Raw genomic sequence first — 56,441 nt, 5'->3', positions numbered from 1 at the left:
GCTTGCTCCTCGTCCTGCGCGAAAGCGGCGGACGGCATGATTACGACAGCGAGAGCTAAGGCTGCGCTCGTCGAAAGCAGGCGAGCAGGACTTTTGCTGGTGACAGCCATTTCAGATTCCTCCCTTGACCAGACAGTCTGTCTGTCTCGGTGAGTGCGCTGCCCCAAGGAGGACTAGGCAGCAACGCACATTTCGGGCAAAATATTGCACTTTTCAGTCACGAGAGGGGGTGTTGCAGAAATGTCAGAGTCGTCCGAAGTGCGCCGTTTCACCCTCTATGGCGAAGCGACGGTCCGGCAGGAGCCGGATTGGGCGCACATCGAGCCGATCGGCACGCGCGCCCCGCTGCACGACTGGACCATCGCACCGCACCGCCATCCCGACATGCTGCAATTGATGCTGTTCGAGGAAGGCAAGTGCGTGCTGCACGCCGACGGCGAGGAATTTCCGCTCGAACCCCCGACGCTGGTTTACGTGCCGTGCGACGCGCCGCACGGATACCGGTTCCAACCCGGCGCCGAAGGCTGGGTCCTCTCGGTCTCGCGCGAGCAGCTCGAACTTCCGGCGATTGCCTTCACCATCGAGGAAGGATTGTCCGGACGCACGCGGCTGGGATTCCTGCCGATGGAGCCGAATTCGCATCACCTTTCGATGTTGCGCCACTTGTTCGCTGATATCGTCCGCCGGCGGCGGCATGGGAGCATCGTCGTCGACGCGGGACTCTACGCCAATCTCAGCCTGATTTTCTCTCTGGTAGAAGAAATGCTGGCCCCCTCGGCGCACCCGTCGGACGACACCGGGCCGCGCCATGCCCTCTACCGCCGGTTCCTGACGCTGGTGGAGGAGCGCTTTCGCAGCGGGCTGAACGTGGCCGAATATGCCGACCTGCTCGGTTGCAGCCAGGCTACCCTCAATCGCACCTGCCGCGAGAATTCGGGCGAAGCGCCGCACGAGCTTATCGCCAACAGGAGGATGCTGGAGGCGCGCCGCGCGCTTTCGCTCACCCGGGCAAGCGTCAAGCAGGTCGCCAACGACCTGGGCTTCGACGATCCGGCCTATTTCGCGCGCGCGTTCCGGCGCCACGCCGGGATGACGGCGCGCGAATTTCGGCAGTCGAGGATGCGTCCGATGCCCGAAGGCATCGACGCCGATGCGGGTTAGCCGACGACTTCTTCGGGCTTGAAGAAGAAGTCGATTTCGATCTTCGCGTTCTCTTCGCTGTCCGAACCGTGCACCGAGTTGGCCTCGATGCCTTCGGCGAAGGTCTTGCGGATCGTGCCTTCGGCGGCGTCGGCCGGGTTGGTCGCGCCCATCACGTCGCGATTGCGCTTAACCGCATCCTCGCCCTCGAGCACCTGAACCACGACCGGGCCGCTGGTCATGAAGTCGCACAGCTCGCCGAAGAAGGGGCGTTTCTTGTGCACCGCGTAGAAGCCTTCGGCCTGGTCGCGGGTCATGTGGATGCGCTTCGAAGCGACGACGCGCAGGCCGGCTTCTTCCAGCATCTTGGTGATGGCGCCGGTCAGGTTGCGACGGGTGGCGTCGGGCTTGATGATCGAGAATGTGCGGGTGACCGCCATGGGATTATCCTTGCGAACGAATGTTGGGGAAATTGGGCGCGCCCCTAGCGCCGCCTTGCATGGGGCGCAAGGGTCAGACCTTCCTGACCCACTTCCCTTCCTCCTGCGCGAAGTAGCGGCGCTCGATCCCGTCGCGCTCGCCAAGCTCGCGCCAGACTGCCCGAGCCGCATCGAGGGTGACCTCGTCGAACAGGAATATAGTGCGCTCCAGCTTCAGCCCCTCGTCGCGCCATTGGCCATCGGCAATCACCGCGATTCCTGCGCCGTTGACCGGGGCGCATTCGGAGGAAAGCAGGATCGGCTGGCGTTCGGCGTGACCATCGGCAGCATCGCCGTTGGCGAGAAAGGCTTCCGGCTTGTGCTCCCACAACGCCAGGCTCGTCGCCTTGCGCCGCTCGGCATCGGCATCGACCACCAGCAGCCGGTCCCCCGTCCTGCGCGTGCGCTCGGCGATCATCGCCACGACGCGCTCGATCGAGCCGGAAGACCGCTGCCAGAAGTCGAGTTGCACGGACTAACCTGCCTGATGATCGTAATTGCGAGGGGCCACAGGCCCCGCGGCAATCCAGGGCGCCACACGGTACCTCTCTGGATTGCTTCGTAGCTTCGCTCCTCGCAATGACGACATAGGGTTTCCTAACCCTCCAGCACGTTGCGGACGTAGGTGTCGATCAGGCGCACGCCGTAACCGGTCGCGCCCTTGCCCCAGGTCTGGCCAGGCTTGTCGGCCCAGGCCATCCCGGCGATGTCGAGGTGCGCCCACGGCGTGCCATCCACGACGAAGCGCTGCAGGTACTGCGCGGCGGTGATCGAACCGGCGTAGCGCGGGCCGACGTTTTTCATGTCGGCGATCGGGCTGTCGATCAGCTTGTCGTATTCGGGCGAGAGCGGGAAACGCCACAGTTTGTCGCCGCTTTGCTTGCCGGCCTTGAGCAAGTTGTCGGACAGGGTGTCGTCGTTCGAGAACAGGCCAGCGTGCTCGTGCCCGAGCGAGATGATCATCGCCCCGGTCAACGTGGCGAGGTCGACCACGGCGGCGGGCTTGAACTCCTTCTGCGCCCACCACATCGCGTCGCACAGAACCAGCCGCCCTTCGGCGTCGGTGTTGATGACTTCGACCGTCTGGCCGCTCATCGTGGTGACGATGTCGCCCGGACGCTGGGCATTGCCGTCGGGCATGTTCTCGACGAGGCCGCACACGCCGATGACGTTGGCCTTGGCCTTGCGTCCGGCAATCGCGAGCATGGCCCCCGCAACCGCACCGGCGCCGCCCATGTCCCACTTCATGTCTTCCATGCCCGCCGGCGGCTTGAGCGAGATGCCGCCGGTATCGAAGGTCACGCCCTTGCCGACGAATACGGTCGGCGCGGTGCCCTCCTCGCCGCCCATCCACTTGATGACCAGCAAGCGCGCATCGCGGATCGAGCCCTGCGACACGCCGAGCAGCGCCCCCATGCCGAACGCGCGCATCTCGTCCTCGCCGAGGAACGAAACCTCCGCACCGGTACCTTCGAGGCGCTTGCTGACGCGTTCGACGAAGGTTTCGGGATAGATCACGTTAGCCGGCTCGGCGACCAGTTCGCGGGTCAGCTCAACTCCGGAAGCGACCGCCTGCTCGACTTCCCACGCCGCTTCGGTCCCCGCAGGCGCACCAATCACCACGACCTCGGCGAGCGTCACCTTCTGCTCGTCCTTCATCTTGGTGCGGTAGACGTCGTAGCGCCAGGTACGCAGGCGCAGCCCGGTCAGCACTGCAGCGACAGCGGCGGCATCGAGCCCGCCGCCCGATACGTCGAGCGCCAGCGCGGTTTCACCACTCGTCATGTAGCGCGCGGCGAGCGCGGCGCCGGCCTTTTCGAGCGCCGCATGGCACCCCTCGGCATCGGCCTTGCCCGCCCCGACGAGGACCTGGCGCACCACGCGACCGTCGCTTTCGGCGAAGCTTTCGAACAACTGACCCGGCTTGCCGGTGAAGCGCGCCGCCGCGGCGCCTTCGCTGTCGCTGCGCGACAGGTCGGACGGCAGGGAATCCTGGTCGACGACCCGCGCGACGAGGCGCGGCGTGCTGGAATCGGCGGAAGCGGCGAACGTAATCTGCATGGTCTCTCCGGTAAATCATTGGCCCGTCGCGACTTGGCGCGCGGCCTGAATGTGGATGGCGTTGCAGTTAGAGAGCGGCGGTGCGATAGGCAAGCCATGCTCCCCGACCGGCAGCCTCCGCTGCAAGCCACCCCTCGCCGCTTGCCCGCAATCCGTTCGGGAACCGCCATTGCCCTGGCTATTGCCCTTGCATGGCCGACGCTGGCCGCGGCGCAGGATGAGCCTGCCGACGAGGATAAAACCGCACCGCAAGACCCGCTTGCCGCACGTCCGGCGGAGAACGAAGCCTTCCCCGCACCCGCTCCCGAATTCAACGCCGCCAGCGAACGCCAGATCGCCTTCGAGGCCGACACGATAGCCTATGACAACGACGGTGACACCGTCACCGCTTCGGGCGACGTCCTGCTGCGGTCCGGCGACCAGTCAGTGCGCGCCGACGCGGTGACCTGGAGCCAAATGACCGGCGAGATTGTCGCGACCGGAAGTGTCCGGCTGGTCGACGAGGACGGTAACCAGCTGTTCACCGACCGTCTGACGCTGACCGAGGAACTCAAGGCCGGGGCAATGGAAAACCTGCTGTTGGCCCTGCGCGCCGGCGGCCGGCTCGCCGCCGAGCAGGGCGTGCGCGACGATGCCGGCAACGTCGTCCTGAGCCGAGCCGCCTATTCGGGCTGTGCGGTGACGAGCGAAGAAGGCTGCCCGAAGGACCCGAGCTGGCGCATCACCGCCGAGCGCGTGACCTACAATGCCGAGGCCAAGACGATCCGCTTCAAGGGGGCCTTCCTCGAAGTCTTCGGTGTCCGCGTGCTGCCGCTTCTCGCGCTCAGCCTGCGCACCGACGGCGGCGCCAAGTCGGGCTTCATGGTGCCCGACTTCGGCTATTCCAGCTCGAACGGCCTGGAGGCCGGCGAAGCCTTCTACCTCCGGCTGGCAGACAACCGCGACCTCGAAATTGCGGCGCGGATCTACAGCCTGACCGCACCGATGGTTTCGGCCAGGTACCGGGCACTGACCAGCACCGGCGCCTACCAGATCACCGGCTATGGCACCTTCGGGTCGCGCCTGCCGATCGGAGCCACTACACCCACGGAGCAGAACGATTTTCGCGGTTATTTCGCCGCCAACGGCCGCTTCCAGCTCGACCCCTTCTGGAGCCTGTCGAGTTCGGCCCGCGTGGCCACAGACCGCACCTTCCTGCGCCGTTACGACATCAGCCGGGACGACCGCCTGCGCTCGACCGTCAACCTCGAACGAATCGACGACGATTCGTATTTCTCGCTTTCGGGGTGGGCGACGCAGGTCCTGCTGACCAAGCAGAGCCAGGGGCAGGTACCAATCGCCGTCCCGGTGATCGACTATCGCCGGCGGCTTTCCGATCCGCTGCTCGGCGGCACGGTCGAACTGCAGGCCAATACTCTCGCCATAGCCCGGACTTCCGGTCAGGACACCCAGCGCGGCTTCGCCGGCGCCAAGTGGGACCTGCGCCGCGTGACCTCGCTCGGCCAGGAACTGACTCTAACTGCGTTGCTGCGCGGCGACGTCTACCATTCCGACGAAAACGCCCTGTCGCGCACCGCGCTCTATCGCGGCACGCCGGGCTGGGAGGCTCGCGGAGTAGTCATCGGGGCGGTCGACCTGAAATGGCCGTTCGTCGGCGAGCTGCTCGGCGGGACGCAGGTCTTCACCCCACGTCTCCAATTCGTAGCCAGCCCGGAAATCCGCAATCTGGCAATCCCCAACGAGGATGCGCGTGCCATCGATCTCGAGGACAGCAACCTCTTCGCGCTCAACCGCTTCCCCGGATACGACCGGGTCGAGGACGGCGTACGCGTCACTTATGGTGCCGACTGGTCGCTCGACCGGCCCGGCTGGCGAATACGCTCCACCATCGGCCAGTCCTACCGCCTGAGCGACAAACCGACCCTGTTCCCCGACGGCACGGGCCTCAACGAGCAATGGTCGGACTTCGTCGGCCGGACCGAGGTGAGGTACCGCGACTTCATCAGCCTGACCCACCGCTTCCGGCTCGACAAGGACAACCTGGCGGTACGCCGCAACGAGATCGACATGACTCTCGGCAGCGACAGCACCTACCTCGAGGTCGGCTATCTGCGGCTCAACCGCAATATCGACCTGACGTTCGAGGATTTGCAGGACCGCGAAGAGCTTCGTGTCGCGACGCGCATCGCCTTCGCCCGCTACTGGTCGATGTTCGGATCGGCGGTGGTCAACCTGACCGACCGGCGCGAAGACCCCAACCTGACCTCGGACGGGTTCGAGCCGCTGCGCACGCGCCTGGGCATCGCCTATTCCGACGATTGCCTCGAATTCGGCGTTACCTGGCGGCGCGACTACGTGACCATCGCCGACGCCAGGCTGGGCAACTCATTCGCGGTGTTCTTCTCGCTCAAGAACCTCGGGCTGCAGTAAGCTTTCCACCGGGCGCGCGGCGGACGTTGGCAGCCACGGGCAAACGCGCTATCGGCCACACGCTCAGGTTCGGTTCAGCCGATATTCGGCATCCGGCCGCCGAACTCATGGCGCCGCAGGGCGTCCTTGCGAGGAACGATACGTGGTTTATTCGGTCAGGCGAATTCTGGTTACCGGCTGCACGGTTGCGGCACTTTCCCTGGTGGCGGCGCAGCCCTTGCTTGCCCAGGACGAGGAAGTGACGGGCGGCGTTGAGGCGGCCGATGAAGACTCGTTCATCCCCCAGATGGACCCGGACAACCGGCGTGCTTCGGCCAAGGTGAACGGCGAGATTATTACGGGCACCGACCTCGACCAGCGCGTCGCACTGATCATCGCAGCAAACGAAGGCGTCGAGATTTCCAACGAGGAAATGCAGCGCCTGCGCCAGCAGGTCATGCGCAACCTGATCGACGAAACGCTCGAAATCCAGGAAGCCGCCGCGCAGGACATGGCGGTGACCAAGCAGGAAGTCGACCAGTATTACCAGCAATACGCCGTGCAGCAGTTCCACCGCACGCCTGAGCAGCTCGACGAACACCTCCGCTCGCTCAACTCTTCTCCGGCCTCGCTCAAGCGTCAGATCGAAGGCGAACTGGCGCTGGATCGCCTGCTGCAGCGTAACGTCCGGCCGTTCGTCAACGTCTCTGCCGACGAGGTCAACGAACTCTACCAGCGGCTGCAGGCCGCCAAGGGCACGCCCGAATACAAGCTGGCCGAGATATACCTGTCCTCGACCCCGGCGACGCACCAGGCCGTCGGCGAAAACGCCAAGCGCATTGTCGACCAGCTTCGCCAGGGCGGCAGCTTTCCCGCCTATGCGCGGCAGTTCTCCGAAGCCTCGACCGCGGTCGTCGGCGGCGACCTTGGCTGGATCAGGCTCGAACAGCTGCAGAATCCCACGCTCGAATCCGTGGCGCGCAGCATGAAACCCGGCCAGCTGGTCGGTCCGGTCGAGATTCCCGGCGGCTTTTCTATCCTCTACCTGCAGGACTCGCGCCAGGTCGGCATGGCCGATCCGCGCGATGCGGTGTTGAACCTGAAACAGATTTCGCTCGAATTCCCCAAGGGCATCGCCGAGGAAGAAGCGCAGGCCAGGGCCACCGCCTTCGCCCAGGCAGCCCAGCGTATCAGTAGCTGCGCCACCGCCGATACCGAGGGCGCGGCGATAGGCGCGCAGGTCGTGACCAACGACAACATCCCCGTTCGTGCCCTGCCTGAGGCATTGCAGCAGACCATGCTCCAGCTGAGCATTGGCCAGATCACGCCGCCGTTCGGTTCGCTGGAAGAAGGCGTGCGGGTCCTGATGCTGTGCGGCCGCGAAGCTCCGTCAGGCGATTCTGGACCGAACTACGATCAATTGATGGCCCAGCTCGAAGACGACCGAGTGGGCAAGCGCACCCAGCGCTACCTGCGCGACCTGCGGCGCGACGCGGTGGTCGAGTATAACTGACGCTACCCTCCCCCCGCTGGCGGTATCGCTCGGCGATCCGGCGGGGGTCGGCCCCGAACTGATTTGCGAAGCTTGGGCGCGGCGCGTCGAGGAGCGGCTGCCGGCGTTCTTTGTCGTCGGCGGTGCGGGAGTTCTTTCCGCAGCGGCAAAAAGCCGTGGTCTGGACATCGCTGTGGAGCACGTCCCGAACGCCGAAACCGTTGCGGCGAATTTCCCAGACGCATTACCCGTCTTCACCCGGGACGATGCAGAATACCTGCCGGGCCAGTATTCGACAGAGGGCGCCAAACTTGCCGCCTACTCGTTAGAGCACGCGACAGGTATTGCGATGTCGGGCCTCGCGGCTGGGCTGGTGACTGCGCCAGTGTCGAAAGCGCAGTTGGCCAAGGTGGGCCATGCCAAGTACCCCGGGCAGACCGAATTTCTCGCTGACGCCTGCCGAATGCGGCCTGACGAAGCCGTGATGCTGCTGGCAGGTCCCCAATTGCGAGCCGTCCCCCTCACAATCCATGTCGCGCTGGCCGAGGTTCCGAACTTGCTGTCGATCGAACTGATCGTAGCCAAGGTGCGTATTTTGGCCGCTGCACTCCGGGTCGATTTTGGGATTGCCGACCCGCATATCGCCGTGACGGGCCTCAACCCACATGCCGGTGAAGGCGGCAAGTTCGGCGACGAGGAGGCGCGGGTCATCGCTCCGGCCATAGCCAATTTGCGCGAGGCCGGGATCGACGCATCCGGCCCGCATCCCGCCGACGCCCTGTTCACGGCCCGGGCGCGCGAAACCTACGATGCAGCCCTGTGCATGTACCATGACCAGGCGCTCATTCCACTCAAGGCCCTGGATTTCGACCAAGGGGTCAACGTTACGCTTGGCCTGCCGATCGTCCGCACCTCCCCGGATCACGGCACTGCTCTCGGCATAGCCGGCAAGGGCATTGCCGACCCCGGGGCGATGATCGCAGCGATCCGCATGGCTGGCGAAATCGCTGCGCGCCGAGCGCAAGCGGGCAAGCCTTGATTTCGTCATTGCGAGGGGCGAAGCCCCGCGACAATCCAGGGCTGCACCTTGCCACGCTGGATTGCTTCTCTCCGCTCGCAATGACGAACTAGAAAGTTGACCGCTCACCCCACCCTCCCACCACTGCGTGAAGTGATCGCGCGCCATGGGCTCTCGGCCTCGAAGGCGCTGGGCCAGAACTTCCTGTTCGACGAGCAACTGCTCAACCGCATCGCCGCGATCCCCGGTTCGCTCGACGGCAAGGCGGTACTCGAAGTAGGTCCCGGGCCCGGCGGGCTGACCCGCGCCCTGTTGCGCGTCGGGGCGCGCGTAACCGCCATCGAGATGGACCGTCGCTGCCTGCCGGCGCTCGCAGAACTGGGAGAGGCATTTCCGGGGCAACTCAAGGTCGTCGAAGGCGATGCCCTCGCGCTCGATCACGGCGCGCTGATGGGCGAGCCGTTCGCTGTTCTCTCGAACCTGCCCTACAACGTCGGCACCGCGCTGTTCACCCGCTGGCTCTCCGGCGCGAACTGGCCGCCTCAATGGACCTCGCTGACGCTGATGTTCCAGCTCGAGGTCGCCCAGCGGATCGTCGCCCAGCCGGGCAGCGGCGCCTATGGCCGCCTCGCCGTGCTGGCGCAGTGGAGGAGCAGCGCGAAGCTGGCGATGAAGGTCCATCGCAGCGCCTTCACCCCGCCGCCCAAGGTGATGAGCGCCATCGTCCACGTCGTGCCGGGGGCCATGCCCGAGGGCGTATCGCCGGCCGTTCTCGAGCGCGTGACCGAGGCTGCGTTCGGCCAGCGCCGCAAGATGCTTCGCCAAAGTCTCAAGGGTGTTCAAGGCGCGATTGAAGCGCTTGATTCGCTCGGAATCGACCCGACACGCCGCGCCGAAACCCTTTCCGTCGCGGACTTTGTGGCCGTGGCGCGAATTCTCGGAAGCCAGGTCGCCTAGCCCTCGCGGGCCAGGGATGCTAACGCGTCCGCGGTCCGCACCGTCTTGGGGGAGACAGCGATGAAGCCCCGCCCCGACTTCCCGCATCGGTCATGACCGACGGCGCTCCCCTGCGCCGGTTTCCGCTGTGGCATTCGCTGCTGCTGCTCTCGCTTCTCGTCACCAACGGCGCCTGGGCCCTGTTCTACCTCTACAAGCGCGACGCCGAGCGGCCTGCCGTGCAAGCCTTCACCGGTGACCTCTCCTCTGCCCCGTCCAAGAAGGTCGCGCTGCTGATCGGCAACAGCGAATATCTGGTCCCGCCGGGCGATGCCGTCCACTGGCCCTCCCTGCCCAATCCGCAGCGCGACGTCGGACTGGTGGAGAAGAAGCTGCAGGACATCGGCTTCGCCGTCATGCGCGTTGACGATGCCGACTGGCGCGCGATGCAGGATGCCATTGCGGCCTTTTCGAAGTTGGCGTCGGGTTCCGACGTGGCGTTGTTCTACTTTGCCGGCCACGGCTTCGAATACGATCGCCACAACTACCTCGTGCCAATCGACGCCCCGGTCTATGTCGAATCGACCGAGTTGCCCTATCGCTTTGTCGATTTCGAGCAGGCCGCCAACGCGATGACGTTGGCGGGAACCACGGTGTTCATGCTCGACGCCTGCCGCACGAGCAGCGGCGGGGTTTCGATCACCGACGCGGCGGCTCGTGCGCAGGCCGAGTCGAAGAACTTCAACGATTACGATTTCCCGGTCGGGAAGAAAGTCGCGGTGCTTTATTCGACGGCTCGCGGCGTTCCGGCAAAGGACGGCGTGGCGCCGAACCGCAACTTCAGCCCCTTCGCGCTCGAAGTCGCTGACAAGATCGGCATTCCGCGGGTCGAACTGACCACCCTGTTCAGCGCCATCCGCCAGGGCGTTTACGAGCGCACCGCGAAATACGCCCCCCAGCAGGTGCCCTACACCTACAACTCGCTCGGCCCCAACTTCTTCCTTTTCGACGGTACGCAAGCCAAGGCGCAAGCCAAGCCGGCTCCGGTTGCGACGGCCGAACTCAAACCGCTGAAAATCGACCCCAAGCGACTGGCGACGACCGACGAGACAATGCTGGCGGTCGAAGTGCTGCGCAACCACCCAGTGCCCGAACTCGAAGCGCTGGCCCGGCGCGGAGATCCCATGGCGACCTACCTCCTCGGCTACATGTACGAGTTCGGAGTCGGGGTGCCGAAAGACGTTAAGCGCGCGCTCGACTACCTCGAGAAGGCCGCCGCACAGGGCACGCCTTCGGGGCAGCTGGAACTGGCCTACTTCCTCGAACAGCGCAAAGGGGACGTTGCAGCGCACAAGCGCGCGGTCGACCTGTTCCGCAAGGCGTCGGACCAGGGCTTCGCCAAAGCCCAGGCGCACCACGGAACAATCCTGATGACGGGATTTGTCGGCGTTCTCCCCGCCTCGCTTGAGAACTATGCCGCCGGCCTCGAACTCATGCGCAAAGCCGCGAGATCGGGCTATCCCTACGCCATGTACAGCCTGACACTTGCCGGTAACGCAGACGACAAGCGAACCAACCGCCGGCAACTCGAAACGCTCGCCGCGAGCGGCAACGGCGATGCCGATCACTGGCTGTGCGAAATCTATATGGGCGAAAACGACTACTCCGGCGCGCGTGACCATTGCACCAACGCCGCCACTCTCGGCTATTCCGATGCGCAGCGGCAGATGGCCATGGCAGCATTCAACGGCTGGGGCCGGAACAAGTCGCATGAAGACGCCCGGCACTGGCTGCGCCAGGCGTTGTCGGATCCTGCACTTCCCGAATCCGCGCGCACCCAGCTCGAATTCATCGCCAAGCAGATCGGCTAGGCTGGCCGGCCGTCGAGCCGTCGTCCGAGGTCAGTGCGCCCTATTCGCATTCGTAGTAATCGGTGAGGGCATTGAATGTCAGGCTGATTGCGCTCTTCGAACGATCGGCCCCACGCAAATATGACACCACGACGTCGCGCAATTCTCCTACCACGGCGTCCTCCGGCAGGCAGGCGTAGCGATCGGTGAGATCGATATCGGCGTAAAAGGTCATCGCATCCCAGCTACCCATCAGGTACCAATAGCAGCGATCGATTTCATCATCGTCTTCCGAGGTGCATACTTCATATAGCTGCTCACCGGTCTTGAAGACCCCGGCTGTTGGCGTCCCATCATCGGCCCGGGCTACGGAACCCGATGTGGCCAGAACCATGGCGATGAGATATCCGGTGGTCTTGCGCATTTACCCCCCTGCAACTGCATGAAATCGCGATTGGAGCACCGGTCCTGATCGACAGTCAAGCTGGGCCGTCGATCGATCCACGCCCAGTTTCGAGACTTGGACAGACCGGCCTGTCCGGCTACGGCGGTTGCGGATGAAACAGCTTTCCGCTTCCGAACGCGCGCTTATCGATCCGATCGACCAACAGGCGATGCTCGCCGCTGTCGAGCGGTGGAGCGCGATCAACAGTGGCACGCGCAATCTCGATGGCCTGGCGACGCAGGCCGGTGTGCTGGCCGATGCCTTCGCAGCCCTGCCCGGCGACGTCGAATTGCACGATCCCGCCACCGTGACTGCTGTCGCGCCCGACGGCAGCAAGGTCGAGCTACGGCACGGAAACCACCTCGTCGTCTCGGTGCGGCCGGATGCCAAGCGGCGCTTCCTGCTGACCGGACACATGGACACGGTGTTCCCGGCGGACCACGCCTTCCAGTCCGCAACATGGCTTGACGACGATACTCTCAACGCGCCGGGCGCGGCGGACATGAAGGGCGGCATTGCCGTGATTCTCCACGCCCTCGCCGCGTTCGAGGCTTCGCCCGAGGCCGCCAAGGTCGGCTACGACGTCATGATCAATTCCGACGAGGAAACCGGTTCCCTCTCGTCCGCCGCGCTGATCGCGGAGCTGGCAAGGGACAAGTTCGCCGCGCTGACTTACGAGCCTTCGGCGCTGCCCGACGGTACTCTGGCCCATGCCCGTGGCGGCAGCGGCAACTATTCGATCGTCGTCACCGGCAAGTCGGCCCACGCCGGCCGCAACCCCGAAGAAGGACGCAACGCGGTAGTCGCCGCGGCGGAGATTGCCGTGGTGCTCAAGGCGATGACCCATGCGGACCTGGTGGTGAACCCGGCGAAGATCGAGGGAGGATCGGCCAACAATGTCGTGCCCGACCACGCGATCCTGCACTTCAACATCCGGCCCAAGACGGTCGAAGCCGCTACCGAGTTCGAGAAGGCGCTGTCCTTCCTGCTCTCGGACATCGCCGAGCGGCATGACGTCGCGATCCACCGCCACGGCGGCATTACCCGGCCACCCAAGCCGGTCGATGCACGAGCGCAGAAACTGTTCGACCTCGTCGCCGACACCTCCGAAGCACTCGGCCGCAAGCTCGGCTGGCAGGCAAGCGGCGGAGTCTGCGACGGCAACAACATCGCCGCTTGCGGCGTGCCCGTGGTCGATACGATGGGCGTGCGAGGGGGCAAGATCCACTCGGCGGACGAATTCATGATCGCCAGTTCGCTGTCCGAAAGGGCGGCGCTTTCGGCGGTGGTCCTGCTCCGCCTCGCAACAGGGGAGATGTTGTGACTTTCGTTATCCGTGCCGCAGGCGAGGACGACCTCGAAGCGATCTACGAAATGGCCAAGAGCACCGGCGGCGGGTTCACCAACCTGCCACCTGACCGCGCCGCGCTGACCGCGAAGCTGCAGCGATCCGCCAAATCGTTCGCACGCACCGATGACGAACTGGGCGACGACCTGTTCGTCTTCATGCTCGAGAACACCAAGACCGACGAGGCGCGAGGCAGCTGCCAGGTGATGAGCCAGGTCGGTCAGCACTGGCCGTTCTACAGCTATCGCATCACCACCCAGACCCAGCATTCCGAGGAACTCGACCGCACCGTCCGCGCCGAGCTGCTCAGCCTCGTCACCGATCTCGAAGGATCGAGCGAAGTGGGCGGGCTGTTCCTGCACCCGTCAGAACGCTCGGGCGGCAAGGGCATGCTGCTGGCGCGCAGCCGCTACCTGTTCATCGCCATGCACCGCCTGCGCTTCGCCGAGCGCATCCTTGCCGAGCTGCGCGGGATCATCGACGACAAGGGCGGTTCGCCGTTCTGGGACGGGGTTGCAGGCCGCTTTTTCGGCATGGGCTTCCAGGAAGCCGACTATTTCAACGCCATCAACGGCAACCAGTTCATCGCCGACCTGATGCCCAAGCACCCGGTCTACGTAGCCATGCTCGACGACGAGGCGCGCGCCGTTATCGGCCTGCCTCACCCGACCGGACGCGCGGCGATGAAGATGCTCGAGAACGAGGGCTTCGCCTTCGAAGGCTATGTCGACATCTTCGACGGCGGCCCGACGATGACTGCGCGCACCAACCACGTGAAGTCGATTACCGAAGCCCGGCCCGCGCGGGTCGGCGGCACCTCGCTCGACATCGGCGAGCGGGCGATCCTCGCCACCGGCACGCTGGCGACTTACCGCTGCTGCTACGGCCGGCGCGAATTCGCCGAGGACGGTTCGATTGCGATCGACGAGGCGGCTGCCGAAGCGCTGGGCGTTGGCCTGGGTGACGAGGTGTGGAGCGTGGCTCGATAGTCCTTCCCCTCCCGTTCGTGTCGAGCGAAGTCGAGACACGTGGTGCGAACGGTTCTCGACTTCGCTCGAACCGAACGGAGATTTGAGTGCTGAAGGAAATCAACTTCGACGGCATCGTCGGCCCGAGCCACAACTACGCCGGGCTTAGCCTCGGCAATCTCGCGGCGACTGCCCATGCCGGCGATGTCGCCTACCCGCGGGCCGCCGCGCTGCAGGGGATCGCCAAGATGCGCGGGAACATGGCGCGCGGTTTGGCGCAGGGCTTCTTCGTTCCCCTGCCCCGCCCGAACATCCGCTGGCTCGACCAGATTGCCGCCGACGAGGCGACCGATACCGGACTCGTCGCCGGGGCGTGGTCGGCGAGTTCGATGTGGACAGCCAACGCCGTCACGGTCAGCCCTGCTCCCGACACTGCTGACGGGCGCTGCCACCTGACCGTCGCCAACCTCGTGACTATGCCGCACCGAAGCCATGAATGGCCCGACACGCTCGCCCAGCTGCGCCTGATGTTCGCCAACGCCGGGCACTTCGCGGTGCACGGCCCGGTTCCTCCGACCTTCGGCGACGAGGGAGCGGCGAACCACATGCGGCTTGCCTCGGCACATGGTGCTCCCGGTGTCGAGGTTTTCGTCTTTGGCAAGGGCGGCGGCCCCTTCCCCGCCCGCCAGCACGAGCAGGCCAGCCGTATCGTCGCGCGCAGCCACGGTCTCGATCCTGATCGCGTGGTGTTCGCCGAACAGAGCCCTGAAGCAATCGCGGCAGGCGCGTTCCACAATGATGTCGTTGCGGTGGCCAACGAACGCGTGCTCTTCGCCCACGAAAGGGCCTTCGCCGACCGCGACGGCGCCTACGCAGCGATCCGCGCCAGGTTTCCCGAACTCGAAGTTGTCGAAGTGCCCGATGCCGAAGTCGGCCTGGCCGATGCGATCGCCAGCTACCTGTTCAACGCCCAGCTCCTGACCCTGCCCGATGCGACAATGGCACTCGTGGTGCCCGACGAGTGCCGCGAAAACACTGTGGTGTGGGACTGGTGCGAACGGATGCTCGCCAGCAACGGCCCGATTCGGCAGGTGATCCCGGTCGACGTGCGCCAGTCGATGGCCAACGGCGGCGGTCCGGCCTGCCTGCGCCTGCGCGTCGTCGCGGACCCGGCCACGGTCGATTCGCGATTCCTGCTCGACGAAACGCGAGCCGACTTGCTGGAGAGGGTAATTTCCCTGACTTGGCCCGAGCAGGTCGATCCGTCAGACTTGGGGAAATCCTCGCTCGCCAAGACGGTGACCGACGCGCGCAACGCTCTGATCGACGCGCTTTTGTTGCCGGAACTGGCCTGATTCGGGACTGTCGGAACGCTTTACACGTGCGATGATTATTAGCGCATTAGGAAGCGCAAATTGGGGGCGGGCACGGTGCTGGTCCCTCTTACGCCAGGGACCACAGATGCCGCGCAAGATCGCCCGCCTATTCGTCATCAAGACCCGGTGGGAAGCGTACCTGATCATTTATGCGCTCGCCCTCGGGGCAACGTCGCGCGGCGCGCATTACCTTGAAGTCTATCCCGGATACGGTGGCGACCTGCTGTTCCTCGCCTGCACCGGCGCGGTATTCATGGCCGGTGCCAAGATTCTCGACTGCCTGAAGTACGAGAAGGATGCGCGCCTCGCCGCCGAGGTACCCATCAAGAATTAGGCCGACTTGCCGGCATAGAGCAGGCGCCCTGCCCCAAGCCGCGAAATCACCCGGTCTATCTCACCGACTTCGACCGCGAAGCAGCCCTGGCTACGCCCGATCCGGCCCTGGCTGCCGATCAGCGATGGATCGACGTACCTAGCGCCGTGGATGACAATCGCCCGGTCGAGGGCTTCGCTGTTGGTCGGATCGAGCCCGATCACGCGTTGCGAGCGGCCATGCTTGCCGATGTAGGTGCTCGAAACCACGTAGGCGCCACGCGAACTGGCGTTGGAACCGGGCACGTTCGAGAAGCGCTGCAACTGGCCGGTGGCGTCGGGGTCCGAACCGCTGCCATGCGAGACGAGCCAGCTCTGCTCGATCCGGCCACCCGCCACGTCGACGAGGTGGAAGCGCGGCTCGCTCGAGGGGCGGCCGAAATCGACCAGCCCGATCTTCGTACGGTCGAGCACCCGTGCACCGTGGCGTTCGAGCGCCGCAAGAGCCTCGTCAAGCAGCGGCAGGCGCTCGGCCGGAGGGGTGGGAGGAATTGGCTCGCTCTTCAGGAGCGGCATTACGGTAGGTTCCGCCAGGGTGCGGTTCGCCGAAGTTCCGGCAAAAGCAGCAATGGCGGCGCCGACGAATTGGCGTCGGTTGAAATTCATCTGCGATCCCGTCCGTTGGCCCGAGCCACTGGTGGCCCGGGTCATTCGATCCAGTTCGACGCTTTACGCGCTCTCTAAGAATTGTGGTGGTGCCCTACCTCAGGGGTGAGCGGTGGGGGATTCTGTTGCTAGGCTCCCCCGGGCCCCCGGTTTCCGATTCTGTTACCCGGTTCGGTCCGAACCGTGCTCAAAGCTTTGTAAGGTCAGGCCGCTAGGCCCTAGAATTACGCAGCGAGAGCAAGTGCTTCGTTGTCGTTGGCACTTGTGTGTTTTGAGCCTTTAACGGGTTACTCAGCCCGGGCGAAAACAGTGCTTTTCAACACACGTCGATCCTGGTTCGGCCCCGTCAGGAAACCCTGCCGAAACAGGGCTTTATGGTGGAGCCGCCGGGTACTGCCCCCGGGTCCGCTGTGCCTATTGCACACCGCAGTTTATCGCCATAGCCGGCCGAAACCGGCGAGTTCCATATAAGCAAACGACGATTAATGTGAAGTGACCGCCGCCGGCGCAGAGGTGACGGTGCTAGCCCCGCTTCTTCAACTCGTCGCGGATTTCGGTCAGCAGGTCGATTTCGCTGGGGCCAGCAGGGGCCGCGTCCTCTTCCTTCGCTTCGAACTGGGACATCGCCTTCTTCGAATAGCGAACCAGCAGGAAGATGATGAAGGCGAGGATTAGGAAGTTGATCACTGCCGTCACGAAACTGCCGTAGCCGATCATCGCCGCTCCGGCTTCCTTGAGGGCGGCGTAGTCGTCCATCGAGCCCTCGTAACCCTCGGGAACCGAGAGGAGGACGAAGTATTTCGAGAAGTCCGCTCCGCCGAAAATCGCGCCGACGATCGGCATGATGATCTCGTCGGTCAGCGACTTGACGATGGTTGCAAAGGCCCCGCCGATGATCACCGCCACCGCCAGGTCCATCACGTTCCCCTTGGCGATGAACGCCTTGAAATCGGACCACATGGACTGTTTCCTCCCAATTTGCTCAGTCCCATTCGTGCCACTGTCGCGCGCAGGTAACAAGACGGGGTTCCCTTGAACCCCGTTCATACCGTGCTATCTATGCAATACACCTGTTCTGGAGGAGGTTTCCCGATGTCCCATCGTTCCCCCATCCGCCTGGCCGGCCTTGCCCTGGCCGTTCTCGGTGCACTGGCGCTCAGCGCCTGCGGCATCAACTCGGTCCCGGCGGCAGAGGAAAATGCCAAGGCCAAGTGGGCCGACGTGCAGGCCGCGTTCCAGGAACGCGCCAACCTCATACCCAACCTGCAGGAGATCGTCATGTCGAGCGCGGAGCAGGAACGCGCGACGCTCGATGCGGTCGTTTCGGCGCGCGCTAGCGCGACCCGGCCGGAAATCCAGATCAGCGCCGACGACCTCGACGACCCGGCCAAGGTCCAGGCCTATCAGGACGCGCAGAACCAGCTCGGCGGCGCGCTGAGCCGCCTGCTCGTCACGATGGAAGCCTATCCCGAGCTCAAGAGCCAGGAGAACTTCGGACGCTTCATGACCCAATTCGAAGGCAGCGAGAACCGCATCCGGGTGGCGATCCGCGACTACAACGAGGCGGTGCGCGCCTATAACACCGAGATCCGCACCTTCCCCTCGATCATCGGCGCAAAGATCGTCCACGGTGCCAAGCCGATGACGCCCTACCAGGCGGCAACGCCGAGTGCGGAAGTCGCTCCGACGCTGGACATGCGGACCAGCACGAACCCGGCGACGGCTCCGCAGCCCGCCACCAACGACAACGCCGCGCCTTCGGCCACCTCAACGGCCGCGGCCAACTAGGCCGGACGGTCGGGCCATGATGGCGCGCCTGGTCGCCTTGTTCGCAGCCAGCCTGCTTGCCGCTTGCGCGGCAACGGCTGGCGGCGAGGATGAACAGCCGCAGGGCCGCATTCGCGACTTTGCCGGAATCATCGACGCGGCAACCGAAGCCCGCCTTGCGGACCGCCTGACGGTTGCCGAGCGCGAATACGGTCCGCAGGTGGGTATCGTCACCGTGAAGTCGCTCGACGGCCGTGCGATCGAGGACTTCGCGACCGACTACTCGAACAAGTGGGGGCTCGGCGACCGCACACGCAATGACGGCCTGATCATCCTCATCGCCCCCAACGAGCGCAAGGTCCGCATCGGGACCGGTCTCGGAATCGAACAATCCTATCCCGATGCCTGGTGCCAGGAAGTGATCGACAAGACGATGCTCCCCCAGTTCCGCCAAGGGAATTTCGATCGCGGGCTTGAGGGCGCGGCCGACATGATCATTGCCCGGATGCGATCGCACCCGACAATTCCAGCCAACGACAACGCGGCGGTAGACGCGAGGAAAGCAGCGTAATGGCCCGCCACGTAACCCTGCTATTCGCGCTCTTCCTGTCGCTGACGGGCAGCGCCGCGCTCGCGGCGCCGGACTTCCCCGAGCGGGGCACCGCGCCCGTGGTCGATGCCGCGAACATCATCGACGATACCGATGAAGCACTGCTTTCGGCAAAACTCGACGCTTTCGAACAGAAGAACCAGCGCCAGTTCGTCGTCGCGACAGTGCCGAGTCTCGATGGTTACGACATCGCCGATTACGGCTACCAGCTCGGCCGTTACTGGCAGCTTGGTGACAAGGGACGCAACGACGGTATCATCCTACTCGTCGCGCCAAACGAACGCAAGGTGCGGATCGAGGTGGGCTACGGGCTCGAAAGCGTGATCCCCGACGGCCTCGCCTTCGACATAATCAACCGCGACATCCTGCCGCGTTTCAAGAACCGCGACATGACCGGCGGGATCATCGCCGGGGCCGATGCGATCATCAAGCAGATCGAACTGCCGCCCGACCAACAGAAGGCAGCAGTCGATGCAACCCAGCGCCAGTCGTCCGACGAAGGCTTCCCGATCGGGGCGGTGATCTGGATGCTGTTCATCCTGTTCTTCTTCATCCTGCCGATGTTCCGCCGTCGACGCGGGCGCCGTTACGGGGTCGGATCGGCCATCGGCGACGTCATCCTGTGGAACGCGATCAATTCTGCAACACGCGGCGGTTCGCACCACTCGAGCGGCGGCTTCGGAGGCTTCGGCGGCGGTGGTGGCGGCTTTTCAGGCGGAGGCGGCAGCTTCGGCGGCGGCGGGGCAAGCGGGGGCTGGTAATGTCGAATCTTCTCAGCGAGGCCGATCACGAACTGGTCGGCAATGCCGTGAGCGCGGCCGAATTGAAGTCGGCCGGCGAAATCGTCCCGGTCGTATCGCTCCGCTCCGACGGTTACAGCGACGTGGCGTTGGTATGGGCTGCCATTGCCGCTTTCACTGCGATCACCTTCCTCGCCTTCTTTCCCGACTTCTACCTCGGCACGATCGCCTGGCTGACCGGCGAGTGGAACCCCGAATGGACACCGGGCGAGCTGTTCGGCATCGCAGTAGCGGTCGGCATCATCAAGTTCGTGGGGATGTGGCTGATCCAGCTTTGGAAGCCGCTCAAGTTCTTCCTGATCCCCGGCTTCATCAAGTCGGCACGCGTGCGCAACCGCGCCATCGGCATCTTCAAGGCCGCGGCGGAGCGCCGCACCCATGGCCGCACCGGCATCGTCATCTACCTCTCGATGGACGAACACCGCGCCGAAATCGTCGCCGACGAGGCCATCGCTTCGAAAGTCTCGCCCGAAGTCTGGGGCGAGGCGATGGCCGTCATGCTGGTCGAGATCAAACAGGACCACGTCGGCGCCGGCATGGCGGCGGCCATCGGCAGGGTCGGCGAGGTGCTGGCCGAACACTTCCCCCGCGCCGAGGACGACCGGAACGAGTTGCCAGACCGGCTGATCGAACTCTAAACGCGGCGGCGTGACCCAACGCCCGCCCGACGCCGACAAGCCCGAAGAACTGATGTGGGAAGGCCGTTTCATCACGGCCAAGCGCCGCGGGCGATGGGAGTATGTCGGCCGCGCGCGCGGAATTCGCGCGGCGGTGATTCTCGCGGTCGACGCTGGATCGGTGGTGCTGGTCGAACAGTTCCGTGTGCCGCTCGACAAGTCATGCCTCGAGCTCCCCGCGGGGCTGATCGGCGATGACGATGGTGCCGATGACGAGGACCACTTCTCAGCCGCAGAGCGCGAGCTGGAGGAAGAGACCGGCTACGCCGCGGCTCGCTGGCAAGACCTCGGCGAGTTCGCTTCCTCTCCCGGCATGGTTGGCGAGACCTTTTCGCTGCTCCGCGCCAGCGGTCTGACCCGCGTCGGCGAAGGCGGCGGTGTCGAGGGGGAGAACATCACCGTGCATACCGTGCCGATCGCCCGCCTTCCGGCATTCGTCGCCGACCGGCGCGCCGCGGGCACGATGATCGACGTCCGGCTGCTGCTTCTGCTCGGCGCGGGAATGCTGGCGGAGAACGAGGCGTGAGGGTTGCGGTCCTCGGCGCGGGAGCGATGGGCTGCCTTTACGGCGCGGCGCTGCACCGCGGCGGCGCGGATGTGATGTTCGTCGACGTCAACGCCGAGCACATCACCGCGATCAATGCGAACGGCCTCGAACTCGAACGCCGCTCGGGCACCGAACAATTGCCGATCCCAGCCGTCCGGCCCGAAGACCTGCAGGGCCCGCTCGACCTCGTGCTGGTCTTCACCAAGACCTTCATGACCGACACAGCGCTGACGGGCATTGCCCATGCGATCGGCCCCGACACGCGACTTCTGACGCTTCAAAACGGGCTCGGCAACGAGCAGCGCCTCGCCGCCCATGCCGACGAGGCGCGCGTGCTGGTCGGCGTCAGCTCGCTGCCGTCGGACCTCGTCGGTCCGGGCCGCGTGCGCAGCCACGGTGAGGGCGGGACGAAGCTCTACACGGCGTTCCCGTCAGGCGATCCGGCCTTCGCCGAAGAAGTTGCCGCGCTGCTCACAAAGGGCGATCTCGCCGCCATCGCCGATCCGAAGATCTATGAGGCCGTATGGTCCAAGGCGATCTTCAACGCGACGATGAACCCGCTCTGCGCGCTGACCCTGCGCACTCCCGGCTTCCTCGGCGCGCACGAGGAGAGCCGCGCGATGATCCGCGCCGCGGTCGACGAGGGCATCGCCGCCGCCCATGCCAACGGCGTGATGGTGAACGGACAAGCGATCCACGACCTGACCCACGTTTCTGTGACCGACCACGCCGACCACGAGGCCTCGATGCTGCAGGACGTGAAGGCGGGACGCCGCACCGAAGTCGATGCCATCAACGGCGCAATCGTGACAGCGGCGAAGGCCAAGGGCGTCGCCACGCCGCTGCTCGAAACCTTCTGGCGCTTCGTCAAGCTCGAGGAATCGAAGCTGGCTGGCGAATAGCCTTCCAATTTCCTTGGCCCGGGCATACGAACCGGACAAAGTCATTTTGGGAATTGAGGAGCCTTCCGTGGCCAAGGACAACACCATCACCTTCTTCGACCTGGCGCTTTCGACCGGAGCAACGATCAGCCCGTTCGTCTGGGCGACGAAGTACGCGCTCAAGCACAAGGGCTTCGACCTCGACGTCGTCCCGGGCGGGTTCACCAAGATCCCCGAGCGCACCGGCGGGGTGACCGAACGGCTCCCGGCGATCATCGACGACGGCAAGTGGGTGCTCGATTCATGGGGCATCGTCGAATACCTCGACGAGACCTACCCCGACCGCCCCACGCTGATCCCGCACCCCAGCGTCGCCGCCATGACGCGCGCGCTCGATGCGTGGTTCTGGGGCGTCGCGACGGGTCCGTGGATGCGTTGCAACTGCGTCAGCTACCGCGACCTCGCGAACGCCGACGACCACGAATACATCACCTATTCGCGCGAGAAGATGCTCGGCCAGACTCTTGAGGCGATGCAGGAAGGCTACGAGGACCGCCTGCCGCAGATTTCCGCCGCGCTCGAACCACTTCGCATCGCGCTGCGCGAGAGCAAGTACCTCGGCGGCGACACGCCCAACTACGCCGATTACCGCCTCCTCGGCTCGATCCTGTTCACCGCCTCGGTGTGCCAGAATTCGCCGGTGCTTGCCGAAGACGATCCCCTGCGCCCGTGGATCGACAGCCTGCTCGACATGTTCGGCGGACTTGGCCGCCATCCGGGACTGTTCCCGCTGTTCGGCCTCAAGCAGCGCGAGGGCGACCCGCCGCTGTTCATGCCGCCGGGCCTCGGCGGAATTCACAAGCGCAATACCGGCATCGAATCGACCCGCGCAGAAACCCAGCGTATCACCGAAGGTATGGCCAAGGCCTGACGCATGGCGACGCCGCGTGTCCTGCTCACCCGGCGCTGGCCGGAAGCCGTCGAACGGGCCATGCAGGACCGCTTCGATACGGTTCTCAACGAAAGCGACGAGCCGATGTCGCAGGCCGACCTCGCCCGCGCGATGGGCAAGTTCGACGTGCTGTGCCCGACCGTCTCCGATAGGATCGACGCCGAAGTCATCGCCGGCGGCGACCGGGTAAAGCTGATCGCCAACTACGGCGTCGGGTTCGACCACATTGACCTCGCCGCGGCGAAGGCCAAGGGCATCGCGGTCACCAACACCCCCGGCGTCCTGACCGATGCCACCGCAGATATCGCCATGACCCTGCTGTTGATGGCCGCTCGTCGTGCCGGTGATGGCGAGCGCGAATTGCGCGCGGGCAAATGGAGCGGCTGGCGGCCGACCCATCTCATTGGTTCCTCGCTCAAGGGCAAGACGCTCGGGCTCGTGGCTTTCGGCCGTATCGGAATCGCCACCGCCCAGCGCGCGCATCACGGCTTCGGGATGAAGATCGCCTACTACGCCCGGCGCGAGGCTGACCCGGCGGTGGTGCAGGAACTGGGTGCAAGGTTCTATCCGGACCTGAATGAGCTCCTCGCTGCCTCGGACTTCGTCTCGCTGCACGTACCCGGCGGACCGGCAACGGCGAACCTGATCGACGCGGCGGCACTCGCGGCAATGAAGTCGGGTTCCTATCTCATCAACACTGCCCGCGGCGGCGTGGTCGACCATGCCGCGCTCGCCGACGCGCTTCGCAGCGGGCACCTCGCCGGTGCCGGTCTCGACGTTTATCCGCACGAGCCGCAAGTGCCGCCCGAACTTCTCGGATTGGAGAACGTCGTCCTCCTCCCCCACCTCGGCAGCGCCAACGTCGAGACCCGTACAGCGATGGGCGAAAAGGCGATGGCCAACGCAGTCGCCTGGGCCGAGGGTCGCGAGCTTCCGGATCGGGTGGCGTGACAGACGCCGTTGACGAACTCATCGAGGCGGAGCGGCTTCCTCCCGACTACAGTGAAATTGCTGAACAATACTGGCGGCCATTGGCTCACCAAATCACTCGTCATTGCGAGCGTAGCGGTTGCGAAGCAGGCGCGGCGCGCCAACCAATCCAGAGCAACCCGCGCGACCTCCCTGGATTGCTTCGTCGCTCCGATCCTCGCAATGACGAAGGGGGATGTCTGCTCGTCGGCATCAACGGCGCGCAGGGTTCGGGCAAGTCGACGGTCTGCCGATTCCTCGAACTCTTGCTGGCCGATCTTGGCCTATCAGCAGTCACCCTCTCGCTGGACGATCTCTACCTCACCCATGCCGAGCGGCAGACGCTGGCCGAGCACACCCAACCGCTTTTCGCCACTCGCGGTGTGCCCGGCACCCACGACGTCGATCTCGGCATGGACCTGATCGACAAGCTCTTGTCCGGCCGCCCCGCCGACCTGCCGCGCTTCGACAAGGCCCGCGACGACCGTGCGCCCGGATCGGTGCGCGTCGAAGGTCCGGTCGATGTAATCCTGTTCGAAGGCTGGTGCGTCGGAGCCGTCCCGCAGCCTGCCTCAGCTCTCGCCCAAGCGATCAATGCGCTCGAAGCCGACGAGGACCCCGACGGCACCTGGCGGCGCGAGGTCAATCGCCGCCTTGCCACCGACTATGCCGAACTGTTCGCGCGGATCGACCTGCTCGTCATGCTCAAGGTCGAAGGCTTCGATGCCGTCCGCACCAACCGGGCGAAGCAGGAGAGCAAGCTTGGCTCAGGCCCTGCGGTGATGGACGCAGACGCACTCGACCGCTTCCTCATGCATTACGAACGGCTTACGCGCTGGCAACTCGAGGATATGCCCGAGCGGGCCGACATCCTGATCGAGATCGGGCCCGACCAGCGGCCAATTTCCGTCCGTCCCGCCCTTCCCTCATCCGGGAAAACCTAGTAGACTTTGTCAAATAGGAACGTCCGCCAATGACTTGGGGAGTATTTCATGGCCACCGTCACCATTAACGGCGAAACCCGCACCCTCGACGTGCCCGACGATATGCCCCTGCTCTGGGCCCTGCGCCAGGAGCTCGGCATGGTGGGCACCAAGTTCGGCTGCGGCATCGGCGCCTGCGGCGCCTGCACCGTCCATATCGATGGCGTCGCAGCCCGTTCGTGCTCCACGACGGTCGGCTCGCTCGCCGGCAAGAAGGTCACCACCATCGAAGCGCTCGGCCAGTCCGCGGTCGGCAAGGCCCTGCAAGCCGCGTGGCTCGACGTCGACGTTATGCAGTGCGGCTATTGCCAGGCCGGCCAGCTGATGAGCGCCAGCGCGCTGCTCGCCAAGAACCCGTCGCCGAGCGACAAGGACATCGACAGCGCCATGCAGGGCAACATCTGCCGCTGCGCTTGCTACGGCCGGATCAAGACCGCCATCCAGATTGCGGCCGCGGAATCGGAGAAGGCCAATGTCTGAGCTCGCTGAAAAGGTGAACCTGTCGCGCCGCACTCTGCTCAAGGCCGGCGCCCTCGCCGGTGGCGGCATGTTCCTTTCCGCCACGATGCCGGGCATCGCCCGCGCGGCTACCGGCGCGGCCGAGCCCGCGCCGCTCAATGCCTTCGTCTCGATCGCACCCGACGGCCAGGTCACCATCGTCGGCAAGAACCCGGAGATCGGCCAGGGCATCAAGACGATGCTCCCAATGCTGATCGCCGAGGAGCTCGATGCCGACTGGGACAAGATCAAGATCGTCCAGGGCGATTCCAACGCCGCCAAGTACGGGCCGCAGATCGCCGGAGGCAGCTTTGCCACGCCGATGAACTGGTTCCCGATGCGCCAGACCGGCGCCGCGGCGCGCGCCATGCTGCTTGAGGCGGCGGGCAAGAAGCTCGCCGTTGATCCGGCCACGCTGACCACCTCGAAGGGTGTGATCACCGATCCGGCAACCGGAAGGAAGCTCGGCTACGGCGAAGTCGCCTCAATGGCGGCCGAGGCGACAGTTCCCGATCCGGCCAAGCTCAAGCTGAAGGACCGCAAGGACTTCGTGATCATCGGACGCGAAATCGGCGGGATCGACAGCCCCAAGATCGTCCATGGCGAGCCGATCTTCGGCGTCGACACCCAGCTTCCGGGCATGGTTTACGCCGCCTACGAGCGCGCTCCGGTGTTCGGATCGAAGCTCAAGTCGGCAGACACCGCTGCGGCAAAGTCCGTTCCCGGCGTGATCGATGCCTTTACACTCGAAGGCAAAGGCGGCCCCGACCAGCTCGTCGACGGTGTGGCGGTTATCGCCAAGAACTGGTGGGTCGCCAACCAGGCGCGCGGCAAGCTCGCCGCTCAATGGGACACCGGCGATTGGACCTCGCATTCCAGCGCCGGCTACGATGCCGAGGCCAGGAAGCTGATGGACGGCCCGCCCTCCAGCGATGTCTTTTCCAAGACCGGCGACGTCGATGCCGCCTTCGCAACGGCGGCCAAGACGCTCGACGAGCAGTACGCCTATCCCTTCCTCGCCCACGTGCCCATGGAGCCGATGAACACCACGGCTCTGATGCACAAGGACGGCACGCTCGAAATCTGGTCCCCGACGCAGAACCCTCAGGCCGGCCAGATGGGCGTGGCGCAGATGCTCGGGCTCAAGCCGGACCAGGTGACCCTGCATATCACCCGCATGGGCGGTGGCTTCGGCCGTCGCCTGACCAACGACTTCATGCACCAGGCCGCGGCAATCGCTGCCAAGATGCCCGGCACGCCCGTGCAGCTTATCTGGAGCCGTGAGGACGACGTTCGCAGCGACTTCTACCGCCCCGCCGGCTGGCACCGGCTGCGTGCCGCCCTCGACGCGGACAACAAGCTCGTCGGCTTCGACGATCACTTCGTCACCTTTGAACTCGGCGGGGCATACAACCCGGCGGCGATGGCACCGGACATCTTCCCGGCCAAGTTCGTGCCGAACCTGCGCTACGCGCAAAGCAAGATGAAAACGGCGGTGCCGATGGGTGCGCTTCGCGCTCCGGCATCCAACGCCATTGCCTTCGTGACGCAGGGTTTCCTCGACGAAGTGGCGGAGGCCGCGGGCAAGGACCTGCCGACGCTGCTTCTCGAGCTCATCTCCGGGCGGGAGAAGGAACCCGATCCGCCCGGCGGCGGTTTCGGCGGCCCGCAGCGGGGGTTCAATCCGGACCGGATGCGCGGCGTGATCGAAAAGGCCGTCGCTATGTCGCCGTGGGGCAAGCCTGCCCCCGACGGTCACGCCTACGGCTTCGGCTACTACTTCAGCCACCAGGGCTATTTCGCCGAGGTGGTCGAGGCGAGCATCTCCGCGGGCAAGTCACCGCAGGTCCACAACGTGTGGGTCGCTGGCGACGTCGGCCATACGATCATCAACCCGTTCGGCGCGCTCAACCAGGTCAAGGGTGCTGTCATCGACGGCCTGGGCCAGGCCACGGCGCTGGCGATCAAGATCGAGAACGGTGCGGTCGCGCAGTCGAACTTCCACGACTATCCGATCCCGCGCATGCCGTTCGCGCCGGAAATACATGTCGAGTGGGTCAAGTCCGACAACGAGCCGACCGGGCTCGGCGAACCTGCGCTGCCGCCGGCGATCCCGGCGCTGACCAACGCGCTCTACAAGCTGACCGGCAACCGCATCCGCAGCCTGCCGATCGACCGCAAGCTTCTGACGAAGGCCTAACGCCCTCGCAGGATCGCAGCGACGTCGGCCAGGTCCTCGGGCCGGTCGACGTCGCGCAGTTCGTCTTCCGGTACGTCCACGAAGCGCACGTCGTTGCGTCCGCGCATTTGTGACGCGGCGCCGGTATCTCCTTTGAGTTGTGCGAGCTCGGCAAACATTTCTCGCGGAAAGCACGCGGGCGCGCCGGGCTTGTCGCCGGACCAACTGACGGCGGATGGCAGCGGCCCCTCACACAGCCGGTTCAATGTCGATAGCGAGATCAGCGGCATGTCGGCGAGCATGATGAGCAGCGCGTCGGCTTCCAGTTCGATCGCCCATTGAGCCGCAGCGGCAGCCGAAACACCAATACCATCGTCCGCGTTCAACGCGACGACAAGCGCTTCATCGCGCGCAAACGCGGGCATTTCCGGCCCGACCACGACAGCCAGTTGAGCGTTCAACCCTCGAGCAGATTCGAGTGCCCACGCACCAAGCGGCTTGCCCTCGCACTCCGCGTCGAGCTTACCGCCACCGAAACGCCGTGCGCTACCGGCGGCCAACACGGCGATGGCGAGCCTGCCGCTCATGCGTGCGGGTGGAGCATTTCGTAAGTGCCGACCAGTTCGGACAGCACCGAGAGGGCCAGGACCTGCGGATCGCGGGCGCGCGGAATCAGGCCGACGGGGCTGTGAATACGCGCCAGTTCGTACTCGATGCGCCCGGCCGCCCGCAGCCGCGCCATCCGCTCCTCACGCGCCGGGGCGCCGCCTTGCGCGCCGATCAGGAAGGCTGGAGTGCCGAGCGCCCATTGCAGCAGCGCGTGCTCCCACTCGTGGTCGTGGAACAGCAACAGTATCGCGGTCCACCAGTCGACCGCGACGCCCTCGGGTGCGCGGCCGAGATCGAGACCCTGCCCCGCCTCCCGCCATTCAACGGCGATGCCCTGCGTTTCGCAAAGGTTGACCAGCGATGCGCACTCGCCGCCCGCACCGAGCAGGACGAGCCGAGGGGCCGGGATATAGTGCCGCTCGCGCAGAAGGTGGTCGGGAGCATCGACAGGGAGTGGCAGGGCCAGCGACGCCTTCTCTCGCGTTTCGAGAGTGGCCACGCAGTCCCGCAGCGCCGCACGGTCGGGCGCGGGGTCGATCCAGATGTCGAGCCCCGACCCGCATGGCAGGCGGAAGTCGACAATCGGCGAGCCCTTGCCATAACGCAGCAGTCGCGGCTTTCCCTCTGCGAGCGCGGCGACGGCGTGGCTGGCCAGCTCGTCGTCGAGGCACTTGTCGGCCATGTCCCCGACACGAGTCTTGTCGGGATCGACTGCGAGTTGCGTGCCGACCCGGCGCGAGAAGCTGCCGTCGATGCCGACAATGGTGCAGAGCACCGCATCGCTGCTTGCGGCATGGACCAGCGCGGCATGATCGTGGGGAACAGAAGGAGGGGCCATCGCCGCGGGTTTGCCGTGACGCCCGGCAAATGGCAATTCGCTGGAGGCCGTTCGGCGGGAGAATGGTTGATTTGTCAGGAGGTCAGGCATATTCGCCGCGCCAGGAGATAGTTTCATGCAAAACTATATCACCGGATTCGGCAATCACTTTGCCAGCGAGGCCGTCGGAGGCGCGCTGCCCGTCGGGCGCAACAGCCCGCAACGCCCTGCCTTCGGACTCTATGCCGAGCAATTTTCGACCACCGCCTTCACCGCGCCCCGTGCGCAGAACCGCCGCACCTGGCTCTACCGCATGCGCCCGATGGCCGAGCACGCGCCGTTCGAGCCGTTGGAAGGCTTCGCCCGCCTCGCCACCGCCCCGTTCACGCAGGGCCCGGTCAGCCCCAACCGGCTGCGCTGGGATCCGCTGCCGCTCGACGAGAACGCCGACTGGCTCGAAGGACTGGTGACCTACGGCGGTAACGGCGACGTCGGCACGGGAGCGGGCATAGGCATCCACCTTTACGCCGCCGGCCGCTCGATGGAGCGGCGCGTGGTGCAGGACAGCGACGGCGAGCTGCTGATCGTGCCGCAGCAGGGCACGCTGCACATCACCACCGAGCTCGGCCGGATGGACGTGCCGCCAGGCCACATCGCGCTGATCCCGCGCGGCCTGCGCTTCGCCGTCGCGCTCGACGGGCCGAGCCGCGGCTATGTCTGCGAGAACTACGGCGCGCCGTTCCAGCTGCCCGACCTCGGCCCGATCGGTTCGAACGGCCTCGCCAACCCGCGCGACTTCGAAGCGCCGGTAGCGTGGTTCGAGGACGTCGAAGGCGAGTTCGAGGTGGTGCAGAAGTTTCAGGGCCACCTCTGGCGCACGACCATCGATCACTCGCCGTTCGACGTCGTCGCCTGGCACGGCAACTCGGTCCCGATGCGCTACGACCTCGCCCGCTTCAACACCATCGGCACAGTCAGCTTCGACCACCCCGACCCGTCGATCTTCACCGTCCTGACCTCCCCCGGCGAGATCCACGGAACCGCCAACTGCGACTTCGTGATCTTTCCGCCGCGCTGGATGGTCGCCGAAGACACCTTCCGCCCGCCGTGGTTTCACCGCAACACAATGAGCGAGTTCATGGGTCTGATCCACGGCGTCTACGATGCCAAGGAAGGGGGCGGATTCGAGCCCGGCGGCGCGAGCCTGCACAACCAGATGAACGGGCACGGCCCCGACGCGACCTCTGTCCGCAAGGCGATGGAAGCCGACCTCAAGCCAGTGAAGCTCGACGACACGCTGGCCTTCATGTTCGAAAGCCGCTGGGTCATCCGCCCGACCGCCGCGGCGATGGAACTTCCCGGCCTGCAGGCGGATTACGATCACAGCTGGCACGGATTCGAAAAGGCGAAGCTTCCCTAGATGACTGCACTCGACGAAACCCACGATCCCACCGCCTCGAGCTGGGTGGACGGCGCCGACGACCATTCGGAATTCCCGGTGCAGAACCTGCCGCTCGGGATCTTCTCGACAGGGGACGGCACAAGGCGCGGCGGCGTGGCAATCGGCGATTTCGTGTGCGATCTGGGCGCCGTTGCCCCCCTCCTGAGCGGCCCTGCCGCCGAAGCTGCGACCCTCGCGTCGGGCGCCACGCTCAATGCCCTGTTTTCGAGAGGCAATTTCGCCGCCGACGCGCTTCGAACAAGTCTTTTTGGCCTTTTCACCGATATCTCAAGTAAGGCTGAGGTTAGCCGATTCCTGCACAGAATGACCGATTGCACACTGCATCTGCCATTCGCCATCGGCGACTACACCGATTTCTACACTGGCATCCATCACGCTGAAAACGTTGGCAAACAGTTCCGGCCGGACAACCCCTTACTGCCCAATTACAAGTGGGTGCCGATCGGTTACCACGGCCGCGCCAGCTCGATCGTGCCGAGTGGCTGCGACGTGATCCGACCGCAGGGCCAGCAGAAGAACCCAGACGGCGACGCACCGCTGTTCGGCCCCTCGAAACGGCTCGACTACGAGATGGAAATGGCAGTCTGGACCAGCGGATCGAACGCGATGGGCCAGCCAATCCCTATCGGCGAAGCGGGCGACCACATTGCCGGGCTTTCGATCCTCAACGACTGGTCGGCGCGCGACCTGCAGGCGTGGGAATACCAGCCGCTCGGGCCGTTCCTGGCCAAGAATTTCAATTCGACGATCTCGCCATGGGTGGTGACGAGCGCCGCGCTGGCCCCATTCCGCATCGCACAGCCCGCCCGCCCCGAGGGCGACCCGGCGCCGCTGCCCTACCTTTCCGATGCAGCCGACCAGGACCACGGCGCCTATGCCATCGAAATGGAAGTGCTGCTCAGCACCGCCAAGATGCGTGCCGCGGGTATTGAACCGCATCGCCTCTCGAAGGGCCCGATGAGCGCGATGTACTGGACCGCGGCGCAACTGATCGCACACCACACGGTGAACGGCTGCAACTTGCAGCCGGGCGACCTGCTCGGCACCGGCACGCTGTCGAACGAGACGCCCGACACTTTCGGCAGCCTGCTCGAACTGTCGGAAGGCGGGAAGAAAGCCATCGAACTGCCGGGCGGCGAAACCCGCACCTTCCTCCAGGACGGCGACGAAATCGTCATGCGCGCACACGCCGTGCGTGAAGGCCGCCGCACAATCGGTTTCGGCGAATGCCGCGGGCGGATCGTGGGATGAGCGAGCTGGTCCTGCACGGCTACTGGCGCTCGGGCACCAGCTACCGCACGCGCATCGCACTCAATATCAAGGGCCTCGCCTATCGGCAGGAACCGGTCGACCTGCGCGAGGGCGAGCAGAAATCGGCGAGCTATCTTGCACTCAATCCGCAAGGCCTCGTTCCGGCGCTGGAGTGCGACGACGGCATCCTGACCCAGTCCTCGGCGATCATCGAATGGCTCGACGAGCGCTATCCCGAACCCGCGCTGTTCCCCACAGGCGGGGCGGAGCGCGCCAAGGTCCGGGCCATGGCGATGACTGTCGCCTGCGACATTCATCCGCTCAATAATTTACGAATTCTTAAGTATCTACGCCGCGAACTTGAAGTAGATCAGCAAGGTGTCGACGCCTGGGCCGGCACGTGGATCGCGGCCGGATTCGATGCGCTGGAAGCGACGATCGGGCAGCACGGCGGGCGGTTTGCCTATGGCGACACGCTGACCGCGGTCGATTGCCACCTCGTGCCGCAAGTCTATTCGGCCGAGCGCTTCAACGTCGATTGCACACGCTGGCCGAGGCTGATGCAGGCTGTGGAGAATGCGCGGGGCGAACCGCCGGTCGCCGCGGCGCATCCCGACAACCAGCCGGACGCGGACTAGCCCAGCGCCGCAGCCCGCTTGGCTGCCGCCTCAACCGCCTCCCGGTCGACCGGGCCGCGCGGGGCGATCCAGCTTCCGCCGACGCACAGCACTTGCGTGAGCGCCAGCCACTCGGTTGCGGTCTCTTCGGTGATCCCGCCGGTCGGGCAGAAGCGCACGTCGCCGAACACCGATGCGAGCGACTTCAGCGCCGGTAGCCCGCCCGCCGCAGTCGCCGGAAAGAACTTGAAATGCGTCAGACCCATGTCGAGCCCGCGCATGATGTCGCCTGCGTTCGCTGTGCCGGGCAGGAACGCCGTTCCCCAGGTGATGGCCGCCTTGGCAAGCGGCTCGGTCAAGCCGGGGGAGACGATGAACTCGCTGCCCGCAGCCAGCGCCGCTTCGAAGTGCGTGGGGTTGAGCACGGTCCCGGCCCCGACCACGGCACCGGGCACCGACTTCATGGCCGCGATGGAAGCTAGCGCCGCAGGGGTCCGCAAGGTCACTTCGAGCACGGGCAACCCGCCTGCCACCAGCGCTTCGGCAAGCGGCACGGCGTGGTCGACGTCGTCGATCACGATGACCGGGATGACCGGGGCAAGCTGCATGATCTCGGCGATGTCGGCCATTCACGTACTCCGTGGTGTGGATGATCGCGCGCCTATCGCATTTCCGGTGCGGCGGTCCACTACCAAGCTCAGGTGCGGATCACCTTCGTCAGTGCACGGTCGATTGCGGCGAAGACCGTTTCCAGGTCCGCATCGGAAATGCAGTAGGGCGGCATGACGTAGATCGTATTGCCGAGCGGGCGCAGCAGCACGTCCTGCTCGCGGAAACTGGCGAGCAGCTGCGGCCCGAGATGCGAGAGATATCCGGCGTCGGTCACCTCGATATCGAACGCGGCGACGGTGCCGCACTGGCGCAGGTTCGCGACGGGGTGTCGGCCGGCGATCCGGGCGAAACCCTCGGCCTCGCGCGCCGCCAGGCTGGCGATCCGTTCGAATACCGGCTCCTCGCGCCAGATCGCGAGGTTTGCGTTCGCGGCGGCGCAGGCGATCGGGTTGGCGGTGTAGCTGGAGGAGTGGAAGAACATCCGCGCGCGGTCCTGTGACATGTGCGCCTCGAAGATCGGCGCGTTCGCCAGCGTGACCGCCAGTGGCATGCTGCCCCCGGTCAGCCCCTTCGCGAGGCACATGATGTCAGGGACCACGCCCGCCTGCTCGCAGGCCGTCAATGTGCCCGTGCGACCCCAGCCGGTCATTACCTCGTCGGCGATGAACAGCACGCCGTGGCGTGCGCAGATGGCGCGCATTTCGGCCAGTACCGCTGGGGAGTACATCAGCATGCCGCCGGCCCCGAGCAGCAGGGGCTCGACGATGAAGGCGGCGACGTCGGTGCTGGCACAGGCTGCGTCCAGCGCGTCATACGTCGCCTGCTCCTGTCCGGCGTGTGGGAAGGGAATCGTGCCGACGTCGAACAGCAGCGGGCTGTAGGCCTGGTTGTAGACCCCGCGTTCGCCCACCGACATGCCGCCGATGGTGTCGCCGTGGTAGCTGTGCTGCATGACGAGGATGCGGTGGCGCGGCTCACCACGATTGCTCCAGAAGCCGAGGGCCATCTTCAGCGCGACCTCGACGCTGGTGGAGCCGGAATCGGAGAAGAACACATAGTCGAGCCCGTCGGGCATGATCTCGACCAGCCCGCGCGCGAGCGTCTCGGCGGGTTCGTGGGTCCAGCCGGCGAAGATCAGCTGGTCGAGTTTCTGCGCCTGCTCGGCGATGGCCGCGACGATACGCGGGTGGTTGTGGCCGTGGGTGGTGACCCACCAGCTCGAAATGGCGTCGATCACCCGCCGTCCGTCGGCGGTGTAGAGCGCTGCACCCTCGGCGCGCTCGACCAGCGGAATAGGCTCGCCGAGGCCGTGCTGGGTGAACGGGTGCCAGACCGGCGAGGTGCCGCTCATGCCAGCAGGTCCGTGCGGATCCCTGTGGCGAAGGCCTCGGCTAGCGTCTCTGCGGTCAGCGGATCGAGGTGCGGAAGGCGGCCGAGATGAGGCACCCTGCCGATTTCGATGATGGCGCGTTCGGCCGCCGGCTCGGCCTCGCCGATGAAGGCAACGCCCGCTACCGGCACATCGCGGGCACGCAGGGCCTCGATCGACAGCAGGCTGTGGTTGATGGTGCCGAGCGCGGTGCGGGCGACCAGCACCACCGGCAGGCCCCAGTGGGCGAAGATGTCCGCCGCGAGCAGGTCCAAGCGGTAGGGAACGAGGACGCCCCCTGCCCCCTCGACCACCAGCGGGCGGTTGGTCGTCGGCAAAGCCAGCCTGGCCAGCTCGATCTCGACCCCGTCGATCCGCGCAGCCTCGTGCGGCGAGCATGGGGTTGCCAGCCGATAGGCCTCGGGGTGGATGTGCACACCGGGAGCCAGTCGCGCCACTTCGCCGCTGTCGGTCGCACCATCGAGTCCGGCCTGCGCGGGCTTCCAGTAATCCGCCCCCATGGCCGCCGCGAGACCGGCGGCGAAGACCGTCTTCCCGACATCGGTATCGGTGCCGCTGACGATGTAGCTCAAACCGTTTCCCCCAGCGCTTCGAGCAGGCAGTCGATATCGTCCTCGTGGTGGACGCACGACAGGGCGAAGCGGATGCGCGCGGTGCCCGGCGGCACGGTCGGCGGGCGGATGGCGACGCCGAGGACGCCCTGCTCCTCCAGCCGCCTCGCCAGCGCCAGCGTCTCGTCCTCGCCGCCGACCAGCAGGGGGACGATCTGCGTGTCGGAATCGGCGGTGTCGAAACCTTGCCGCTGCAGGCCCTTCCGCAGCCGGTCGGCCAGGGCGGCAAGGTGCGCCCGCTCGGCATCCATGCCGGGAACGAGGTCGAGCGCAGCGTCTATCGCCCCCAGAACGGGGGGCGGAAGCGCGGTAGAATAGATTAAACCGCTGCACGCGTTGACGAGGTAGTCGCACAGCAATTGCGACCCGGCGACATAGGCCCCGAACGATCCCAAGGCCTTGCTGAAAGTGCCGATGACCAGGTCGACATCGACCCCTGCCTCAGCCGAAAGCCCCGCCCCGCGCGGACCAAGCACGCCGGTGGCATGGGCCTCGTCGACGATGAGGAAGGCATCGTGGTGGCGCGCAATCTCGGTCAGGCGAACGAGGTCGCAGCGGTCGCCGTCCATGCTGAAAACGCTCTCGGTGACGATGATGCGCTCTTCGGCCAGAGGGCCCTGCTCGGCCAGCAGGCGGTCGAGTTCGTCGAGGTCGTTGTGAGGGAAGCGGACCTGCCGCTTGCCCGCTGCGGCTATGCCGAGGTGCATGCTCGCGTGGACCACTTCGTCGGCGAAAATCGTCGTGCCGGGGGCCAGTTTGACCAGAGCCTTGAAGATCGAGGCGTTGGCCTGCCAGCCGGAAGCGAACAGCAGCGCCGCCTCGCTGCCCTTGAAGGCCGCCAGCTTCGCTTCGACCGCCGCGTGCTGTTCGAGCGTCCCGGTGACCAGCCGCGACGCGCGCGAACCTGTTCCGAGATGTTCAGTCCATTGAATGCAGCGCTTCATCAGCACCTGATTCCGCGTCAGCCCGAGGTAGTCGTTGCTCGAAAGGTCGATCAGCTCGCGCCCTTCGCGCACGACATGGCCCGGTTTTCCCGGCGCCAGCGGACGAAGCGTGCGCAGCAGCCCCTTGCGCTTGCGTTCGGCGAGGGCGGCGGCAATTCGATCGAGCATTGCGTCCCTACTCCGCGGGAACGCGGTCCTTCCGGCACGCGCCCTGCCGCATCGGCTCCTCGCCGGTGAGCGGCTTCAGGCCGAGCCGCGAAAACAGCGCGGCGTCCTCGTCATCTCCGGCGTTGGGTGCGGTCAGCAGCTTGTCGCCGGTGAAGATCGAGTTCGCCCCGGCCATGAAGCACAGCGCCTGCGTCGCGTCGGACATACTCTCGCGTCCGGCCGAGAGGCGGACCATCGAGAGCGGCATTGTGATCCGCGCTACCGCCACCGTGCGGACGAACTCGATGTCGTCGATCTTGGCCAGCGGCGTATCGGCCAGCATGTCGCCGAGCGGAGTGCCCTTGACCGGGACCAGCGCGTTGACCGGCACGCTTTCCGGGTGCCGCTCCAGCGTCGCCAGCGTGTGGATGAAGCCGACCCGGTCCTCGCGCGTCTCGCCCATCCCCACGATCCCGCCCGAACACACGTTGATACCCGCTTGCCGGACGTTATCGAGCGTCGTTAGTCGGTCTTCGTAGGTCCGCGTCGAGATGACCCGCTCGTAGTACTCGGGGCCAGTGTCGACATTGTGGTTATAGTAGTCGAGCCCCGCCTCGGCGAGCAGTTCGGCCTGCGCCGGAGTCAGCATGCCAAGCGTCATGCAGGTCTCCATACCCATGGCGCGCACGCCCTTCACGATCTCGACGATCTTTGGCATATCGCGATCCTTGGGGTTGCGCCAGGCTGCGCCCATGCAGAAACGCTGGCTTCCGGCATCCTTCGCCTGCGCCGCGCGCTGCAGCACCGCGCGCACGTCCATCAACTTGGTTGCCTCGACCTCGCTGTCGGCATGGGCGCTCTGCGAGCAATAGCCGCAATCCTCGGGGCAACCGCCGGTCTTGATCGACAGCAGGGTGCACAGCTGCACCTCGTCAGCCGGGTGGTGCGCGCGGTGGACCTCGGCCGCGCGAAACACCAGTTCGGTGAACGGCAGGTCGAACAGGGCGGCGATTTCCTCGCGAGTCCAGTCGTCACGCGTCAACGGCATACCTCTCCTCAGGCCGCCACTATGTCGGAGGTGGCCGCCCGCTTGCAAATGTTCTCTGACTGCTTCTCGGTACCACATTCGGCTCTAGTTAGATTGCGTGACCGGTCAACCACCCCCTTCACGACTTGCGGCCGCTGCAGACAACAAATTCGCCGGGAATTCGGTATCCGTCGTCGCCGAGGAACGGAGCGATTGAGGCGAGGTATTCGGCATGAGCCTCCTCGCGCATCTGCTCGTCGAAGCGGTTGTAGGCGAGCGCAACGGGCCCGCCCGCAAAGGCCGCTTCGAGTGCACGCTCGGCACTGTCGTAGGGCAGGTGAGTCGAGAGGCAGTCTTCCGATTCCAGTTCGAAGCCGGCCCAACCCATTTCACGCGCCAGCGCGCCACTGGTGCCGAGGCGGAAGAACAGCGGGCAGACCTCGGATTTCACCCGGGCGTCGACAATCGGGAAGATGTCCGCCCATCCGCAGTTGCGCCGGTCGCCCCAGACCGCAAACACCGCACGTCCGCCGGGGCGCAGCACCCGCAGGACCTCCTGCATGACGGCGCGGGTATCGGGGAAATACATCAAGCCGAGCGCGCAAGTCACGAGGTCGATCGAGCCATCTGGAACCATCCGGTGCGCATCGGCCCCTGCCCTGACCGACTCGACCCAGCAATAGCCGCGGGCCGAGGCTTCGCCGGCGAGAATATCTACCATGCGCTGCGACAGGTCGCTCGCGATGACATTGCCATCCGGCCCAACGGCTTCGGCGAGCGGAAAGGTGACGAGGCCCGTGCCGCAGGCAATGTCGAGGACGCGCTCGGCCGGCTGGGGCCCAGCCCGTTCGAGCAGCTTGCGCTGTGCGAGCGCGAGGCTGTCGCGCCAGCCGTCTTCGTAGCAGTCGGCCGCCTTGTCCCAGCCGTAGCGCTGGATGCGAAGCTGGAGGTTAGCGTCCATGGTCGCCTCCCATTTCGGCGAGGGCCGATTCGACATGAGTGAAGGTTTGGATCTGTTGGGCGTTGGCGAGCGCATCGACCAGCGGGCTGAGGCGCAGCGATGTTGCGACGACATCTTCGACAACTTCGCGCGGTGCCGGGGACCGCACGTCGATCTGTACTCGCATTCCGGTGAAACCTGGAGGGGTCCTGCTACACAGGCCCAACAGCCCGCGCGCATCGGTGTCGGTCTCGAGCGTGACCTCGACATGGTCGATTGGTATTTCGCGCCGCGCCGCCCACAGCTTGACGCCGATGGCGATGCAGCTGCTCAGGGCGCTGCGCAGCAGGGCGCTGGGCGTCGGCTCCTCGTTGCCACCGCCGAGGCCCTTGCCGGCATCGACGAGGAAACGGTGGCCCTTCTCCTCGACGCTGCACAGGGTGCCGCTCTCGATGCGGGCGGTGTTAGTGTAGGTGCGCTGACCGCGCTCGGGGGCGAGGGTCACCAGCTTGTCGGCGCGTTCGAGTGCGATCCGGGTTTCGGTTGCGGTGGGCATCGGTCTCTCCTTCGTGTGCAGTCAGGCCGCCGCGCGTGAAGCGCAGGCGAGGTAATCGTGGAGGTGCGAGGCAAGTGCGGCGGCATCTGCGCCGACTCCGGCAATGAAGCTCGACTTGCGGGTTCGCATGAACGGCAGGCCGAGCACGTAGACGCCCGGCGCATCGACCACGCCGCGATCGTGCCTCAGCTCGCCGCGCGGCGTGAGGACCGGCAGGCCGAGCCATCTGTAGTCGGGTCGATAGCCGGTCGCCCAGATGACGGTCCGGATGCCCGCACGCGCCAGGTCGAGCGAAAGCAGCGGATCGTCCGGCAATTCGGTCGAACGAAAGCGCTCGACAGGTTCGACTGCGCCGACGAGGCCCTGTTCGTCGATCCAGGCGTCGATTTCACCTAGCATGCGGTTCATCTTGAGATCGGCGAGCGCGCAGACATTGGCCAGCGCGCCGGAAAACTGGATCGTTCCGCTGCTGCACCCCATCGCACGCCCGGCAATGCGCACGCCGATGTCCTGCAGACTGTTGAGGTCGAGCGTCTCGGCCGGATCACCGCCCGAGAGCTGGATCGAAGGCACGCGGCGGGCGCGGCGGGCATCGTCGGCATCCTCGATCCGGCGACCGAAGATGCCGCAGGCTTCCATCCAGTGCATGATGTCGAGACCGCGGTAACGGCGCGGCGCACGGACGTGTTCGCCCGTCGCCAGTACCACGTCGCGGCCGGAAAGCTGGATTTCCCGCGCTAATTGCGCCCCGCTCGCCGAAGCTCCGACGACCAGCACGGGGGCCGGCTCCAGCATGTCGGGCGCGCGGTAGTCCATCGGGGTCAGCGAAGCGATTTTGCCCGGCAGCTCCGACGACCAGCGCGGCCGGCTGGCGATGTTGCAGGCGCCGCTGGCGATCACCAGCGTGCGGCATTTCCACGATCCGCGATCCGTCTGGACGAGGTACCCGGAATCGATCGATTGAATCTCTTGCACGGTGGTATTCGCTTCGATCGGCGCAGCGACCTGCGCCCCGTAGCGATCGAGCAGGGCGACCGTCTCGCCCATCGACATGAAGCCGTCCGGCGAGGTCCCGAGATAGGGCATCCCGGGAAGTGCGCTCATCCAGTTGGGCGTAAGAAGGCGGAGCGAGTCCCAGCGTTCGGTGCGCCAGCTGTTCGCCACTTCTCCCCTCTCGAGGAGGACGTGGTCGATCGAGCGGGCGGTGAGTTCGCGGCTCATCGCGAGGCCGGCCTGGCCGGCTCCGACAATCAGCGTTGTTACCTTGCGCATGGACTCGCTCCTTGTTCGAACCGGGACCGGCTCAGTTCACTTCGACGACGACGTTCGTCGGGTTGACGAGGATGTCGAACACCGCCGAACGCTTCTGCGACTGGGCGACGATCGCGCGGATGTCCTCGTCGCTGGCATCGGCCACGATCTCGAAGTTGACGCGCACGGCCGAGAAGCCGTTACGGACGTCGGCATCGATGCCGAGGATGCCGAACAGGTCCATGTCGGCTTCGAGAACGGCCTTGACGCTGTGCAGCTTGACACCGCGGTTTTCCGCGACGGTGGCAATGCCCGCGCCGAGGCACCCGGCGAGGCCGGCCAGGACGACTTCCACCGGTGTGGCGCCGAGATCGGTTGCCGCAAAGCACGGCGGATGGTCGGTGTCGATCGCGAAGGTGCGTTCGCGGCGATGGTCTTCGCCAAGACCATGGAAGCCATTGATCGAGGTGCGGGTATGCACGCCGTCCTGCCATTCGGCAGTCGCCTTCCAGGTGAAGGCGGCGGCCGGCGGGGCGGATTCGAGCGCGACGCGAGCGCCGAGCAAGGCATCGACGTTGACGCCATTCAGAACGGTACGGGGGGTATCGATAACAGACATTGGTACTCTCCAGTTTGGATTGAGTAGTTTGGGGTCAGGCCAGCCCGGCCGGGCCGGTGACCATGAGGATGGTCATCGAGATCACCACCGTGCTCGACAGCATTGCGCTCATCAGAACGCAGATCCTGGCAAGCCGGCGCTTTCTCGCGATGACCGCGGGGGTAAGTTCACAAATCACAGTTCATCTCCGTTGGATCGGCCCGGTTCCTGGTTGGAGGGACTGGGACGGCGGGACCGGGCCGATCGTTTGTGGACGGCGAGAAGCAGCCGTCCGGCGGGGGTTCAGTGGTAGAAGTACGGATCGAGTACCCGCACTTCGGTGATGGCATCGGCCGGCAGGCCGTTCCGCTCGGCGGCGGCGCGGATCGCAGCTGGATCCGGACCATCGTAGACGCAGAACGTCTTTTGCTTGTCGGCTGACACGAAGCTCTGGACCCAGGTCACACCGCCTTCGGCATTGCGTTCGACGACATTGGCGCAGGTGCTGGCCCCGTCCTGCGTACAGGGGAGGTGGAGGCCCGACGAAAAAGTCCGTTCGACAATGTAACGCGGCATGACAAACTCCATTGCTTGTTCAACCAGTCCTATTTCGCCCAGGTCATGCCGGCCCGCATCGGCGGTCCTCCCCATTTTGAAATTCCCGGCTCCCTATTTTTGGATTCTCAAATATGTTGAACCTAGGGATGCTGCTCGAACGCGATCATGTCCTTGATGACCTTGATGCCCTCGCGGCTGCCGCTGCGGAGGGACGGGGCAAGGTCGCCTTCGTCATCGGCGAGGCGGGGATCGGCAAGACCAGCGTGCTGCGAGCAGCGAGGGAGCGCGCCGCGGAGCAGTTCCGTACGGTGTGGACCGCGTGCGAGGACATCAGTTCTGCCGAGGCCTTCACGATCCTGCGCGAGTTGCCCGACATCAGCGCCGGGTTGGTCGATGCCGCGCAGGACGGCGGATCGCGCCTCGACCTGTTTCGCCAGACGCTGGACAAACTCTCGCAGGTCCCGACCGTACTCTTCATCGAAGACCTGCACTGGGCCGACGACGGCAGTATCGACTTCATCCGCTACATCGGACGCCGGATCGAGGATCTCCCGCTGCTTGTGGTGATCAGCTCGCGCAACGAGGAGCAGACCGCGCGTAGCCGGATCGTGCGAGCCGCCGGCGACCTTCCGCCTTCCGCGCGCAGCCGCTTCGACCTCGACGGACTGTCGTCCATAGCGGTCGGTCAGCTCGCCGCGGCGCAGGGCCAAATCGGCTCACAAATCCACGAGGCGACCAACGGCAATCCGCTCCTCGTCACCGAGCTGCTGGCCAACTCGGGCGCGCGCTCGCACACCATTGACGAACTCGTCACCGGCCGGGCAAGCCTGCTCCCGACCGAGGCCAGGGCATTTCTCGAGTTCTGTTCGATCATCCCGCGGCGGGTATCGATCGAACAGATCGAGGCGGCAGGCACCGACGACGAGTTCGTCCAGACCTGCATCGATTGCGGGCTGCTGCTGCCCGACGGTGACGGCCTCGCCTTTCGCCACGAGCTCACCCGCCACGCCATCGAGGCTTCATTGACCCCGCTGCGCCGCCGGCAACTCCACACCAGCGAACTCGAGCGGCTCGACCGGGCCGGCGCCAGCGCCGCCCGCCGCCTGCACCACGCCATCGCCTCGAACAACCGCGAACGGATCGTGGAGCTTGCCCCCATCGCCGCCGAACAGGCCGCAAGGCTGGGGGCGCACGGCGAGGCGGCGCGATCATGGGGTGCGATGCTCGAGACCGGCGAACCGGTCGACGATCCACTCACTTACGAACGCTATGCCTTCGAACTGCACATGATCGGCATGTTGCCCGAAGCGATCCAGTGGCAGCAGCACGTGATCGCGCTCCACACGCGCACCGATGATCGGTTGCGGCTCGGTGATTGCCTGCGCTTCCTCTCCCGATTACGCTACATGAACGGTGAGCGCGCATTGGCGGACGAGGCGGCCGGCGAGGCCGTCGCCGTGCTCGAACCGCTGGGCGAGACCGCCGAGCTCGCCAACGCCTATGCCACGCGCGCCCAGCTCGCGATGCTGGCGGACCACAATGACGAAGCGGTGCGCTGGAGCGAATTGGCCGAGCCCATCGCCAAGCGTCTCGGGCGAACGGACATCCTTTCCACCACCCTCCTCAATCATGGCACGGCGCTGCAATACCGGGATCGCGATCGCAGCCTGGCCATGATCGAGCAGGGGATTGCTCTGGGCTTCGAGAGTGGCAGCCACGAGCATGTGGCGCGCGGTTACATCCTGCGCGCCTGGCGCTCCCTAGTGTACCCGGCACTTGACGAGGCCCTGATCCACCTTTCAGTCGGAATCGATTTCTGCCGTGAGCACGAGCTGGCGGCTTGGGAGCAATACCTGCGCGGCGGGAGGGCAATGGCGTTGCTCGGGTTGGGCCGCTGGGACGAGGCTATGGTCGAAGCTGGAGCAGTCCTCGTCCACCCCGCCGGCACTACGCTCGTGCGCAACCCGGCCTCGCGCGCCGCCGCCTCGCTACTCATCCGGCGTGGCCTTCCGGGAGCCGAGGAGCAGCTCGACAACTTGCGTGAGCACGGCGCACAAGGAAAGGAGGCGCCGCGTTTCAACAGCTATGCGATGATCGTTGCCGAGCACGCATGGACTGTTGGCGAAGGGCACGAAGCTGCGCTTGAATTGCTAGGGCAGGCCTTCGACCAGTGCGGCTCGGACGGGCGGCCGTGGGACGCGGCGGAGCTGTGGTTCTGGAGTCGAAAGCTCGGGCAGCCACTCAAAGCCCCGGCTCATATGCCACAACCCTTGGCTCTGCTCGCGACCGGGGACATCGCCGGGGCGGCTGCGGCAATGCACGACCTCGACATGCCCTTTGACGAAGCCCTGATGCTTATAGAGGGAGACGAGGACCAGGCAACGCGCGGCCTCGCCATCCTCGACCAGCTCGGTGCCGATGCCACAGCAGCCCGGGTCCGCGCCGACCTGTTCCATCGGGGTATTCGCAAGGGCACTCGCGGACCGCGCGCCTCAACCCGCCTGAATCAGCATGGTCTGACGAGGCGTGAACTCGATGTCCTGCGGGAAATCGACGGTGGCCTCAGCAACAAGGAAATCGCCAACAAGCTGTTCGTCTCGCCAAAGACAGTCGACCACCACGTGTCGTCGATCCTTGCCAAAACGACGACGAGGACCCGGGGAGAGGCCGCTGCCCTGGCCCGGCGCGAGAATTTGCTCGATTAGACTCAAGCATTACCATTTGGAATTTTGAAGTTCCTCGATTTGCGAGGGCGCATGCCGACTCATGTCCGGCCGACACACTGGAAAGCGATGGAATTCAGCAAGACGAATTGGGCTTATACACAACGGTACTAAATTCGAAGCTCTCGCACGACCCGACGCGACCAAACGGAAACTTCGTATTAATTGAAGGCTGCTATCTATGATGCGAAGGGATCATTCATGCGGGTTAGAGCGACACTCGAATTGTGGGAAGATGTGGAGAGAAGCCTTTCAACAAACACCGTCCAAGGGCCGCAGCGTCGTGAAAGACTTCGCCGGCCGCTAAAACTCTCGACCATGGCAGAGACACAGCTCGCGGAGAGAGATTGTGTAATAGTCCGTGATATTTCTGAAAGTGGCCTACTTCTGGAAGCTGATCCGCATGCTCTTTCAAATGATGATGGGCTTGAAATATATCTTCCAGAGAAAGGATTGGTGAAGGTCCAAGTCGTCTGGCGAAGCGGCCGTTTCTTCGGGTGCCAATTCAACGAACCCATCTCAGTCGGCACAGTCAGCGCGGCTCTTCTAAGATCAGATTCGATAAGTACTCTTAAAAATTTGCCAGATAATTCGAAGGTGCAAGGAACTAATTCCTCTTACAGTGGAACTCTTGAACCCCAACTAAATTTCTTAATTGCCTTCTTGTTATCGCTCGCACTTTGGGTTGCGGGCGCCTTTGCAGCTTACCTATATGCAATTCGCTGAGAATTCAAAATTTCATTGAAGTCAAAGAAGTTTTTGTTTTTGATGGGTTGGTTTTTAACGACATCAAGGCGTTTTGCTTTGACAATAGGCGAGCTAGTCGCCCACATTCGACGTCAGGTGCCCCCACCACTGGCCATCGGCTAGCGGAAATCACACCAATCATCGCTCTTGCGCCAGTCTGCGACCGGACTCGCGATCCTCGCCTAACCTGGCGCAGAAGCCACCACGGCGGACGTCCAGGTCGAGTTCTTCAAATGCTGCATTCGCATTGGAACCCCGGTTCCGCACGCTTCGACACGCGGCAACCCATACTAGCTGACTCGCAGTGAATTGGATGTTTTGTAAGAAATCGATCATGGCCTGAGCAATAGGCAGATTGTTAACAAGCTGTTTATCTCGCCCAAGACGGTCGACTCCCAATGCCTCTTCGGTGCTGGCGAAAATGGAAATTGGAACCCGAGGGAAGCAGCAACGCTTGCACGGCGCGAAAGTCCGATAAGCCGGATAATCATCATGCAATGGATTAGCGGCTTCAGAATGTCCGCTTTCTGAGTTTCCGCACACTTAGGCAAAAAGCCCGAATTTGAGCGCTGACAGCCGGACCGCTCTTGGCGTCCGACGCACACGAAGAAAGAGATCACAAACTGGTTGGAAAGTGGACGTGCACTTCGGGCGACTGAACTCCCAATCATCCGGAAGTTGCGAGGATGGTTGAGCTCAATACTGCGATCTCGACATTCTACGCACATTGCGCCAGTTAGCGGCTAAATCTCCACTTGGCTCCCCAGCTCGACCACGCGGTTGGTCGGCAGCTGGAAGAACTCCATCGGCGTCGCGGCGTTGCGCATCATCCAGGCGAAGAGCTTTTCCCGCCACACCGCCATGCCGGGCTTGTCGGCGCTGAGCAGGGTCTGGCGGCTGAGGAAGAAGCTGGTCTGCATCATCTCGAACGGCGCGCCGCACAAGGTGTCGATCTTGGCCAGCGCCGCCGGGATGTCGGTTTCCTCCATGAAGCCGTAGTGCAGGATGATGCGGAAGAAGCCGTCGCCGAGGCTCTTCATCTCCACGCGGTTGTCGGGATCGACATAGGGCGCGTCGTCGATCGAGACGGTCAGCACCACCACGCGTTCGTGCAGCACCTTGTTGTGCTTGATGTTGTGGAGCAGCGCCGAAGGCGTCCCGCTCGAACCGGAGTTCATGAAGATCGCCGTACCCGGCACCCGCGCGGTCGAATTGCGGCCCGACTTGGCGAAGATGTCGAGCGGCAGGCCGACCTCGGCCATGCGCGCGCGCATCAGCTTGCGGCCCTTGGCCCAGGTCGTCAGCAGCGTGAAGGCGATGCCGGCGATCATCAGCGGGAACCAGCCGCCGTCGGGCACCTTGGTCATGTTCGATACGAAGTAAGCCCCGTCGACGATGACGAAGACGAGGATGACCGGCACCGCGAAGTACCAGCGCCATTTGAACACCACGAACAGCAACACGCCCATCAGCGCCGTGTCGATCAGCATCGCCCCGGTCACCGCTATGCCATAGGCCGAGGCGAGGTTGGACGAGTTGCGGAAGAAGAGCACCAGCACGATCACCGCGATCATCAGCGCCCAGTTGATCAGCGGGATGTAGATCTGCCCGTGGTGCTCGTCGCTGGTGTGGCGGATCGACAGGCGTGGGATGAAGCCGAGCTGGATTGCCTGGTGGGTGACGCTGAACGCGCCCGAGATAACGGCCTGGCTGGCGATGAACGCGGCCGACGTAGCGATGAACACCAGCGGCAGCCGGAAGGCGTCTGGCGCCATGAAGTAGAAGGGGTTCTCGATCGCCTCTGCCGCCGCGGCATCGCCCATGCCGATGATCATCGCGCCCTGCCCGAAGTAGTTGAGCAGCAGGCACGGCATGACGAAACCGAACCACGAAATGCGGATCGGGCCGCGGCCGAAGTGACCCATGTCGGTATAGAGCGCCTCCGACCCGGTGACGGCCAGAACGACCGAGCCTAGCGCAAGGAACGCAGTCCACTTGTCGAGGACGAAGAAGTTGAACGCGTAATACGGGTTCAGCGCGAGGAAGATCTCCGGCGTTTTGACGAGGTGGATCGTGCCGAGCACCGCCAGTGTGACGAAGTAGACAAGCATGATCGGAGCGAACAGCGCACCGACCTTTGTCGTGCCGCGCCTCTGGAGAACGAACAGGCCGATCAGCAGGACCAGCGCGATGGGTATGATGAGGCTGTCGAGCCGGTGGTTGACCACGGCGAGACCCTCGACCGCAGAAAGTACCGAGACCGCCGGGGTAATCATGCTGTCGCCGTAGAACAGCGATGTGGCGAAGACCCCGAACAGCACCGTCACGAAGGCGTATTTCGACCCTCCCAAATAGCGGCTCATCAGCGCGACCAGCGCCAGCGTGCCGCCCTGCCCCTTGTTGTCGGCGCGCATCAGGATGCTGACGTACTGGATCGAGACGATCAGCGTCATCGACCAGAAGATCAGGCTGACCACACCGAGGATGTGGGCGTCGTCGATCGTCAGCTTGTGCGGGCCGACGAAGGTTTCCTTGAAGGCGTAGAGCGGGCTGGTGCCGATATCGCCGAACACGATACCGATTGCGCCCACGGCCAGCTTGACCTTGGCCGAGGTCCGTGCGTCATCCGAATGGTCTTGGCTCATCGGGAAGGACGCCCCTTGGTGCGACTCTTGCGCATTGCCGAGCGCGCTTAGCAGCGCCTTACCGGCGCCGCAACGGCGACTGCTAGGCCCGGCCGATCAGCTTGCGCGCCATGGCATCGGCCACGACATCGGCGGAAAGCCCGCTCGCCTTGCTTTCCTGCCAGATGTCGACCAGCCGGTCGGGGATCTGAGCGATGCGCTTGCGCACCTCGTTGATGTCGCACGGTTCCCCGTGCTGGCGGCACAGGTACTCGAGGCTGACGTTGATGATACCGCCGGCGTTGATGACGTAGTCGGGTGCGTAGAGGATGCCGCGCTTGTGCAGTTGCACGCCGTGCTGCGGGCGGGCGATCTGGTTGTTGGCCCCGCCGGCGACGATCTTGCAGTCGAGGCTGGCGACACCGGCCTCGTCGAGGATCGCGCCGAGCGCGTTGGGGCTGAACACGTCGCAGGTGGTCGCCATGATGGCATCGGCGCCGACCGCATCGGCGCCGACTTCCTTCGCCAGCGACTTCGCGCGATCCTCGTCGACGTCGGCGACGGTAAGCTTTGCTCCGTCCTTGGCCAGCAGGCGGGCGACGCCGCCGCCAACGCTGCCGCAGCCCTGCAAGGCGACGTGGACGCCCTCGACGCTGTCGCTGCCCAGCTTGTAGGCAACGGCAGCCTTGATGCCGAGGTAGATGCCCATCGCGGTGAACGGGCCCGGATCGCCGCCGACCGAGCCGTCTTCCGCCGGCAACCCGCAGACGTGCGGGGTGCGCTGGTGGATGGCGACCATGTCGGCCTCGCTCGCGCCGACGTCCTCGGCGGTGACATAGGCTCCACCCAGCGCATCGACGGCATCACCGAAGGCGGCGAGCATTTCGGGGGTCTTGGTGCGGTTCGCGTCAAGCAGCACGACGGCCTTGCCCCCGCCGATCGGCAGGCCGGCCATGGCGTTCTTGTAGCTCATCCCGCGGCTCAGCCGCAGCGCATCGCGCATCGCCGCGTCGGGGTCGGTGTAGTGCCAGAAGCGGGTGCCGCCGGCGGCCGGACCGAGGTATGTGGAGTGCAGCGCGATGATCGCCGTGAGCCCCGATGCCCGGTCGTGCACAAGCTCCACCCGCTCATGCTCGTCGAAATCCGCTTCGGTCCAGAATGCCATCGTACCGCCCATGCAAGCATTTGAAATTCGGGCAGTAAGACTGGGGAAATGGGGCGAATGACGGGATCCGAACCCGCGACCTCCGGTACCACAAACCGGCGCTCTAACCAACTGAGCTACATTCGCCACAAGCCTGTGCCGCGAGGCGCGACTTAGGACTCTGCGCACACCGGTCAAGCGGCGATTGCGCGAGGGCGCGCCTGTTGCACAGGAGGGCAAAAATGAAAAGGGAAATGTGCCGCGAAATGCCGCTCACGCAACAAAATTACCACGCTTTGACCGGGCCCGCGCCCCGGCTATCAATCGGGCATGACGACTCCGGGCGAAACCTCCGCGGAACGGCTGCTTTCCCGCACTGGCGTGCGCCGCGTGCCCTCCCCTCGCATCGAACTGTTCAGCGTGCCGGGTTTCCTGCCGGGCGAGCTGTGCGACGCGCTGATCGCGCTGATCGACCGCGACCGCCGCCCCTCGACCATCGCCGACCCCAACGGCGACGACTACTTCCGCACCAGCGAGACCTGCGACCTCGCGCCCGACGAGCCGGCTGTGCGAGTCCTCGAGGAGCGGCTTTTCGCGCTCAACGGCATCCCGATCGAATACGGTGAGCCGGTGCAGGGCCAGCGCTATGAACCGGGGCAGGAATTCAAGGCGCACACCGACTACTTCGAGCCGAACGGGGCAGACTTCCACAAGTACACCTCCGTGGCCGGTCAACGCACGTGGACCTTCATGGCCTACCTCAACGACGTCGAGGCCGGCGGTGCGACGCGCTTCAAGGTCATCGGCAAGATGTTCCAGCCGACCCGCGGCACTCTGGTTGCGTGGAACAACCACCGCCCCGACGGCAGCCTCAACGCCGCCACGCTTCACCACGCGATGAAGGTGCGGAAGGGGCTGAAGTACGTCATTACCAAGTGGTACCGGGAGAAGCCGTGGGGATGGTGATCGAAGGCGAACACGACGGCGGCTGCCACTGCGGTGCGGTCCGCTACCACGCGAAGGTGCCTGCAAGCGCGACGGTGCGGCGCTGCAACTGCTCGATCTGCGCAATGAAGGGCGTGCTGATGATCGACGTGCCGCTGGAGAACCTGCGGGTCACCAGGGGCGAGGACGTGATCGCGCTCTACACCTTCAACACTCACCAGGCGAAGCACCACTTCTGCCCGAAGTGCGGCATCCACGTGTTCCACCAGACCCGCTCCGACCCCGACAAGTACGGCCTCAACGCCGCGACGATCGACGGCATCAGTCCCTACGACTTTGCCGAGGTTCCGGTGTTCGACGGGGTGAACCACCCGGGCGATACGGGGGTTTCGAGGTATGCAGGGACAATGCGGTTCGATACAGCCTCGCCCGACTAATCCCCGATCAATCTTACCCTCTTACGGCGCCCTGCCCGGAGCAATTTCTTGGAAGCCCTGCTTACTTCGACCGCAGTGGTCGCCCTCGCCGAGATCGGCGACAAGACCATGCTGCTGGCGATCGTGCTCGCGACCCGTTTCCGCAAGCCGTTGCCGATCATCCTCGGCATCCTTTTCGCCACGCTCGCCAACCACGCCCTGGCGGCTTTCGTCGGAACCACCATCGCCGGGTTCCTCGACGGCAAGTGGTTCCGCTACGCGGTCGCAATCAGCTTCATCGCCATGGCGGCGTGGACGCTGGTTCCCGACAAGTTCGAGGACGAAGAGGACAAGCCCGCCCGCTTCGGCGCCTTCCTGACGACGCTGGTGGCCTTCTTCCTCGTCGAGATGGGCGACAAGACACAGGTCGCGACGATTGCGCTCGGGGCGCGCTACGAAAACGTCGCGCTGGTCACGGCAGGCACCACGCTGGGCATGATGATCGCCAACGTGCCCGCGGTGTTCCTCGGCAATGAACTGGTGCAGCGCGTGCCACTCAAGCTGGTGCGGGCAATTGCGGCGCTGCTGTTCTTCGTGATCGGCGCCTGGCTGCTCTACGAGACCGCCGCCAGCTGAGGCGCAAACAAGAAGGGCGGCCCCGCGGGACCGCCCTTGCTATTTCGCTTTTGCCGAAGCGCTTACTTCTTGAGGTTGAGACCCGCGAAGCGCTTGTTGAAGGCCGCGACACGGCCGCCTTCGTTGACCTGGCGGGTACCGCCGGTCCACGCCGGGTGGCTGGTCGGATCGATTTCCAGCGTCATCGTGTCGCCCTCGCTGCCCCAGGTGGAGCGCGTCTGGAACTCGGTGCCGTCGGTCATCTTGACCGTGATCATGTGGTAATCGGGATGCGTATCGGCCTTCATGGCGTATGTCTCCGTAGCCTCGGAACGGTACCGACCGGTCCAGCTGTGGGTTGGAAAGGCGCGCCTTTAACCGCGCGCGCCCGGAATTACAAGTACCAGCGGGTCAGGCAGGCGGGTCGGCGATCATCGCGGTAAATTCGCAGGTCGAGGTCGTCTTGCCCTCGACACTGGCTTCACCGGCGAATTTGTAGACCCGGCTACGCTGTTGGGTGAACTCGACCTTGAGGTCGAGAAGGCAGCCCGGCTCCACGGGCGCGCGGAACTTGGCGCCGTCGATGCCCATGAAATAGACGAGCTTGCCGGTCCCGGCGAGCCCCAGCGTCTGGATGCCGAGGATCGCCGCGGCCTGCGCCATAGCCTCCACCTGCAGCACGCCCGGCATGATCGGACGGCCCGGGAAGTGGCCCTGGAAGTATTCCTCGTTGAAGCTGACCGCCTTCACGGCGTGAATCCGCTCACTGAGATCGATGCTGACCACCCGGTCGACGAGCAGCAGCGGGTACCGATGCGGCAGGGCCTTGAGCACCCCGAGAATGTCGAGAGATCCTGGATCGCTCATGCCCTGCCCTCGTCAGTGCCTCAGCGGCCGGAAACCGGCGCCGTGGCGGCGGCGGCGGGCTGCTGGCCCTGCGCCGCGGCCTGCTGCTGGGCCTGCTGTTCACGCATTTCGCGCGGCAGCCAGCCCTGCGGCGGGACGATCTGCGCGCTCGGAATCAGCGTGTTGAGCTCGTCGAGCACCGCCTGGTTCAGGTTGTACGGCGCAGCGGCGTAGAGCACGCTGTCCGGGCCGATCACCAGCGTCACGTTCTTCTTGGTGGCGGCGTTCTGCACGGCCGTCGCCAACTGGTCGGTGATCTGCTCTTCGACATAGGCCTGGCTCAGCGAGACCGGGGCGAGGATTTCCTGCAGTTCCTGCTGGCCGCTCTGCTGGATCTGCTGGATCGTGTTGTACTGCTGTTGCAGCGATGCCTGGTTCTGCGCGGCGTTGGCGGCCTGGCTATCGGCCTGCAACTTGGCGACCATCGGCTGGAGCTGCGTTGCAATCGCCTGGCGGCGTGCAGTGGCCTGGTCGATCTGGGCCTTGTAAGTCACCTGGCGCTGCTGTTGCGCGGTCTTGAAGGCGTTCGAGTTGGCAATGACCAGCGGCGCATTGACGATGCCGATGCCGGCAACCTGCTGCGCTGCGGCCGGCGAAACGGCGGCGGGCGAAGCGAGAGTTGCCAGGGCGAGGCCGGCGGCGAGCGCCGGCTTGGAGAGCATTTTCATCAGAATTGAGTTCCTACGTTAAACGAGAAGCGTTTGGTGTCGTCGCCCTTCTGCTTCAACAGCGGATAGGCGAAGTCGATGCGGAATGGGCCGAACGGAGAATTCCAGTTTACGCCGATACCGATCGAAGCGCGAGGCCTCGGCGAATCTCCATAGAATTCCTCCTGGAAGGGAGGAATTGTGCTGCCGATTGGCGTGTTGGCAATTCCCTTGGAATCGGTGGGGCTGGTAGAAATTTCAAGACCGGTTGCAGCCCCGGAACTGTTGTAGACGATCTGTTGGTAGAGCGCGTTGCCGCTGGAGTCGCGCGTCGGCAGGAAGATGCCATCGGGATAGGGACTCTGCGTCAGCGCCGGCGTCTTGACCCCGAACACTGAACCGATGTCGAAGAATACCGACGGCCGCAGGCCGAGCTCGCGGGCGCCCGAACCAAGCGGAATCTCCAGCTCGGCGCGGCCCAGGTAATAGGCGGTGCCGCCCAGCGCATCGTCGCCGGTGGCGCGGGAGTTGAGATCGGTCAGCACCACGTTACCGTCGGCATCCGTGGTGTAGTAGCGGCGAACGACGCGCGGACCGACGCCGCGAATGTCGAAGCCGCGCAACTGCGGTTCGCCGAGGAAGAATCGGTCGCTGAGCAGGACGTCGGTTACGCCGGGCCCCTTGTCCGTCAGCCCCTTGATGAACCCGCTTTCGCCGCGCAGCGAGAAGATCAGGCCGCCGCCGAGCGGCCAGTACTGTGCCGCGTTGGCCGTCAGGCGTACATACTTCGTGTCGCCGCCGAGACCGGCGAAGTCGATGCTCGCCGTCGCCGAACGGCCGCGCGTCGGCCGCTGGTAGCTGTCGAGCGTGTTGTAGAGCAGCGAAAGCCCGAGGATCGAACTGAGGCGATCGCCCACGGCTTCGCAAAGGTAGCGTCCGGCAAGCAACGGTTCGCAGGAGCGCACGCCATCACCGTCGAGGTCGGCGTAGTAGCTGTTCTCGTCGAGCGAGATCTGGTCGTAATTGAGGGTGTAGCGGCCGAGCACCGAGGTGTATTCGGTAAGGGGCACGCCGACGCGCAGCTGCGCGCCAGTGGTCGCCTGCTTGTAGGTCGCGGTGCTGTTCTTGTAATAGCCGTTGTTATAGTCGCGGCGGTAGACGTCGATGCCCGCCGAGATGTTCTTGTCGAAGATGTGCGGTTCGTTGAAGCTGATGTTGCCCGAGCGCGAATAACGCGACCAGTTGACGCCCAGCCCGACGGTCTGGCCACGGCCGCGGAAGTTGCGCTGCTGGATCGAGCCCTGGAAGATGAAGCTTTCGAGGCTCGAGAAGCCTGCCGACAAGGTCAGCTGGCCGGTCGCCTGTTCTTGCACGTTGGCTTCGAGGATGATGCGGTCCGGTGCGCTGCCGTCCTGTTGCTCGACCTCGAAGTTCTCCTGGAAGTAGCCCAGGCCGTTGATGCGGTTGGTGGTGCGCTTGACCTGCAGCGAGTTGAACGCGTCGCCTTCCGCGAGGCGGAATTCGCGGCGCACGATCTTGTCCTGGGTCAGCGTGTTGCCGTTGACGTCGATCCGCTCGACGTAGGTGCGCTGCGCCTCGCCGATGTTGAACGTGACGGCCATGATGTGGTTTTCGCGGTCCGGTACCGGGCGCGGGTTGACCTCGGCGAAGGCATAGCCGAAGGCGCCGGCCGTTTCCTGCAGCTGGTCCTTGGTATCCTCGACCTGCTTGGCGTCATACCACTCGCCCGTCTTCATCGGCAGCGACCGGGTCATCAGGCTGGAATCGAAGTCGCGGATCTCGCTCTCGACCTTCACCTCGCCGAACTTGTAGCGCGGGCCTTCCTCGACCACGAAGGTGATGATGAAATCCCGCTTGTCGGGCGTCAGCTCGGCAACGGCCGAGACCACGCGGAACTCGGCATAGCCGTTGGTCAGGTAGTACTGACGCAGCAACTGCTGGTCGTACGCCATGCGGTCGGGGTCGTAACTGGTGGACGAGCTGAAGATCTTGGTGATGCTCGACTCCTTGGTCAGCATCTCGCCCTTGAGCTTGCTGTCGGAGAACACCTCGTTGCCGATGATGTTGATCGCCCGGACCTTGGACTTGGGCCCTTCGGTGATCTCGAAGATGACGTCGACGCGGTTCTGCGAAAGCTGCACCATCTTCGGTTCGACGGTGGCGGCGTAGCGGCCCTGGCGCTTGTACAGCTCGATGATCCGGGCAACGTCGGCCCGGACCTTGGAACGGGTGAAGATCTGCCGCGGCGCGAGCTTGATTTCAGGGGAGATCTTCTCGTCCTTGAGGCGCTTGTTGCCCTCCAGCACGACGCGGTTGATGACCGGGTTCTCTACCACCGAGATGACCACGTTGCCATCGTTATTGGCGACCGAGAAGTCGGCGAACAGTTCGGTCGCAGCAAGGTCCTTGAGGACCTGGTCGGCGGCGGCCGGGGTATATTGCTGGCCCGGGCGCAGCTGGATGTAGCTGAGGATCGTCTGCGGTTCGAGGCGCTGGGCGCCAGCGACCGAGATCGTCCTGATCACCTCGCCCTGTTGTCCGGCCGGGGCCGGAGCGGCGCTGGGTGCCGGGGTTTCGGAATCCTGTGCGCTGGCCGCGACCGGGACACCGGCAAGGATTGTACCGCCCAGCAGGGCGATGGCAAAAGGCGTCGCTGCGATCGTCTTGGCCTTACGGCTCATAAACCCGTCCATTTCATCGGCACAGTTACGTGCCATTCCCGTATCGCCATGTCGGCCCTGGACTTGCGTCGAAGCGTCCCGTTTCAACAACTGGCGAGGCGAACCGCGCCCTTGCCCGATGCGGCGAGGTCAATCAAGCAATCATCCCGGGAATGCCCGCCCCGCGTCTTCCTTTTCCCCGCCTAGCCGCCGAATATCGGCAGCGAGGCGATATCGTTGATCGTCACGAACAGCATCAGCGCTAGCACGAAGGCTATGCCGGTGCGGTACGCCCACTCCTGACTGCGTTGGCTGGCTGGTTTGCGGCGGATTGCCTCTGCCGCGTAGAAAGCCAGGTGCCCGCCGTCGAGGGTGGGGATTGGCAAGAGGTTGATGAACGCCAAGTTAAGCGAGATCAGCGCCGCAAAACTGACGAACTGCTCCCAGCCGAGGCTCAGGCGTTCGCCGGAAAACTTGGCGATCTTGATCGGCCCGCCGAGTTCCTTGACCGAGCGGTCGCCGACCAGGATCTGCTTGATGCCAGTGACCATGAAGCGAGTGATCTGCCAGCATTCGACGAACCCCATACCGACCGCCTCGACCGGGCCCACCGCTTCGAACTTGCGTTCGACGTCGCGCGGCATCACGCCGATGAGGCCGATCCGGCTCTCGTTGCCGAACTCGTCGCGCGCGATCGAGCTGGCAGTGGTGATCGGGATGGTCAGTCTCTCTCCGCCGCGTTCGAGGGTGAAGGTCATGCGCGTGCCGGGGCGCAGGGCGATCTGCTCCTTGACCTCCTCCCAGCGCGTCATCGCCTTGCCGTCGATGGCGATGATACGGTCGCCGATGTGGACGCCGGCCGCTTGCGCGGCCGATTTCTCGGTGAACGAGGCGACGTAGTTCTCTTCCGCCGGGTCGGCAGGCACCGGCTTGCCGTAGACCATCAGGAAGGCGGCAATGATGCCAACCGCAACCAGCAGGTTGGTCGCCGGTCCGGCCGCCACGATAAGCGCGCGTTGCCACAGCGGCTTCGCCTGGAAGGTCTGGTTGCGCTCCGAAGCAGGGAGACTGAGCCATTCCTGGCTCGGCTGGCTGCTGGCGCTCATGTCGCCGGCGAACTGGACGTAGCCGCCGAGCGGCAGCGCCGAGAGCTTCCAGCGGGTGCCGCGCTTGTCGGTCCAGCCGGCCAGTTCCTTGCCGAAGCCGATCGAGAAGGCGTCCGCCTTGACCCCGAACAAGCGCCCGACAAGGTAGTGGCCGAGCTCGTGCAGCGTCACGAGCGGGCCCAGGACCAGCAGGAAGCCAACGATCCACATCCAGAAAGGCGGGTCTTGCATCAAGTCAGGCGTGCTCCAGCATCTCCGACGCCCACCCCCGCGCAGCACTGTCGACGGCGAGCACGTCGTCGAGCGTAGCTGGAGCGGATGGGAGCGGCCGGGTCAAGGTCTGCTCCACCAGTGCAGCAATGCGGGTGAACGCAATCTGACCGGCGAGGAAGGCCGCTACGGCGATCTCGTTGGCGGCGTTGAGCACCGCCGGGGCCGCCCCGCCCGCCCGCGCCGCCTCGCGCGCCAGCCGCGTGGCGGGGAAGCGCTCCTCGTCGGGGGCGAAGAAACTCAGGGTGCCGAGCGCCGCGAGGTCGAGCGGCTTGCACGGCGTGTCCATTCGCCCCGGCCATGCAAGGCACGAGGCGATCGGCACGCGCATGTCGCTCGGTCCGAGCTGGGCGAGCGTCGAGCCGTCGCGGTATTCGACCAGCGAGTGGATCACGCTCTGCGGGTGGACGACGATGCGGATGCGGTCGAGCCCGACCGGGAAGAGGTGCGCCGCCTCGATAACTTCGAGGCCCTTGTTCATCATCGTCGCGGAATCGACGCTGATCTTGGCGCCCATGGCCCAGTTCGGGTGCGCCACGGCCTGCGCCGGGGTGCAGGTTTCGAGCTGCGCGCTGTCCCACGTCCGCAGCGGCCCGCCGCTGGCAGTGAGCGTGATCCAGCGCACGTCGGCGAGGTCCTGCCCGTGGAGGCACTGGAAGATGGCGTTGTGCTCGCTGTCCGTCGGCAGCAGCGTCGCGCCGTGGCGCGCCACCGCGTCCATCAGCACGTCGCCGGCGGAGACCAGCGCTTCCTTGTTGGCGAGCGCGATGAAGCCGCCCTGCTCGACCGCCGCCATGGTCGGGGCGAGCCCGGCGCAGCCGACGATCGCCGCCACGGTCAGCTCGGCGCCGCGCGCCGCCGCCT

At 65.1% G+C, this 56,441-nt stretch carries 57 protein-coding genes, 1 tRNA gene and 1 other RNA gene (1 of these 59 running past the window's edge); 29 read left to right on the top strand and 30 right to left on the bottom strand.

Translation table 11 applies throughout. The features are described 5' to 3' along the window. Positions 1-38 carry the 5' end (the start) of a TonB-dependent receptor gene (locus tag GRI89_RS01940; RefSeq protein WP_159791649.1) on the bottom strand. It extends 2,224 nt beyond the left edge of the window, so 38 of the gene's 2,262 nt are visible here — the first part of the coding sequence; it begins with the start codon at positions 36-38; the stop codon falls past the left edge of the window. Positions 39-240: 202 nt separating this feature from the next. Here GRI89_RS01940 and GRI89_RS01935 point away from each other — a divergent pair, with 202 nt between their 5' ends. Then, positions 241-1,161 (top strand): helix-turn-helix domain-containing protein, encoded by a 921-nt coding sequence (locus GRI89_RS01935; RefSeq protein WP_159791647.1) that lies wholly within the window; start codon positions 241-243, stop codon positions 1,159-1,161. Here the strand turns inward: GRI89_RS01935 and ndk are convergent. The 3 genes from ndk to GRI89_RS01920 all read right to left on the bottom strand — a co-directional run bounded on the left by ndk (position 1,158) and on the right by GRI89_RS01920 (position 3,680). Continuing rightward, a complete protein-coding gene (gene ndk, locus GRI89_RS01930) occupies positions 1,158-1,580 on the bottom strand; it encodes a nucleoside-diphosphate kinase (RefSeq protein ID WP_159791645.1) in 423 nt (140 codons plus the stop codon). The genes GRI89_RS01935 and ndk overlap by 4 nt on opposite strands. Before the next feature lie 73 nt (positions 1,581-1,653). Beyond that, entirely contained in the window at positions 1,654-2,091 is a 438-nt protein-coding gene (locus tag GRI89_RS01925; protein ID WP_328598033.1) for a DNA polymerase III subunit chi, read from the bottom strand. A gap of 125 nt (positions 2,092-2,216) precedes the next feature. Continuing rightward, positions 2,217-3,680, bottom strand: coding sequence for a leucyl aminopeptidase (locus GRI89_RS01920; protein WP_159791643.1), 1,464 nt, complete (start codon positions 3,678-3,680; stop codon positions 2,217-2,219). Positions 3,681-3,776: 96 nt separating this feature from the next. Here GRI89_RS01920 and GRI89_RS01915 point away from each other — a divergent pair, with 96 nt between their 5' ends. The 5 genes from GRI89_RS01915 (at position 3,777) to GRI89_RS01895 (ending at position 11,406) form a co-directional block, all read left to right on the top strand. Next, positions 3,777-6,110, top strand: a complete 2,334-nt coding sequence (locus GRI89_RS01915; RefSeq protein ID WP_159791641.1) for an LPS-assembly protein LptD — start codon at positions 3,777-3,779, stop codon at positions 6,108-6,110. 142 nt (positions 6,111-6,252) lie between these two features. Continuing rightward, positions 6,253-7,602 carry a peptidylprolyl isomerase gene (locus GRI89_RS01910; RefSeq protein WP_328598032.1) on the top strand — a complete coding sequence of 450 codons (1,350 nt, stop codon included), beginning with the start codon at positions 6,253-6,255 and terminating at the stop codon, positions 7,600-7,602. Then, on the top strand, positions 7,595-8,620 hold the full coding sequence (gene pdxA / locus GRI89_RS01905) for a 4-hydroxythreonine-4-phosphate dehydrogenase PdxA (RefSeq protein ID WP_328598045.1): 1,026 nt from the start codon (positions 7,595-7,597) through the stop codon (positions 8,618-8,620). The genes GRI89_RS01910 and pdxA overlap by 8 nt, the downstream gene beginning before the upstream one ends. A 123-nt stretch (positions 8,621-8,743) precedes the next feature. Continuing rightward, complete coding sequence (rsmA, locus tag GRI89_RS01900) at positions 8,744-9,556, top strand: 16S rRNA (adenine(1518)-N(6)/adenine(1519)-N(6))-dimethyltransferase RsmA (protein ID WP_159791851.1); 813 nt, start codon at positions 8,744-8,746, stop codon at positions 9,554-9,556. A 92-nt stretch (positions 9,557-9,648) separates the two neighbouring features. Then, a complete protein-coding gene (locus GRI89_RS01895; RefSeq protein ID WP_159791639.1) occupies positions 9,649-11,406 on the top strand; it encodes a caspase family protein in 1,758 nt (585 codons plus the stop codon). Positions 11,407-11,446: 40 nt separating this feature from the next. Here GRI89_RS01895 and GRI89_RS01890 read toward each other — a convergent pair whose 3' ends face one another. Further along, a complete protein-coding gene (locus GRI89_RS01890) occupies positions 11,447-11,809 on the bottom strand; it encodes a Rap1a/Tai family immunity protein (protein ID WP_159791637.1) in 363 nt (120 codons plus the stop codon). 133 nt (positions 11,810-11,942) lie between these two features. On the opposite strand from GRI89_RS01890, the gene GRI89_RS01885 reads away from it, so the two are divergent. From GRI89_RS01885 to GRI89_RS01870, 4 genes are all read left to right on the top strand, one after another. Next, the gene (locus GRI89_RS01885; RefSeq protein ID WP_159791635.1) at positions 11,943-13,154 is read left to right on the top strand and encodes a hydrolase; all 1,212 of its coding nucleotides are present in this window, start codon (positions 11,943-11,945) and stop codon (positions 13,152-13,154) included. Beyond that, positions 13,151-14,167: an arginine N-succinyltransferase gene (locus GRI89_RS01880; protein ID WP_328598031.1), complete on the top strand. Its 1,017-nt coding sequence runs from the start codon at positions 13,151-13,153 to the stop codon at positions 14,165-14,167. Before GRI89_RS01885 ends, GRI89_RS01880 begins: the two co-directional genes overlap by 4 nt. Before the next feature lie 86 nt (positions 14,168-14,253). Then, entirely contained in the window at positions 14,254-15,501 is a 1,248-nt protein-coding gene (locus GRI89_RS01875; RefSeq protein ID WP_328598030.1) for an N-succinylarginine dihydrolase, read from the top strand. A 106-nt stretch (positions 15,502-15,607) separates the two neighbouring features. Next, the gene (locus tag GRI89_RS01870; RefSeq protein ID WP_159791633.1) at positions 15,608-15,856 is read left to right on the top strand and encodes a hypothetical protein; all 249 of its coding nucleotides are present in this window, start codon (positions 15,608-15,610) and stop codon (positions 15,854-15,856) included. Here the strand turns inward: GRI89_RS01870 and GRI89_RS01865 are convergent. The 3 genes from GRI89_RS01865 to mscL form a co-directional block, all read right to left on the bottom strand. Then, entirely contained in the window at positions 15,853-16,410 is a 558-nt protein-coding gene (locus GRI89_RS01865) for a murein L,D-transpeptidase catalytic domain family protein (RefSeq protein ID WP_235912684.1), read from the bottom strand. The two genes, GRI89_RS01870 and GRI89_RS01865, sit on opposite strands and share 4 nt — an antisense overlap. Positions 16,411-16,648: 238 nt before the next feature. Further along, positions 16,649-16,996: a transfer-messenger RNA gene (ssrA, locus tag GRI89_RS01860) on the bottom strand. Positions 16,997-17,022: 26 nt separating this feature from the next. Beyond that, positions 17,023-17,460, bottom strand: a complete 438-nt coding sequence (gene mscL / locus GRI89_RS01855) for a large conductance mechanosensitive channel protein MscL (protein ID WP_159791629.1) — start codon at positions 17,458-17,460, stop codon at positions 17,023-17,025. Positions 17,461-17,592: 132 nt separating this feature from the next. On the opposite strand from mscL, the gene GRI89_RS01850 reads away from it, so the two are divergent. From GRI89_RS01850 to GRI89_RS01800, 11 genes are all read left to right on the top strand, one after another. Beyond that, positions 17,593-18,288, top strand: a complete 696-nt coding sequence (locus GRI89_RS01850; protein ID WP_159791627.1) for a LemA family protein — start codon at positions 17,593-17,595, stop codon at positions 18,286-18,288. 16 nt (positions 18,289-18,304) lie between these two features. After that, positions 18,305-18,838 carry a TPM domain-containing protein gene (locus GRI89_RS01845; protein WP_159791625.1) on the top strand — a complete coding sequence of 178 codons (534 nt, stop codon included), beginning with the start codon at positions 18,305-18,307 and terminating at the stop codon, positions 18,836-18,838. Continuing rightward, the gene (locus GRI89_RS01840; protein WP_159791623.1) at positions 18,838-19,638 is read left to right on the top strand and encodes a TPM domain-containing protein; all 801 of its coding nucleotides are present in this window, start codon (positions 18,838-18,840) and stop codon (positions 19,636-19,638) included. The genes GRI89_RS01845 and GRI89_RS01840 overlap by 1 nt, the downstream gene beginning before the upstream one ends. Further along, positions 19,638-20,315 (top strand): TPM domain-containing protein, encoded by a 678-nt coding sequence (locus tag GRI89_RS01835; RefSeq protein WP_159791621.1) that lies wholly within the window; start codon positions 19,638-19,640, stop codon positions 20,313-20,315. Before GRI89_RS01840 ends, GRI89_RS01835 begins: the two co-directional genes overlap by 1 nt. Positions 20,316-20,367: 52 nt before the next feature. Then, positions 20,368-20,880 carry an NUDIX hydrolase gene (locus GRI89_RS01830; RefSeq protein WP_159791847.1) on the top strand — a complete coding sequence of 171 codons (513 nt, stop codon included), beginning with the start codon at positions 20,368-20,370 and terminating at the stop codon, positions 20,878-20,880. Beyond that, complete coding sequence (locus GRI89_RS01825) at positions 20,877-21,803, top strand: ketopantoate reductase family protein (RefSeq protein WP_159791619.1); 927 nt, start codon at positions 20,877-20,879, stop codon at positions 21,801-21,803. Before GRI89_RS01830 ends, GRI89_RS01825 begins: the two co-directional genes overlap by 4 nt. A 67-nt stretch (positions 21,804-21,870) precedes the next feature. Beyond that, positions 21,871-22,713, top strand: coding sequence for a beta-etherase (locus tag GRI89_RS01820; protein ID WP_328598029.1), 843 nt, complete (start codon positions 21,871-21,873; stop codon positions 22,711-22,713). 3 nt (positions 22,714-22,716) lie between these two features. After that, entirely contained in the window at positions 22,717-23,685 is a 969-nt protein-coding gene (locus GRI89_RS01815) for a 2-hydroxyacid dehydrogenase (RefSeq protein WP_159791615.1), read from the top strand. Next, a complete protein-coding gene (locus GRI89_RS01810) occupies positions 23,682-24,647 on the top strand; it encodes a kinase (protein ID WP_328598028.1) in 966 nt (321 codons plus the stop codon). The genes GRI89_RS01815 and GRI89_RS01810 overlap by 4 nt, the downstream gene beginning before the upstream one ends. A 48-nt stretch (positions 24,648-24,695) precedes the next feature. Then, positions 24,696-25,166, top strand: a complete 471-nt coding sequence (locus tag GRI89_RS01805) for a (2Fe-2S)-binding protein (protein WP_159791613.1) — start codon at positions 24,696-24,698, stop codon at positions 25,164-25,166. Beyond that, the gene (locus GRI89_RS01800; RefSeq protein WP_159791611.1) at positions 25,159-27,384 is read left to right on the top strand and encodes a xanthine dehydrogenase family protein molybdopterin-binding subunit; all 2,226 of its coding nucleotides are present in this window, start codon (positions 25,159-25,161) and stop codon (positions 27,382-27,384) included. The genes GRI89_RS01805 and GRI89_RS01800 overlap by 8 nt, the downstream gene beginning before the upstream one ends. Here GRI89_RS01800 and GRI89_RS01795 read toward each other — a convergent pair. Both GRI89_RS01795 and GRI89_RS01790 read right to left on the bottom strand, forming a co-directional pair. Continuing rightward, the gene (locus tag GRI89_RS01795) at positions 27,381-27,950 is read right to left on the bottom strand and encodes a nucleotidyltransferase family protein (protein WP_159791609.1); all 570 of its coding nucleotides are present in this window, start codon (positions 27,948-27,950) and stop codon (positions 27,381-27,383) included. The two genes, GRI89_RS01800 and GRI89_RS01795, sit on opposite strands and share 4 nt — an antisense overlap. After that, positions 27,947-28,810: an XdhC family protein gene (locus GRI89_RS01790; RefSeq protein WP_159791607.1), complete on the bottom strand. Its 864-nt coding sequence runs from the start codon at positions 28,808-28,810 to the stop codon at positions 27,947-27,949. Before GRI89_RS01790 ends, GRI89_RS01795 begins: the two co-directional genes overlap by 4 nt. Before the next feature lie 115 nt (positions 28,811-28,925). Between GRI89_RS01790 and hmgA the strand changes: the two genes are divergently transcribed. From hmgA to maiA, 3 genes are read left to right on the top strand one after another with little or no spacing between them, the layout of a single operon-like run. After that, positions 28,926-30,209 (top strand): homogentisate 1,2-dioxygenase, encoded by a 1,284-nt coding sequence (gene hmgA / locus GRI89_RS01785; RefSeq protein ID WP_159791605.1) that lies wholly within the window; start codon positions 28,926-28,928, stop codon positions 30,207-30,209. Then, entirely contained in the window at positions 30,210-31,502 is a 1,293-nt protein-coding gene (fahA, locus tag GRI89_RS01780; protein ID WP_159791603.1) for a fumarylacetoacetase, read from the top strand. After that, the gene (gene maiA / locus GRI89_RS01775; RefSeq protein WP_201290846.1) at positions 31,499-32,140 is read left to right on the top strand and encodes a maleylacetoacetate isomerase; all 642 of its coding nucleotides are present in this window, start codon (positions 31,499-31,501) and stop codon (positions 32,138-32,140) included. The genes fahA and maiA overlap by 4 nt, the downstream gene beginning before the upstream one ends. On the opposite strand, the gene eda is transcribed toward maiA, so the two are convergent. The 11 genes from eda to GRI89_RS01720 form a co-directional block, all read right to left on the bottom strand. Next, complete coding sequence (eda, locus tag GRI89_RS01770; RefSeq protein WP_159791601.1) at positions 32,137-32,748, bottom strand: bifunctional 4-hydroxy-2-oxoglutarate aldolase/2-dehydro-3-deoxy-phosphogluconate aldolase; 612 nt, start codon at positions 32,746-32,748, stop codon at positions 32,137-32,139. The genes maiA and eda overlap by 4 nt on opposite strands. Before the next feature lie 68 nt (positions 32,749-32,816). Further along, entirely contained in the window at positions 32,817-34,082 is a 1,266-nt protein-coding gene (locus GRI89_RS01765; RefSeq protein ID WP_159791599.1) for an adenosylmethionine--8-amino-7-oxononanoate transaminase, read from the bottom strand. Then, entirely contained in the window at positions 34,079-34,693 is a 615-nt protein-coding gene (gene bioD / locus GRI89_RS01760; protein WP_159791597.1) for a dethiobiotin synthase, read from the bottom strand. Before bioD ends, GRI89_RS01765 begins: the two co-directional genes overlap by 4 nt. Beyond that, complete coding sequence (locus GRI89_RS01755) at positions 34,690-35,844, bottom strand: aminotransferase class I/II-fold pyridoxal phosphate-dependent enzyme (RefSeq protein ID WP_159791595.1); 1,155 nt, start codon at positions 35,842-35,844, stop codon at positions 34,690-34,692. Before GRI89_RS01755 ends, bioD begins: the two co-directional genes overlap by 4 nt. Positions 35,845-35,851: 7 nt before the next feature. Continuing rightward, the gene (bioB, locus tag GRI89_RS01750) at positions 35,852-36,871 is read right to left on the bottom strand and encodes a biotin synthase BioB (protein WP_159791593.1); all 1,020 of its coding nucleotides are present in this window, start codon (positions 36,869-36,871) and stop codon (positions 35,852-35,854) included. Positions 36,872-36,989: 118 nt separating this feature from the next. Beyond that, positions 36,990-37,811, bottom strand: coding sequence for a class I SAM-dependent methyltransferase (locus tag GRI89_RS01745; protein WP_159791591.1), 822 nt, complete (start codon positions 37,809-37,811; stop codon positions 36,990-36,992). Beyond that, entirely contained in the window at positions 37,801-38,346 is a 546-nt protein-coding gene (locus GRI89_RS01740) for an OsmC family protein (protein WP_159791589.1), read from the bottom strand. Before GRI89_RS01740 ends, GRI89_RS01745 begins: the two co-directional genes overlap by 11 nt. Positions 38,347-38,367: 21 nt before the next feature. Continuing rightward, entirely contained in the window at positions 38,368-39,618 is a 1,251-nt protein-coding gene (locus tag GRI89_RS01735; protein WP_159791587.1) for an NAD(P)-binding domain-containing protein, read from the bottom strand. Positions 39,619-39,649: 31 nt separating this feature from the next. After that, on the bottom strand, positions 39,650-40,216 hold the full coding sequence (locus tag GRI89_RS01730) for an OsmC family protein (protein WP_159791585.1): 567 nt from the start codon (positions 40,214-40,216) through the stop codon (positions 39,650-39,652). Positions 40,217-40,250: 34 nt separating this feature from the next. Beyond that, positions 40,251-40,394, bottom strand: a complete 144-nt coding sequence (locus GRI89_RS01725) for a hypothetical protein (protein ID WP_159791583.1) — start codon at positions 40,392-40,394, stop codon at positions 40,251-40,253. A gap of 104 nt (positions 40,395-40,498) precedes the next feature. Continuing rightward, positions 40,499-40,771: a DUF4242 domain-containing protein gene (locus GRI89_RS01720; protein ID WP_159791581.1), complete on the bottom strand. Its 273-nt coding sequence runs from the start codon at positions 40,769-40,771 to the stop codon at positions 40,499-40,501. Positions 40,772-40,884: 113 nt separating this feature from the next. Here GRI89_RS01720 and GRI89_RS18220 point away from each other — a divergent pair, with 113 nt between their 5' ends. Continuing rightward, entirely contained in the window at positions 40,885-43,458 is a 2,574-nt protein-coding gene (locus GRI89_RS18220; protein WP_159791579.1) for a helix-turn-helix transcriptional regulator, read from the top strand. 183 nt (positions 43,459-43,641) lie between these two features. Next, positions 43,642-44,202, top strand: coding sequence for a PilZ domain-containing protein (locus GRI89_RS01710; RefSeq protein ID WP_159791577.1), 561 nt, complete (start codon positions 43,642-43,644; stop codon positions 44,200-44,202). 764 nt (positions 44,203-44,966) lie between these two features. Here the strand turns inward: GRI89_RS01710 and GRI89_RS01705 are convergent. The 3 genes from GRI89_RS01705 to GRI89_RS01695 form a co-directional block, all read right to left on the bottom strand. Continuing rightward, complete coding sequence (locus GRI89_RS01705; protein ID WP_159791575.1) at positions 44,967-46,868, bottom strand: potassium transporter Kup; 1,902 nt, start codon at positions 46,866-46,868, stop codon at positions 44,967-44,969. 82 nt (positions 46,869-46,950) lie between these two features. After that, a complete protein-coding gene (locus GRI89_RS01700) occupies positions 46,951-48,012 on the bottom strand; it encodes a Leu/Phe/Val dehydrogenase (protein ID WP_235912683.1) in 1,062 nt (353 codons plus the stop codon). A gap of 49 nt (positions 48,013-48,061) precedes the next feature. After that, positions 48,062-48,138 (bottom strand) — tRNA-His (locus tag GRI89_RS01695). Positions 48,139-48,321: 183 nt separating this feature from the next. On the opposite strand from GRI89_RS01695, the gene GRI89_RS01690 reads away from it, so the two are divergent. The 3 genes from GRI89_RS01690 to GRI89_RS01680 are packed head-to-tail and all read left to right on the top strand — an operon-like array spanning position 48,322 to position 49,988. After that, positions 48,322-48,957, top strand: coding sequence for a prolyl hydroxylase family protein (locus tag GRI89_RS01690; RefSeq protein ID WP_159791571.1), 636 nt, complete (start codon positions 48,322-48,324; stop codon positions 48,955-48,957). After that, positions 48,951-49,373, top strand: coding sequence for a GFA family protein (locus tag GRI89_RS01685; RefSeq protein ID WP_159791841.1), 423 nt, complete (start codon positions 48,951-48,953; stop codon positions 49,371-49,373). Before GRI89_RS01690 ends, GRI89_RS01685 begins: the two co-directional genes overlap by 7 nt. A 48-nt stretch (positions 49,374-49,421) precedes the next feature. Then, on the top strand, positions 49,422-49,988 hold the full coding sequence (locus tag GRI89_RS01680; RefSeq protein ID WP_159791569.1) for a TMEM165/GDT1 family protein: 567 nt from the start codon (positions 49,422-49,424) through the stop codon (positions 49,986-49,988). Between the two features lie 62 nt (positions 49,989-50,050). Here the strand turns inward: GRI89_RS01680 and rpmE are convergent, their stop codons facing one another. From rpmE to dxr, 6 genes are all read right to left on the bottom strand, one after another. After that, positions 50,051-50,275, bottom strand: a complete 225-nt coding sequence (rpmE, locus tag GRI89_RS01675; RefSeq protein ID WP_159791567.1) for a 50S ribosomal protein L31 — start codon at positions 50,273-50,275, stop codon at positions 50,051-50,053. Between the two features lie 103 nt (positions 50,276-50,378). Beyond that, complete coding sequence (gene fabZ / locus GRI89_RS01670) at positions 50,379-50,834, bottom strand: 3-hydroxyacyl-ACP dehydratase FabZ (RefSeq protein ID WP_159791565.1); 456 nt, start codon at positions 50,832-50,834, stop codon at positions 50,379-50,381. A gap of 20 nt (positions 50,835-50,854) precedes the next feature. Next, positions 50,855-51,541: an OmpH family outer membrane protein gene (locus GRI89_RS01665; RefSeq protein ID WP_235912682.1), complete on the bottom strand. Its 687-nt coding sequence runs from the start codon at positions 51,539-51,541 to the stop codon at positions 50,855-50,857. After that, positions 51,541-54,222 carry an outer membrane protein assembly factor BamA gene (gene bamA / locus GRI89_RS01660; protein WP_159791563.1) on the bottom strand — a complete coding sequence of 894 codons (2,682 nt, stop codon included), beginning with the start codon at positions 54,220-54,222 and terminating at the stop codon, positions 51,541-51,543. The genes GRI89_RS01665 and bamA overlap by 1 nt, the downstream gene beginning before the upstream one ends. A gap of 182 nt (positions 54,223-54,404) precedes the next feature. Next, positions 54,405-55,538 (bottom strand): RIP metalloprotease RseP, encoded by a 1,134-nt coding sequence (gene rseP / locus GRI89_RS01655; protein ID WP_235912681.1) that lies wholly within the window; start codon positions 55,536-55,538, stop codon positions 54,405-54,407. Positions 55,539-55,542: 4 nt separating this feature from the next. Then, positions 55,543-56,441, bottom strand: an 899-nt coding sequence (gene dxr / locus GRI89_RS01650; protein ID WP_159791559.1) for a 1-deoxy-D-xylulose-5-phosphate reductoisomerase, incomplete at its 5' end; no start/stop codon positions are given.

Source organism: Croceibacterium salegens, from assembly GCF_009827435.1.
Taxonomy (GTDB): domain Bacteria; phylum Pseudomonadota; class Alphaproteobacteria; order Sphingomonadales; family Sphingomonadaceae; genus Croceibacterium_B; species Croceibacterium_B salegens.
This window is presented reverse-complemented; position numbering and strand designations above follow the sequence as displayed.

Bases quoted from the DNA above. Each gene is read 5' to 3' on its own strand.
- GRI89_RS01935 (WP_159791647.1), top strand. From the start codon at position 241: ATGTCAGAGTCGTCCGAAGTGCGCCGTTTCACCCTCTATGGCGAAGCG.
- ndk (WP_159791645.1), bottom strand. From the start codon at position 1,580: ATGGCGGTCACCCGCACATTCTCGATCATCAAGCCCGACGCCACCCGT.
- GRI89_RS01920 (WP_159791643.1), bottom strand. From the start codon at position 3,680: ATGCAGATTACGTTCGCCGCTTCCGCCGATTCCAGCACGCCGCGCCTC.
- GRI89_RS01915 (WP_159791641.1), top strand. From the start codon at position 3,777: ATGCTCCCCGACCGGCAGCCTCCGCTGCAAGCCACCCCTCGCCGCTTG.
- GRI89_RS01895 (WP_159791639.1), top strand. From the start codon at position 9,649: ATGACCGACGGCGCTCCCCTGCGCCGGTTTCCGCTGTGGCATTCGCTG.
- GRI89_RS01890 (WP_159791637.1), bottom strand. From the start codon at position 11,809: ATGCGCAAGACCACCGGATATCTCATCGCCATGGTTCTGGCCACATCG.
- GRI89_RS01885 (WP_159791635.1), top strand. From the start codon at position 11,943: ATGAAACAGCTTTCCGCTTCCGAACGCGCGCTTATCGATCCGATCGAC.
- GRI89_RS01870 (WP_159791633.1), top strand. From the start codon at position 15,608: ATGCCGCGCAAGATCGCCCGCCTATTCGTCATCAAGACCCGGTGGGAA.
- GRI89_RS01865 (WP_235912684.1), bottom strand. From the start codon at position 16,410: ATGCCGCTCCTGAAGAGCGAGCCAATTCCTCCCACCCCTCCGGCCGAG.
- mscL (WP_159791629.1), bottom strand. From the start codon at position 17,460: ATGTGGTCCGATTTCAAGGCGTTCATCGCCAAGGGGAACGTGATGGAC.
- GRI89_RS01850 (WP_159791627.1), top strand. From the start codon at position 17,593: ATGTCCCATCGTTCCCCCATCCGCCTGGCCGGCCTTGCCCTGGCCGTT.
- GRI89_RS01845 (WP_159791625.1), top strand. From the start codon at position 18,305: ATGATGGCGCGCCTGGTCGCCTTGTTCGCAGCCAGCCTGCTTGCCGCT.
- GRI89_RS01840 (WP_159791623.1), top strand. From the start codon at position 18,838: ATGGCCCGCCACGTAACCCTGCTATTCGCGCTCTTCCTGTCGCTGACG.
- GRI89_RS01835 (WP_159791621.1), top strand. From the start codon at position 19,638: ATGTCGAATCTTCTCAGCGAGGCCGATCACGAACTGGTCGGCAATGCC.
- GRI89_RS01830 (WP_159791847.1), top strand. From the start codon at position 20,368: ATGTGGGAAGGCCGTTTCATCACGGCCAAGCGCCGCGGGCGATGGGAG.
- GRI89_RS01815 (WP_159791615.1), top strand. From the start codon at position 22,717: ATGGCGACGCCGCGTGTCCTGCTCACCCGGCGCTGGCCGGAAGCCGTC.
- GRI89_RS01805 (WP_159791613.1), top strand. From the start codon at position 24,696: ATGGCCACCGTCACCATTAACGGCGAAACCCGCACCCTCGACGTGCCC.
- GRI89_RS01800 (WP_159791611.1), top strand. From the start codon at position 25,159: ATGTCTGAGCTCGCTGAAAAGGTGAACCTGTCGCGCCGCACTCTGCTC.
- GRI89_RS01795 (WP_159791609.1), bottom strand. From the start codon at position 27,950: ATGAGCGGCAGGCTCGCCATCGCCGTGTTGGCCGCCGGTAGCGCACGG.
- GRI89_RS01790 (WP_159791607.1), bottom strand. From the start codon at position 28,810: ATGGCCCCTCCTTCTGTTCCCCACGATCATGCCGCGCTGGTCCATGCC.
- hmgA (WP_159791605.1), top strand. From the start codon at position 28,926: ATGCAAAACTATATCACCGGATTCGGCAATCACTTTGCCAGCGAGGCC.
- fahA (WP_159791603.1), top strand. From the start codon at position 30,210: ATGACTGCACTCGACGAAACCCACGATCCCACCGCCTCGAGCTGGGTG.
- maiA (WP_201290846.1), top strand. From the start codon at position 31,499: ATGAGCGAGCTGGTCCTGCACGGCTACTGGCGCTCGGGCACCAGCTAC.
- eda (WP_159791601.1), bottom strand. From the start codon at position 32,748: ATGGCCGACATCGCCGAGATCATGCAGCTTGCCCCGGTCATCCCGGTC.
- GRI89_RS01765 (WP_159791599.1), bottom strand. From the start codon at position 34,082: ATGAGCGGCACCTCGCCGGTCTGGCACCCGTTCACCCAGCACGGCCTC.
- GRI89_RS01755 (WP_159791595.1), bottom strand. From the start codon at position 35,844: ATGCTCGATCGAATTGCCGCCGCCCTCGCCGAACGCAAGCGCAAGGGG.
- bioB (WP_159791593.1), bottom strand. From the start codon at position 36,871: ATGCCGTTGACGCGTGACGACTGGACTCGCGAGGAAATCGCCGCCCTG.
- GRI89_RS01745 (WP_159791591.1), bottom strand. From the start codon at position 37,811: ATGGACGCTAACCTCCAGCTTCGCATCCAGCGCTACGGCTGGGACAAG.
- GRI89_RS01740 (WP_159791589.1), bottom strand. From the start codon at position 38,346: ATGCCCACCGCAACCGAAACCCGGATCGCACTCGAACGCGCCGACAAG.
- GRI89_RS01735 (WP_159791587.1), bottom strand. From the start codon at position 39,618: ATGCGCAAGGTAACAACGCTGATTGTCGGAGCCGGCCAGGCCGGCCTC.
- GRI89_RS01730 (WP_159791585.1), bottom strand. From the start codon at position 40,216: ATGTCTGTTATCGATACCCCCCGTACCGTTCTGAATGGCGTCAACGTC.
- GRI89_RS01720 (WP_159791581.1), bottom strand. From the start codon at position 40,771: ATGCCGCGTTACATTGTCGAACGGACTTTTTCGTCGGGCCTCCACCTC.
- GRI89_RS18220 (WP_159791579.1), top strand. From the start codon at position 40,885: ATGTTGAACCTAGGGATGCTGCTCGAACGCGATCATGTCCTTGATGAC.
- GRI89_RS01705 (WP_159791575.1), bottom strand. From the start codon at position 46,868: ATGAGCCAAGACCATTCGGATGACGCACGGACCTCGGCCAAGGTCAAG.
- GRI89_RS01700 (WP_235912683.1), bottom strand. From the start codon at position 48,012: ATGGCATTCTGGACCGAAGCGGATTTCGACGAGCATGAGCGGGTGGAG.
- GRI89_RS01690 (WP_159791571.1), top strand. From the start codon at position 48,322: ATGACGACTCCGGGCGAAACCTCCGCGGAACGGCTGCTTTCCCGCACT.
- GRI89_RS01685 (WP_159791841.1), top strand. From the start codon at position 48,951: ATGGTGATCGAAGGCGAACACGACGGCGGCTGCCACTGCGGTGCGGTC.
- rpmE (WP_159791567.1), bottom strand. From the start codon at position 50,275: ATGAAGGCCGATACGCATCCCGATTACCACATGATCACGGTCAAGATG.
- fabZ (WP_159791565.1), bottom strand. From the start codon at position 50,834: ATGAGCGATCCAGGATCTCTCGACATTCTCGGGGTGCTCAAGGCCCTG.
- GRI89_RS01665 (WP_235912682.1), bottom strand. From the start codon at position 51,541: ATGAAAATGCTCTCCAAGCCGGCGCTCGCCGCCGGCCTCGCCCTGGCA.
- bamA (WP_159791563.1), bottom strand. From the start codon at position 54,222: ATGAGCCGTAAGGCCAAGACGATCGCAGCGACGCCTTTTGCCATCGCC.
- rseP (WP_235912681.1), bottom strand. From the start codon at position 55,538: ATGCAAGACCCGCCTTTCTGGATGTGGATCGTTGGCTTCCTGCTGGTC.